Source organism: Mesorhizobium silamurunense, from assembly GCF_014843825.1.
Classification (GTDB): domain Bacteria; phylum Pseudomonadota; class Alphaproteobacteria; order Rhizobiales; family Rhizobiaceae; genus Mesorhizobium; species Mesorhizobium silamurunense.
In genome coordinates this window covers 1-54,265 of sequence record NZ_JHQR01000053.1, presented here as the reverse complement: position 1 = coordinate 54,265, position 54,265 = coordinate 1, and the positions used below count along the sequence as shown (strand labels likewise).

The window sequence follows — 54,265 nt, the reverse complement described above, 5'->3', positions numbered from 1 at the left end:
TACTTCGTCACCAACGCCGACAAGATGGTTGCCGAGCTCGAGGACGTCTACATCCTCCTGCACGAGAAGAAGCTCTCCAACCTGCAGGCCATGCTGCCGGTTCTCGAAGCCGTCGTGCAGACTCCCAAGCCGCTGCTCATCATCTCGGAAGACGTCGAAGGCGAGGCCCTGGCCACGCTGGTCGTCAACAAGCTGCGCGGTGGCCTGAAGATCGCCGCCGTCAAGGCGCCGGGCTTCGGTGATCGCCGCAAGGCCATGCTGGAAGACATCGCCATCCTCACCGGTGGCCAGGTCATCTCGGAAGACCTCGGCATCAAGCTCGAGAACGTCGGCCTCAACATGCTCGGCCGCGCCAAGAAGGTGTCGATCTCCAAGGAGAACACCACCATCGTCGACGGCGCCGGCAAGAAGGCCGAGATCCAGGGCCGCGTTGCCCAGATCAAGCAGCAGATCGAAGAGACCACGTCGGACTACGACAAGGAGAAGCTGCAGGAACGTCTGGCGAAGCTCGCCGGCGGCGTTGCGGTGATCCGCGTCGGCGGCGCGACGGAAGTCGAAGTCAAGGAAAAGAAGGACCGCGTCGATGACGCCCTCAACGCGACCCGCGCGGCCGTGGAAGAAGGCATCGTCCCCGGCGGCGGCGTTGCCCTGCTGCGCGCTTCGCTGACCATCAAGGCAACCGGCGCCAACTCCGACCAGACCGCCGGCATCAACATCGTGCGTCGTGCACTGCAGGCTCCGGCCCGCCAGATCGCGGCCAACGCCGGTGCCGAAGCTGCGATCGTCGCCGGCAAGATCCTCGACAACGGGGATGCGAATTTTGGCTTCAACGCCCAGACCGGCGAGTATGGCGACATGATCGCCATGGGCGTCGTCGACCCGGTCAAGGTCGTTCGCAGGGCTCTGCAGGACGCGGCCTCGGTCGCCGGCCTGCTCGTCACCACCGAAGCCATGGTCGCCGAGGCTCCGAAGAAGGAAGCCGCTGGCGGCGTGCCGGGCAGTATGCCCGGCGGCGGCATGGGCGGGATGGATTTCTGATCCGGCAAGAAAGCTTACAGACTACGGAAGGACGGCCGCGATGCCGTCCTTTTCTCTGGCGCCGATCCAAGCCAGTTGCCGGCCCATAAGCCTACATGCGGCGGCACTTTCATGGCGGACACCAATGAACTGAATTCATTCTGTTCGCCATAACGGCTTTCTCGCCCGCGAGGGCGCACTCCGGATGGCCTATGGCGCCATCTCCTTCATGGTTCTGCTCCTTCGGCGTCCCGCCGCAGGCTTCGCCGGCGGTGCACGCGCGTGTTCACCACGGACGTTCCGGCACGGCGCACCAAGTTGCGCAAACATTGACTGGAAGCTGTCCTGGCCGTTCGGATTTCTTGGGAGGCGGCATAAGTGTATAGAGCAGATAACACCGGCAAACATCGAGCCTGTGCGGTTGAACAAGTCGAATGCCCTCCAATGTCTCACGATCATCCATGATGTCGCCCCAGTTGTTGGCGATCGACTGGACTTCCTAGTTGCTGCCGTGCTTCGCCCTGCAACGGCAAGCTCGCGCCGGACGGAGTCATTGAGGCAAATGACCGCGGTCTCGCTCATGTCGAGAGATTATACTGCGGTCAAATTTGTTCAGCACCTTGACCGCAATACGCAGTGGCCGGAATCTCCTCTCTCACAATGCGGAGAGGGGATATCGACGGCTTTCAGTGATGAGTTCTCGTATTCTCCGACCAGTGCGTCGCCGGCGAGCCGGGATCATCGGCCTTCTTCTCAAAGCCCATGGCGAAGTCGTCAGCGTGACGCACGATCACAACGCAACCGTGTGCATGGCGACGACGCCGTTGGTGGGCCCAGAGATCGAGGATGTAATGCAGGACGATATTGGCGAGGAGCGGACTGATGCCCGCCCCTTGCGGGGTGCCCCTGTCCGTCTCTTGCTTCTCGCCGCTCTCAAGGACGCCAGCCCGCAACCACAGCCCAATGAGCCGTAGGATACGAGGATCAGCGATCATGCAGGGTATCCAACGCCATGTGGGGGCTCTCCGTCCCGGCCGGAAGCCGTAGGAGAACCCCCCGGAAGTCGGCCTCGGAGATAGCACTCAACACCTCGGCCACCGCGCTTTGGACGATCTTGTCTTCCAGCGCCGGCCACCGTCACCGCGTTAGACCAAAATAACGATATCGCGCAGTGGACGGATAACGACCGCTCAAGCCATCAGAGACGATCGCGGGAGGCAATCGATCGAATTGCTGAATTTAATCGGATCAACCCAGGAAACGCGGAAGCCACGAGGGCAATTCTGCGCCGTATGCCCCAAATTGTATTCTTGTCTTCCGTTGAAGATGCTGAGCTGGCAGCGCTGCTGTATTTGATCCGAGAGAAGAATGTTCCCCTCCAAGTCGTCTCGGAAAAAATCCAGCCTTATCGAGCCTCCCGTTGGGTTTTGAAACCCCCTATGCTATATGACCATCTACATGGTCAGGAGCCGTGACATGGACGCGATCAATCTGGCGGACGCCAAGGCACATCTGAGCGAACTCGTCGACCGAGTTGAGGCTGGGGATTCGATCGAGATCACCCGGCGTGGCAAGCCGGTCGCGCGCCTCACAGCGGTGACTAGGCCCCGCAAACGGATCGATGCGGCCCAGCTCCGATCCCTAACGGCAACCATGCCACCGCAGGCGGAGGATGCCGCCAATCTGGTACGGTCGATGCGAGATGGCGATCGCTACTGATGCTCTATCTCGACACGTCGCTGATCGTCGCGGCACTCTCCAATGAAGCGATGACCCCGCGCGCGCAGGTGTGGCTCGCGGACCAGGATCCCGCGCAGCTTCATATCAGCGACTGGACGATCACCGAGATGTCCTCTGCCATGGCGATCAAGCTACGGACTGGGCAGATTAACCTGGAGCAGCGTGCCGCGGCGCTCGCGATGTTCAACAATCTGGTCGCCGAGAGCTTCACCGTGCTGCTGGTCACGGGCGGGCATTTCCGGGCGGCAGCGAGATTCCTCGATCAGCACATGCTCAGGCTGCGCGCCGGCGACGCGCTGCATCTCGCGACCGCGTCGGAACACGGCGCCACGGTCCACACTCTGGACCAGCGTCTTGCTGAGGCCGGTCCGGCGCTCGGCGTGCCGACGCAACTTCTGGCATAATCATGGCCCTCACCAATGTCGATCGTCAGGCTGATCCGGGCACCGCTGAGACAGGCTATGGTCCGCAGCCGCAGCCCGCCATATTCCAGCTCTTCGCGAATACGATCGACGCGAAGTGCATCAACATCGAATTCCACGCCATCGTCTGCGGCCTGTGCCAGGGATTTCTCGAAACGTCGCGAGCATCGGTTTCGGGCTCGGGTCACCGAAGCCCAACAGGTCAAGGTCGCGCGTGCCGCGATGCGGATCACCAATCCAGCTCATCAATCAGAATCGCCCCCCTCAGCACGAAGCGGTCGGCATGGCGTGACCGGCTGAACGGAACAATGGCCGCTCAAGGGCGAAGCGGGTCAGCACCAGTTCGAAACTCTGGCCGCTTGCCTTGGCAAGCAGTAGCAGGCGAGCGTGCACCGAAGCCCCCGCACCCTCCGCGCTCATCCCGTCCACGATGACCCGAGATACCCCAGATTACCGCGAGTTGATTCCTTCGACCGCCATTATGAAGACGGCGGTGGCCGCCAGCACGCGGCGGAACATGGGTTCGAAATACGCAAGCAGCGCAAAGGGGCTGTCGCCGGCAAGGGCGCGAGACGAAAGATGACATACAAAAGCGACATGTCGGCTCAAGCCCGTTGATCGGAAGAATGGGTGCGGCGGATCGAAGTGCTCGCACCATCCAAACGGCCAGGCGCACTTTTCGTCCACACATCATGCGTTCCGGCCCGCATAAAGCGAACCAGGCATCGCAGAGGGACGCCCTTGGTGTTACACGCGCTGATTAGAGCAAAGCAAAAGTCAGCGCAACGCGAACTCGTGCCGCAGAACCTTAGTCGCGGCAGTTACATTCATCTTCTTCGGCGTTTTGCCTTCTTGAGGTTTTCTCGTTGAGGCCGACAATGCGCCTGTTGAGACGGCTGGACAATACTGCGCAGTCGCCGAAGACCACCTCCACATCCTCGAACGAGACGAAATTACCGCCATCCCGCGCAAGGCTCCGTTGAGCGAGACGGCGGACCATTTCCTTGACATAGGCCGCGCTGCTGCCCTCTGATCGTGCGGCGGCATCGGCCACCGCTCCGTCCTCGAAGACGAGCGTCCGACCATACAGCCCGATCAGCCGCTCGCGGCAACCGGCGTCGGGAAGCGGGATCTCAATTGCTTCGTCCACTCGGCCTGGGCGCGAGGCGAGCGCGTCCTCGATGTCCTCCGGTCGGTTTGTCGTCAGGATGAAGAGGATATCTGCATCTGGTGCGAGACCATCCATCTCGTTCAACAGACGGCTGAGTAGGCTTTCGGCCTTCTGACCATAAATGTCTTCTCGCAACTGGCCCACCAGATCGACGTCCTCCAGCACGACGATGCTCGGCTGCAGGGTACGAGCCAGTGCGATGTAGGAGGCAATCTGCTTCATCTGCCCAGCCGTGACCAGAACGGTGGTGCGCCCGACCAGGTTGGCAGAAACATAACGGATGACGTGCGTCTTGCCTGTGCCAGGTGGTCCGTAAAGCAGAATGCCCTTTTGCGTCGATTGGCCGAGGCGCTTCAGCCCCTCTCGGTGTCGATCAAAGTCGAAGATGTGGGTGTCAAGACGGGCCATAGTTGCCTCGGAAAGCACCACGTCATTCCTGGGTACGGCAGGAAGGCGATGAACCCGCATCGTTCCCGGCATCCCGGAGTTTCGTGCATCGGGTTCGAAAGAGAGAACCTTGTTGCGGTAGTATCGCGAGCTTTCGCCTGCCGCCTGGATCTTGCGAAGAAATTCGCGCGAGAAGGCGGATGCCTGCTCGCCAGGCAGATAGGCAATTTCCACTTGAACCGTTCGCCCGCCAAAGTAGTCAAAAAACTGCGATTGCAAGATCGCGACAGGCTCTTCGCCGATATGGAATAACCATAGGCCATTGTGCAGAGACGGATAAGGCAGATCTTCGCCGATATCGATGTCCTGATATTCCAAGGGTGTCAGCGCAACGACGGCTTCTCCCTCGCGAATGACCATGTCCGACAGCTTCATGGCATTGAACTCGTGCCGCTGGTGGACGCCGACGAGCTTGGGAGACAGAGCTGCAATCTGCTCTTCAATCACCGTTTGAAGGTCAGGCAGGAGATATGGAGCAAACTTTCGGCGCGAGCTAGCGAGACGCGTCAAATCATCGTTTTTGAAATGCCGACACAGTGCCAGCCAGGCAAAGGGATCGATATCGGTCATAGCAACATCCCATTGCGAGTTGATTTGAGCGGAAGATCAATGCGATCCTGCATCATGTGTCGTCACGGCGCCGCTGAGCTCTGCGACGCATTGCTGGCGTCCCCCGACAAGATCATCGGAGCAATTTGCGTGCCGGATTGGCACTCCGTTTGCGCTACATCGTTTGCCCGCTAACGGTGGCCCGGCCTTGTGGGCCTTTCGGTCGGGCTTGCGACATTCTTGTCCAGTTTCGGACACAAGAAGGTTGCCGATAGACACGCTCGGGGAGACCAAATGGAACCTCAAGCATGTAATGTCGCACCCGAGCCGAATTCGATCCTCGCCGAGTCCGGCCCAGGGCGCTTGCTGAAGAGCGCGCGTTCACGGTTGCTGCTAAAGGCGGGTGCTCGGGGTTAGCCGTGCCTCTGCGCATGCAAGAACACGCTAGCGGCAGACACTGTGCAATAGCTGCAGTGCCGCCCGTGTGGGTATTGGGCTTTCAAGCCAAAAGGGTCGCTGCAAAGGCATCTTCAATTGAAATGGCATGCCGCTTGCTCCTCGTGGTTAGAGCCCATCAAAGCACGAAGAAAGCGACTACCGAACCATGGCTGAGAGGCGAACCTCTATACGATCGTCCGAGGCGACGGTGCCCACTCCCGCTGGAGATCGGGAAATCGTCCGCTTCGGAGGGCCTTGCCTGGTAGCTGGTTTGCGCATGGCAGATCCGATACCGGCACGCCAACACATGGCGCTCGCGCAATTGCTGTTTGCCGGTTCTGATCAGCATGTGAGTGCCCAAGAGTCCCATCAAAGGGTCGCCCACGCTTATTTCGATACTGACTACTTTCGGTTGCCATCACTTTTTCCCGGGTACGAGCAGCGGGTGATCGATGCCGCGTCTGGCGCCATAGCCGTGGAAAAATTGCCCAAGCGACTCGGAGGCCTCCAGCTCAGTCATATCGATGGCGCTCGGGTAACGAACACCAGGAGCCAGGACATTCCCATACATCCAGACGGAAAAAGGAGGTCGAGAGCCGCGAGGGCCTCATCTTATCCCCGGCACGCGGGCCCTAGCTGGCTATTGCGCCAGTCCCAGCTGAAATCCAGTACACCAGTTTTTTCCAGAGGAGCAAGTTGATGACCGTTCAAAAGAAGGTTCCCTTCGTTACCTTTCTCACGCGTGTTCGCGACGAGTCAGTCCAGGGGCCAAATCCATATCGCTGGGAAGAAAGAACATCTGACGACTACTTTGCCGGCAAGCGCGTCATCCTGTTCTCGCTGCCTGGCGCCTTCACCCCGACCTGCTCGACCTACCAATTGCCCAATTTCGAAGATCTCTATGACGAGTTTGAGAAGGAGGGAATTGACGCGATCTACTGCGTCTCCGTCAACGATGCCTTCGTCATGAATGCATGGGGGAAGTCCCTGGGCCTGCAGAAGGTCGGGCTCATCCCCGACGGCTCAGGCGAGTTCACGCGCAAAATGGGCATGCTGGTCGCAAAGGATAATCTCGGCTTCGGCATGCGCTCCTGGCGCTACGCCGCCCTGATCGACAACGGCGTGGTGGAGCAGTGGTTCGAGGAGGAAGGTTTCTCCGACAACTGCGAGACCGACCCCTATGGCGTATCGTCCCCGCAGAACGTTCTTGAAGCGCTGAAGGCCGCCGCATGACCTAGAGGTCGTCTCACCGATCACATTACTCACGGCCAAAAGCCTCCTCGATAGGATTATCGCGCTCACCATGCAATCATCAGCAAGCCTGCTTCAGCGCCAGAAGCAATCTATAGTTGCCTCGCCTCAACTCATTGAGTCGATACGATTGCTGCAACTGGCGCATGCCGAACTGCATCAGTTCGTGGAGCAGGAACTCGAGAAGAATCCGCTTTTGGAGCCTGCTTCAAACGATGCCGAGGCTCTTGGCGACGTTTTGCCGGGGGAGGATCAGTACATCGGCGCAGGCGAAAACGACGTTGCCAGGCCGACCATGGCCGAATCCCGCGAACGGCTCGGGGAAAGGAAAACACTTCGCAACACGGCCAACAACTCACCGGGCAATCGCCCTGCCTTCGACGAATTTGTCGCCCTCACCGAAACATTGCACGACCATGTCGCTCGCCAGATCGCTCTCACTGCGCTCACACCACAGGAGCGGCGGATTGCTGGCCAGCTTGCCGCGCAACTGGAAGACACTGGCTATCTTCGGGCAAATCTTTTGGAGCTTGCGGAGAGCCTAAACATCCGGGCGGCTGATGTGGAACGGGTTCTGGGAACCTTGCAGCACTTTGATCCACCTGGAATCTTCGCGCGGACGCTCAGCGAATGCCTTGAGATCCAGTTGCGCCAGCGAGACCGGTTCGACCCGGCGATGGCAACTTTGGTTGCCAATCTTGAAATGCTTGCGCGACGTGATTTTCAGGCATTGAAGCAGCGTTGTGGTGTCGATGAAGAAGACCTTCTCGACATGTTGCAGGAAATCCGTGCCCTCGATCCCAAGCCTGGAAACCGATTCCAATCCGGAGCGTCGGAATGCATCATACCCGACGTCTTGGTCATGCCCTCGCCGGGCGGTGGATGGCAAATCGAACTTGATCCAGACACGCTACCCAAGCTGCTGATCAACCAAACCTATTTCGCCGAAGTCTCGCGCCACGCGGTCCAGAATTCGAAAGATCAGGCGTTTCTCAACGAATGCTTGCAAAACGCGAACTGGCTAATCCGCAGCCTCGATCAGCGCGCCAAGACGATCCTTAAGGTTGCGACCGAAATCGTGCGCCAACAGGAGGCATTTTTGGAACATGGCGTCGCCCACCTGAGGCCTCTCAATCTCAGGACTGTCGCTGACGCGATTAACGTGCATGAGTCGACTGTAAGCCGAGTGACATCGAACAAGTACATGCTTACCCCACGCGGGGTGTTCGAAATGAAGTATTTTTTCACTGTCCCGATCGCCTCCTGCCAAGGCGGCGACGCGCATTCCGCCGAAGCTGTCCGCCATCGGATCAAGGAGATAGTCGCCTCAGAATCGCCCCACGACGTGCTTTCCGACGATGACATCGTCGGCCGGCTCAAGGAAACCGGCATCGAAGTAGCACGCCGCACCGTCACGAAATATCGCGAAGCGATGAACATCCCCTCCTCTGTACAACGGCGGCGGGAAAAGCGCTTATGGCTAAATGGCGAACGTCGGCCTCGCACCGCTGACGAAAGCGGCGCTTAATCCAGAGCGATCCCGTTCTTTATGCGTGCGAGGCGGCTTTCGCCTTCCTCCAGGCCGAAGCAGTTTTCGAAATCGTTGCATTCCCGGCAACTGGGCGCGGTGCACAGCGAAAAACCTTCCGCCTCGCAAAGCTTGCGGTAAAAGTACCTCTTCCATTTCATGTTCTGGGTGTTGCCGGCTGCCAGCGTCGGAAAATGCGTGGCAAGCAGGCGGCTGAGATCGGCCCGATTGGAAAGGCCAAGGTCCTGCCACAGATGATCATCGCGCATGGCACGTCGCGCGATGATCTTGGCGAAGCGGGTGCTCGCCGGGTCGTCCGGCCGGGCATGGGCCAGCAGCAGGCCGCGCAGAAGTTCTTCCTCCATGTCGGGCTCGGGGTCGCTCACCTCTTTCAAGGCGAAGGCGTTGACAGCAACAGCGGGGAAACCGCGGGGCAGGACGTCGCGCAGCTCGGCGCGCGAAAGACCGGTCGCCCCCGTCGCCGTCGCCTCGCCGGCCTCGACCTCCTCGAGCGCACGCGAAAGCACACACGCAAGCACATGCTGGTCGAATCTCCTCTTTTGGCGGGCGCTGAGCCGGCAATTGTGATGGGCGAACATGGTGGCGTTCTCCTGGTTTATCCTCCAGCATGCGGCGACCTTGTCGGTCGCAACATGGGGCTGGCAGGTCTTCGAGCAGACGGAGGCGCAGGCTCTGCAGCCAGCGCAGCGACCGGCATGGTCGACGACCATGATCATGCGATCGAGCTCGCCGTCGAAGTCATCGTCCTCGCCGTCGCAGGCGCCGAGGATTTCACCCGCGCCATCGATGCCGTGCGCACGGTGAACGCTGCGTTCCGGCCGGAGGCCGTAGCAACGCGATGGAAGCCGGGGCAAGGCATTCGTTGACAGACCTTCGATATAGGTCCCCTGAACCTGTCGCTGCGAGCGACCTCGGCTGCCTGCCTGCTGTTGACCGCGCGCTTCTGCCTTTCGAAACGACTAACCAGCCGAGGTGAGAGTTCAAGCCGTTGCGGATTTCAAACCCTGGCATGAGCGAGCGACTTGTTGACCGCCGGGATGATCTTGTCTCCCCAGAGCTCGATCTGGCGCAGCATAGTCTTTTGGTCGAAATCCCCCAACTGGGTCTGAATTGCGATCTGGTCTGGTTTCAAGATATCCACCTCTTCCAATAGGCGATCAATCACGCGATTCACGCTGCCGATCGGCAGGTTCTCGCGCATCGTCTCGAATGACAGGTCCTGCTGCGTCGGCGTTTCCTGCAGCAGATAGCCGTCCAGGCTCTGCTGGCGTCGTTGATGTAGTGCTTCAGACAGCCGGCGCTGGAAGCGGGCATTGTCGAGATAGCTGTTGATCTCTGCCTCATCGTCGCTGGCATAGCAGCAGCGCAGCAGCGATATCTTGGCGTCCGTGACATTCTTACCTGCGGAAGCCGCCGCCCTCTTGATGGATTCGCGCAGCGTGCTCAAAGTCGCTAAGCCATTGTGGAATGCTGTGACAAAGAAATTGTGTCCCTCACGATAGGCCCTGCGCATGCGCGCGGACCCGCCGGCGATCCAGATCGGCGGTGTCGGCTTCTGCACGGTGCGTACCGAAATCGCTGTCGGGGGTATGCTCTCATACTGGCCGTCGTGCTCGAAGATGTTTTGATTGAGGCCCTTCAGAAGGATGTCCAAGTATTCCGAGAAGACGGCCGGAGCCTCATCGACATTTACACCGAAGCGCTCGAACTCGAATTGCTGGTACCCCAAGCCGACGCCGAGCTCGAGACGGCCGTTCGCAACGATGTCGGCGAAGCCGATCTCGGAAAGCAGGCGCTGAGGTTGATAAAGCGGCAGCACGCAGACGGCGGTGCCAAGGCGAATGGTGCTCGTCACGCCGGCGCAGTGCGCCACCATCATCAAGGGCGAGGGAATCAGGCTGTAATTGTTGAAGTGGTGCTCCGCGAACCACGCAGTATCGAAGCCAGCCTGCTCGGATACGACAGCCTGTTCAATGGAGTTGCGGATGACGCTATCGGACGATTGATGATAGCCGCGCTGGGCGGCAAGGATGAAGGTCGCGAATTCCATGGTGCTTCCTTGTTTACAGAGGGAGTTTGCCGGTCAGGGGCAGCGCCCGGCATGCGCACAGAAGGCATTGGCCGCAGCGTCGCTCCAGCCCTTGGCGCCGGCGTATTCTTGCGGCAAACCGCTCGCCATTCGGCGGTTGCGGGCGCGCCCCGAGCGGTTGGAACCGCGACCGCGATGAGGACGTTTTCGTCATGGCCGAAGATGACATGCTCGATTGCAGGAAACGCTGCGGAGGCGCGCGCAGCCGAAGCCAGAAGCCCTGGACGTCTTCGGCTTCGATGAGCAGCAACCCGTCGGCTGGCGAATGGTCGATAGTCAACCCACGGTCTCCGCAAAACATTCGTCATAGAGTTCACAGGCGTTTCCCGGATCACCGAACGAGGTCCAGCCGCCGTCCACGTAGAGGATCGAGCCGTTGATGTATGAGGCGTCAGACGACGCAAGGAAGAACGCCGCATCTGCGACGTCTTCTGGCCGTCCCGTCGTGCCTGTGGGGATGCGTCGTCCGATTGCTGTCGAGTCGATGCGGCCGGCCTTCGCCAACTGAGCAAGTGCAGGCGTGCGGATGTAGCCGGGAGCGACGGTGGCTGTTCGTATCCCCACCGGTCCGAGTTCGGCCGCCATGCATCGGGTCAGAATGTCCATCCCCGCCTTGGAGGCGCCGTAGGCATGGCGCGGCGCGAACGGCAGATAGTTGTTGATCGATCCGAGGTTGAGGATCACGCCGCCGGGGCCCATCGCCTTGAGCGCCTCGCGCGCGCAGGTGAAGGCTCCGGTGAGATTGACCTCCAGGACGTGTTCGATCTGTTCCGGTGCTTGTTCGATCCCCGACAACAAGGTCTCGGCGACGGAGGCACCGTTGACGAGGACATCAATGCGCCCGAACCGTCCCCGCAGCTCCTCGAATAGGGCCACCACCTCGCTCTCAACGGCCACGTCCACGGATTTGGCCGGGGTCTTGCCGCCGAGCAATCCAGCGAGCTCTGCCGCTGCAGCGCCATCTCTATCAGCAATCACGACGGTATCGCCGCTGGCGGCAAAGCGGCGAACGATGGCCGCGCCTATGCCGTTCGCGCCGCCCGTGACGAGCACGATTCGTGCGTCGGTGCGTTCGTCCGGACGGGAGAGTTCGGCTCGGGGCGTCCCATCCACCGGTGGGTGCGCATCCCCCGGCTGGTTGAACGACATCCAGCCGCCGTCAACCGCGAGCACCGATCCGGTGATGTAGCGCGCCTGCGTGCTGGCCAGAAAACGCACGGCGCGGGCGATCTCGTCGGACCGCGCCAAGCGCCCCATCGGCACACGGCGGCGCACGGCGGCGAGGTCCACTTTGCCCGCGCGTTCCAGTTCTGCGACCATCGGCGTGCGCACGTAGCCCGGCGCTACCGCCGTCACGCGGATGCCACAAGACGCCCACTCGCATGCAAGCGACCTCGTCAACGAGATCAGGCCTGCTTTCGAGGCTGCGTAGGCATTGCGTTTGGGATTGCCGACCATGCCTGCCATGGAAGCGACGTTGACGATGGCACCGCCTCGCCTCATGCGTCTCGCCGCTTCGCGAGCCATGACGAACGGCCCAATTAGGTTTACTGCCAGGCCGCGTCGGAAGGCGTCGACGCCGGTGTCGACAGTCGCAGCCATGGTGGGTCCCACCGCTGCGTTGTTGATGAGGACGCCGATCTCAGCGAACTGTGCTTCGACCCGGCCGTAAAGCGCGAGAATATCCTCCTCTTTCGAGACATCGCACTCGAGGCCGAGATGCGGGTAGCCGAGACCACGAGCTAAATCAACGACGCCGCTGCCCGGAAGGTCCACCGCAACAACAGTGTCTCCGTCCCCGGCAAGAATATCGACCAGGGCTCGGCCGATCCCGCCTGCGGCGCCTGTAATGATGACGATGCGTCCTGCCTGCTTCATGAGCTTCTCCGGGACGACCTCAGCGATCTCAGCCCATCACCCGTTGGGCAGCGGAATGACGTTAAGCAGCCCGCCCGGGTGACAGACAGTTGCGGCCCCAGATAGACGTCTTGCGTTTCGCCAGCGGTCCAACTCTCGATTTGGCAGTCGAAGCTGGTGAGGGCCACCGAGGACAGGCGCTTACCTTGATGAAAGGCTCTGCCGGAATCCCGCAAAATCGCTGCACAAGCATCGTCAGCAGGCTCGTGGCGACAGGGCTGATCGCTGTCACGGTCAAGCCTTCGCGGGCGGAAAGGCAATCCTACCGGCCGCATCTTCACCGGGCAGGCTTTCGCCGGGCGCGCTGTAACATTGCAAAGTTGCATAGTCTCTTGTCCCCTCGGCCAACGCGAATCTCCCGTTCGAAATCTCTGAAGGCATCATGGCGAAAAAGGAATGCGACGCTTCCCGAGCGCGTAGACCGGATCGTGCGGATGAGGTGCTCCAATCGGCTGTCGCGGGCCGAACCGTTCTGCGTCAAGGACCGCTGGTGGGATCTGCTCCTCGAGCCAATCGTAGACCACCGTCCGTTCGGCAATCCGCCACTCCCCTTCCCTCTTCTGAAACAGATCGCAGTAGCGGCCGCAGAGGAGCGTCTGGCGTACTTCTCCGTATTTGTCAGGTCCGTGTTGCAGCGCGGTGAAATAGCTCTCGACCGCGGCCTCTGCCCGGCTGATGAATTCGATCAGGACGTTCGTGATCTGATGGATGTTGCGAGGCTCGGTCTTGAAGACACCGAGCGCAAACCGGATGAAGCCCTCTGCCGAGCCGCAATAGGCCCCGTGTTTGTCATGCGCATCGGGCCAGTAGGCGCTGCGCAACGCCGCCTCATCCGCGCGATCTATCCCCCGGCAGTATCGATAGAGGCAGTCGCGGATTGCCTCACGGTCGTGTAATTCGTTAATATTTGCCTGGTCCATCGTCTCTACCGCAAGTTCGGTGATAGGGAGGAGGAGGGTGGGACAGCGGCCGCCTGCCGTCTTTCAGAATGCGGCCACAGGGTCGATCCCCATTCAAGCCCGCCAGACTCTCGGTTCAATGGCGTCCGGTACAACTCGCGCAGCGGGTGTAGGGTCGAGTTCCAGCGCACGTTCGGGGCAGGATCGCGCACCGCGTGACGCAAGCAGTTGCTGCCCCTCCGCAACCTCAATGTCACCGGGCAGGATGTAGCCCTCGTCATCAAGCTTGAAGACGTCCGGCGCTTGCGCCGAGCATCGCGCGTGACCCTGGCATTTGGTTTTGTGAACAATAATGCGCATAGCGCCACCTCCAATGTCTGTGCCCCGGCTCGAGACGGGCTTGGTCAGGACCAGTCCAGGATCAGATTTTCGATCCCGAATAGATGGCCGCCGGAGGTAATGGGTGCCGTAGCGTTCTGGATCCGGAAAGCCGGGATACGCGCCAGCCACTCCTCCAGGCCAATGACAATCTCCCGCCGGGCAAGGTGTGAGCCAAGGCAACGATGGGGACCATAGCCAAAGGCGGCGTGGCGGTTGTCCTCTCGCGCCAGATCGACCGTGTTGGGGCATTCGAATTCCGCTGGGTCACGATTGGCAATCATCGCGGCGCAGGAAACATAGTCCCCCTTGCGGATCGGCGCGCCTTCGAAGTCTATATCTTTGGTTGCCACTCGGATTATCTGAACGCTTGGATAGGCGCGCAGCAATTCTTCGGCTGCGAGCACGATTCGGTCCGGTTCGCGCCGGAGCAAATCTTGATCTTTGATGTTGCGCGCGAGATAAGCCAAGCCAAAGCCTATAGCTGCCGCGACCGTGTCGAGGCCCGCAATGAACACGAGCACGCCGATCCCACGGACTTCCTCCTCGGTCAGCCGGCGGCCCTCGACCTGTGCCTGGATGATGAAAGTCATGAAATCGTCGACCGGTTCCTTGCGGCGCTTGGTTGCAAGTTCGTCGATGAAGGCCACAATCGTCCGGGCCGCCGCCGGTCGCTTCACATCGTCGCCGTGGAGCAGATCTTTCGCCCAGCCGACAAATGTATCGAGTCGGTGATCCGGAAGCCCCAGAAGGCGAAGAAAGATGCTGACCGTGAAAGGAAAGGCAAAATCCTTCATGACGTCGCAGCTTGTGCCCGATGCGGCGATCCTAAGGATCAGCGTGATTGCTCGCTCGCGGACCTTCGGCTCCAATACCACCACCCGCTTTGGCGAAAGCAGCGGATTGAGCAGTGAGCGAAAGACGCCATGGGCCGGTGGATCGAGTTCAAGCGGGATCATCGGCCAGTTTTCGCCCAGCGCGGATGAGAAGATGCTGCGATGGCTGGAAAAGGTTTCGGCGTCCTGCAGCACACGGCGTTGGTCTGCGGCGCGAGTGATGACCCAGGTACCCCGGCCATCGCGCGTGTTGTAGGGCGAATAAAAGATCGGCGGCCCGGCATGGACGCAAGCGACAGCTGCGTGCGGATCTCCGTTGGGCGTCGACGCCATGCCAGGCGACGTAAACAGACTGAAGTCCCTCACCATTTCGGGCGGGACATGATCTGGAACCGCATTAATCGTCATTTGGTCTCTCCTGAACGTCAGGCGTTCTTGCGCTAGATTGGATCGCACGGCTGGTCACAAGGTCGATTGCCAGCACGGGACACGCCCCGGATCAGGCGCCGTACAGATTGGTCAATGACGCTGAACTCCATCACGCACTGCTGACGCCACCCTACAAAACTGTCAGAGAGCAAGTTGCGTGCCGGTTAGCGCACCGTTTGTGTTGCACCACTTGCCCGGTAACGGCGGCCGAGCCTTGGCGGCCTTTTGGTCGGGCTTGCGACATTCTTGTTCAGCTTCGGACATCTCTCGTTCTGGTGACCGAGCGTTCCCGCCGAACCTCGGGGCATTGTCCCGTCCTCGACGACAGCGTCTCCGACTCAAGGAAACGGCATCGATATTGCACGCCGCACGGTCACAACATGTCGCTGAGTGCCGCCGGAAAAGGCGGCGCTTCTGGCTTTGATGGGTCGACCCATCCACCCCATGTTGCAGCGCATTCAAACTGAAGAGCTTATTCATGGCCGAATCGGCGACAGGCTTCACGGACGCTGCTCTGCACGAGCCAGAAAAGCCCGATCAACGGTCTTGTCCCGCATGGGGTGCGGTCATTTCGCTTGCCTTGGGCACCTTCGGACTGGTGACGGCAGAGTTTCTACCTGCAAGCGTGTTGACGCCACTCGCGCATGATCTCGGTATCACCAAGGGTGCGGCTGGTCAGGCGCTGACAGCGACCGCAATCGCCGGGACGATCTCGGCGCCGACGATGGCCATTATTACAAGGCGCCTGGACCGCAAAATCGTTATGTGGGCGATGACGCTGCTGCAGATCCTGTCCAACGTTCTGGCGGAGGTCGCCTGGTCACTGCCAGTTTTCCTGACGGCACGTGTCGTGCTCGGCATAGCGCTCGGAGGCTTCTGGTCGATTTCGGCAGCGCTGGCGATGCGGCTCGTTCCAAGTCACTTCCTGCCGCGCGCCATGTCGATCATCATCACCGGCGTTTCCGTCGCTACCGTTTGCGCGCCTCCTGCCGGCGCTTATGTCGGAGAGATCTGGGGATGGCGAGCCGCCTTCATGATCGCCGTATTCGTTAATGCCATAACATTGCTGGTCCAACTCATAACCATTCCGACGCTGCCTCCGATTGAAGTGGCTACATTCCGCAGTCTGCTAGATGCGGCCAAGAATCCAACGACCAGGGTCGCGTATTTGGTTGTCCTGCTGGTCGCTTCTGGGCACTTCGCCAGCTTCATCTACATCCGTCCCTTTCTCGAGAAGATTCCTGCGCTCGATATCGAGACGATCTCGCTAGTCTTGCTCGCTTCTGGCATCGGCGGTTTCTTCGGTAATTTGGCCGGCGCATTCGTGGGCAAGCACAGCCTCAAGGCAGTCGCGGCTCTTCCGCCCCTGCTCATAGCGATAGCCGCTGTCTCGCTGCTGACGGTGGGAGCATCGGCCTTGGTCTCGGCGATTGCGGTTGTCGTATGGGGTTTTGCCTTCGGCGCGGTGCCGGTGGGGCTACAGACGTGGATGGTGCTGCGCGCTGCTCCCGAGCAGGCCGAAAGCGCCGGTGCGCTAATGACCGCAACGTTCCAGTTGGCCATCGCAGCCGGCGCGATTTTCGGCGGACTACTGGTGGATAATGCCGGCGTTGCTAGCGTCGTTGCCTACAGCGCGGTTGCCACGTTCCTCGCCGTCCCGACAGTGTTCGTGCTCGGCCCAAAACGCGAAACCTAGACCGCCTGACAGACGAAGCCCTCAGCGCGGTGCGGCGAGAGATGGTATCGCATCAGGCCGCGCGGCGCGATCCTGCGCACGATTACTCTGGCGGTTGCAGGCTTCGTCTCGCCAATCGCATAGCCGCCTGGATCGCGGCTACTGTCTCTTGCGCGGCGGCTTTCCGATCGGGCATGACCCAGCACCGGCGCTGCTCCGCGGCGCAGCCGCCAAGATCGTCAGCGTCCCGGCTGTTGCCCCAGCAGTGCCGCCCGAGACCGGCGCGTCGATGAATCCTCGCCCGGTCGCGGTAACGCGCGCGGCGATAGATTCGACCGATTTCGGCGGACCGGTCGCCATCAGACAGACGGTCGCGTCAGAAGGCGCTGCCGCAAGCGCTCCATCGGTGAAGAGCACCGCTTGCGCCTGCGCCGCATCGACCACCATAAGCAAGACAAAATTCGCGCCCGCGCAGGCTCCGGCAGCCGAGACGGCCGGCGTGCCTCCCGGAGCTTGTAGATCCGCGAGGCTCTTTGCGGCGATATGGAAGCCCTGAACTTCAAAGCTGCGCTTGAGAAGATTTCGGGCCATGGGCCCGCCCATCGAACCGAGTCCGATGAAGGCGATCTTTGTCATGCTGCATCCTCCTCGGCGGCTAGTCGCAGCGAAGCCACCTTCTAAGCTTGTCGTTTGGACAGGGCGCGTCGGAGTGCCCTGCGCCGTTGCATCTTGGCTTCGAAGCCAGCAATACTCGGAAGACCTCTACGATCACGCGCAAGGGAATGCAGGGATGCTTACCATAGGCGGCTTCGCGGCGCTGGCCGTCAGTGCGCCGCCTCCGCGCCGACAGGGGAGCACCCGGGTTGATGCCGACCAATGGTCGACGCTGTCTTCCGGCCATGCGCCGCCGCCGAGCGTAACGACGGCGAGGCGGTTCTCGCGCGTCGAAATCATCGAAGCAAGTTGCGTGCCGACTCGGCGCTCGATCTGCGTTACACAGCTTGCTCGGTAAAGCGGTGGCCCGGCCCTGGCGACCTTTTGGCCGGGCTTGCGACATTCTTGTTCAGCTTCGGACACAAGTAGGTGCGGTAGACACCCCACGGAGGCGGGAGGCGAGATCGCGTTCTTCGCGCAGAACCAATAACCATCGCGGTTGGTGCCGCCGCAATTGTGGAAATCGAAGGGTGCTGTCGCGATCAAGGTGGGGGTCTGGGTCGCCCCTTGACCGACTGGAAGACTGCCTGTTCAGCACTCCCGGACAATGTCTGACAACCGACATTGACGGTCGCTTTGTCGGGTCCGCGACGCAGGACTGATCGACCTCCTGTACCTGGTTAAGTCATTGAATATTATATGGAAGGCTCTTTTTGAGCCCCTTAGTACGATGTCGGCATGATTTTTGAGGCTTCCTCGGCGCGAGGGGTCAGGAGTTGCCGAACCGATATTCTCGTCGTGTGACAATTCCGTCGTTCCCGGCGCACCGATGCCCCAAGGGCCGTGGACAGCTATCTCGCCGAAGTCGCCACCCGGCCTACCGGATCAGTGACGCTGAGCCGGAGGCAGGGTGGCGGCGGGCTAGAGCGGGTCTCGACTGCCTGCCGTTTCCCTGGGCGGCCATAGCGGAGCATATGAGTGAAGCTTACGTGCGATATATTTAACACTCGTGTCAGTACACCGGCCGTGATCAATGCGACACTGGATAAACTCAACGATAAATTCGCCGATAGGCGCGCAAAACACTTGGGATACCCATACAATCTCGACTTTGATGCCTGGCCAATCTCTCAGTTCTGCAAATTTTTTATCAATAACTTGGGCGACCCCTATGTCGGTTCACACTATGCGACTGAGGTTTGTGGCGTAGAGCGCGAGGTGGTCGACTGGTTCACTCGGATCTGGGAATGTGCCGATCCAGAAGAATACTGGGGAGTGGTGGGCGCGAGCGGAACTGAGGGCAATTTGTGGGCCCTATACCTTGCGCGAGAGACTCTTGGTAATCCGGTTCTGATACACTCCACAGAGGCGCATTATTCGGTCCCAAAGGCGGCGAAAATCCTCCGGATCGAGGCCTTGACGTGCGAGGCCGACCATACCGGCGCCATCTGTCCGGATGCTCTGCGGGAAGTCGTTCAGGCAAATCGCCATCGCTGCGTCATTCTCGCATTGACCTGTGGAACGACCATGAAAGGGGCGCACGATGATATTGCGTCCTGCATCAGCGTTCTGGACCAAGTCGGGATCGATCCGAGTCGGCGCTTCGTCCACGTCGATGGCGCCCTAAATGCAATGGTCCTTCCCTTCGTCGATGGCTTACCGAGTGGTATCCGTCCCTCGTTCCGGCACGGGATCGACAGTATGTCAACCTCGGGCCACAAGATGATCGGCACGCCGATGCCCTGCGGCATCCTCGTAGTCCAACGCGAACATGTCCGTCGAGTGGCCTCCGCCGTGAGCTACTTGCGCTCTGATGATACTACCTTAATGGGATCGCGAAACGGCCACGCCGTTCTGGCGATATGGAACCGGCTGACGCGCCTCGGTATCGGCGGTTTCCGTCATTTTGCCCGAACCTGCATCGAGCGCGCGGATGGCTTTGCCGGAGCACTACGCTCAGCCAGTGTCCCGGTACTGCTCAATCCGTGCTCCTTGACGGTTGTGTTTCCGAAACCATCCGAGAGGCTCGTTAACGAATACCAACTCGCATGTCATGGCAACTACGCCCATGCCATTGTCATGCCAAACGTCAAAGCTGATCTCATTGACCGCTTCGTCGGCGACTATACCGCCGAGTGGCCCTGCAATTCTCGGCAGAGGGTGTTTTCATGAACGCTCATGTACAGCCCCAGTATCACGGCATCGAAGCACCACGGCGCTACAACCACTACCGCTTCGATCGATCCATCACTCGCGAGATCAAGGCCCTTGAGACCGACAATTGGCATGGGCCTCTTTACATCACAAAGGACTATGCGGTGATCGCCGCCTTCGCGTGGCTGGTCATTGGAGTAAGCTGGTGGTTCTATCCCCTGAGTGTGATTGTCATCGGAGCCCGTCAGCGAGGCATCTCCACCATCTTGCACGATTGTGCGCACGGTGTGCTGACAAAAAATCGTGTGCTGAACTTCCTGCTCGGCACGTTGCTGACGGCTTGGCCCCTGTTTCAACGCCACTTCGCCTACAAGGAGTCCCACGTCCACAGCCATCACCCCTACCTCGGGAGAGCCGATGCCGATCCTGACCTGAGGTTTTTCATCGCGGAAGGTGTCTTCACACCCCAAACGGATCGCTCCTTCGTTTGGAAGATCATCATCTTGCCGCTGCTTGGATCGAAAACCTACGGATATCTGAAGTATCTGCTCCGCAACAGATACCGGATGATCCTGGACACCTTCTCTCGCAAGGAGAGCTCAACGCGAGTGAAGCGCGAAGAGACATGGCTTTACGTGTTCGATCGCTGGGGCTTCTACGCGTTCTGGGCTTGTGTCGTAACGCTCGCTCTAGCCTACGGCTCCTTCCAGGAGCTTGTCCTTCTCTGGGTAGTTCCCTACCTGACCTCGTTTCACATCATCGGCTGGTTCATCGAGATGTCCGAGCATTGCAGCTCCATCGACCGCCGAACCGTAGATCTGGAAATGACCCGGAATCGCCGCAGCCGTCATATCGAGAAGTGGCTGACCGCGATCAACGGCGACAACTATCATCTCGATCATCATCTCGATCCAGCGACCCCGCTCTGGCGCTTGCCCGAAGCTCACGCCATCCGCCTGAGGGACCCCGCCTATGCGGCGCACTGTTCCGAAGCGGGCGGGATCTTCCAATCTGGCCCAAATGGCGAGCCTTCGATCCTGAAGCTGATCCGCGACCAGAACCGGAAGCGCTTTGCCGCAAGAGCGGGATCGCGGGCCTGAACACTATCCATCGAGAACAATGTGTCTCCGGAGCACTCGAAGTTGACCAAACTCCAAAAAGATGGCCCTGCAACACGATTGGAGGCGACGCCGGCTCTTCATGCGGAAACGACGGTTCTGCATGGGGGCTATCGCTGTGATCCGGCGACCCTGGCGACGACTGTACCGATCTATCTCTCGAACGCCTATGCGTTCGAATCCATTGACCATGCATCGGACGTCTTCGATCTCCGCCGGCAGGGGCGTACCTATTCGCCGTTGATGAACCCGACGACGGATATATTCGAACAACGTGTCGCGGCTCTCGAGGGTGGCGTCGCCGCCTTGGCAACCTCCTCGGGACAGGCCGCGATAATGCTTGCGATCCTGAACATTGCTGTTACCGGGGACAATATCGTGAGCTCCGCGCACCTGTATGGCGGGACAATCAATCTGCTCGCCAGCACGTTTCAGCGGCTCGGGATCGAAACGCGCTTCGTCGATCCGAGTGATCCCGAGCGCTTCCGCGAAGCCTCGGACCACCGCACTCGCTGTTGGTTTGCGGAAGGGCTTCCCAACCCGAAGCTCAGCCCCTTCCCAATCGTCGAAGTGGGGGCGATCGCGCATGAAGTCGGAATTCCGCTGATCATCGACAACACGATGACCCCCCTCATTTCACGCCCTCTCAAGCTTGGCGCCCATCTAACCGTGCAGTCCACTTCCAAATATATTTGCGGCCACGGCACCACGATTGGCGGCATTATCGTCGACGGCGGCACCTTCGACTGGGCTGCTTATCCCGAGCGCTTTCCGTTGATGACACGTCCTGATATCTCCCATGGCAACATACTCTGGCTTGATGCTGCGCGCGGTCTGCCCGGCCCATATGGGGCCAGCCCGTTCCTGCTCAAGATGCGCAACACGCTCATGCGCGACTTTGGACCCTGCCCGTCCCCGTTCTCATCTTTTCTCTGCATCCAAGGGTTGGAAACGCTGCCTTTGCGAATGCCGCGACATTGCTCCAATGCCCGGCAGCTGGCCGACTATCTTAAGGCGCATCCTGGTGTTGTCGACGTGAAGTATCCGGCTTTTGGCGGAACCGTCGAACGGCATCGCGCCGTGCAGAACATGGGCGATCATGGCGGCCCCATGATCGTTTTCGATATCGCTGGAGGCATCGAGGCGGGGGGCGTTTTATCGAGAGCCTGCGACTCGCCTACCACGTCTCAAATATTGGCGACGCGAGAACGCTCGCCACGCATCCAGCCTCGACGACTCATGCTTCGGTTCCCCGCGAGGCGCGCCTTGCTGCCGGGGTTTGCGATGGAACAGTCCGCATCTCCGTCGGACTTGAGCATATCGATGATATCATCGCCGATATCGGGCAAGCCCTTGGGGGCGCCTGATTTGACCGCGATTGCAGACAGAAGTCCGGTGATCGTCGGTGTCCTTTCTAACCGCCAGACAGTGGACAGCGTCGGCTATGAGACGGTGCGCATCCGTTATCTCGAAGCCCTGCGTTCAACTGCGCGTGTTTTGCCGCTCGTCATCCCGGCCGGACTTGAGGAAGAGAGTTTGCAGACCTGCTTTTCGGTCCTCAACGGGGTGCTGCTGACCGGGGCGGAGTCGAATGTCTCGCCCTCGTTTTATGGGGGGCCAGAAGCTTGTCCAGAGACGCTCGATCTCGACCGGGATCGGACAAGTATTGCTGCGATCAAGATTGCTCTGTCGTCCGGCATTCCGCTGTTCGGAATCTGCCGTGGGTTGCAGGAACTCAACGTCGCGCTTGGTGGTACCCTCTCAAGTGACCTTTCGGAAGGTCAAGGTCGGATCACTCATGTGGAAGACCTCACACTCCCGCGCGACCTTCAATACGCCTGCTCGCATGCAATTCAAGCCGAAGGCCGAGGTTACATTGCCCAGTGCATCCGTCGCTCGCAAAAGAAACCGGTCCTGGTCAACACCCTGCATCGGCAGGGGATCGCGCGTTTGGCTGATGGCCTTGAGGTCGATGCGCGATGCATGGACGGCGTCATCGAAGCTGTCTCCGTAAAGGGCGCGGCAACGTTTGCCGCCGCCGTGCAATGGCATCCTGAATGGTTTCACGCAGAGGATCCACTTAGCGTCGAAATCTTCCGTGCATTCGGCGAAGCCTGCCGCTCCCACATGATAGCAATGAAGTCACAGCCATGAAGAATGCTTATTGGTCGTCGATCCTTGGGGCCGGTTTCGCCCTTCTCGCAGCTCTGTCCAATGGAACCGTCGGGGTGCTTTCCCGGTCCGCCTTTAATGAAGGGCTCGACCCCACCGCGGTCGCATTCTGGCGTTGCGGCATTGCGCTTTCGCTACTTTCGATCGTCATCCTTTTGAGGTCTGGAGGCTTGGCTCGACTCCGCGCCGCTTTCACGGGATCGTGGAAGATCGCCGTCTGCTCTACGCTTGGCATCTTCACGCTTTATCATTTCGAAACCCAAGCTTTCGCCTACACGCCGATTCCACTTGTTGCCATCCTTGTTTTCACTGGCGGCCTTGGTGCAATCGCGCTCGACATCCTCATACTTAAGGAAAGGGTGACCACGCGAAAGGCGTTCGCCATGACGATGGTTTTCCTTGGAGGCTACTTCCTGATTGCCGGCGACGGCATGATGGCTGCAAGCATTATCGGCATTTGCCTCGCCCTTATCGCAGGGCTAGGCTACGCCAGCTTTATTTTCGCTTGGAAATTCTTCAAGCTTCGCTCGACCCTAGAAACTTTCTGGTGGTTCCTGGCTTATGGCTTTGCCATGCTCGCCGTTCCCTACGCTTGGAGCGGCGCGCCAATCCCGTCAGTGAACACCGTTCCAGCTTTGTTAGCGCTGGGGATTATCCCCTCGTTCTGCGGTTTCTACTGCACGATCCTCGCCCTTCAGCATGTCGAGGCTTACAAGACGCAGGTCATCGAATCGAGTGAGCCATTCTTTTCCGCCCTCTTCGCAGCCGTGTTCTTCGGCGAATGGCTGACGGGTCCAGGAATGCTCGCGGCATTGGCCATCATTGTCGGTGCGTTGATCACATCCGTGCCTGAACGCGGCGCCATCTCCATTCAAATACGCCCAATTGGCGAAGGGGAGTAGGGCACCGTTTCCATTATTTCCAAGGACCAATATGCCTATGGACCGCAGGCGGCTATTGCATGGACAGATTGGTCAAGATCGAGGTCGACACGCCGGAGGCACTGGACAGCGCGTTGGCACCGGCGTCGACGCGTTCGATCGAAGAGCTGGTGGGTGACGATGGTCGGTGGCCCGGCGGTAAACGAGGCGTCCTGGCATGTAACGCCCAGGACAGCGCCAGCGATTGCCGCGATCGGGTCGACTTCACCTCGGTCGGATGGATCATACAAAGGGTGCAGATTTCTCGCTATCGGGCTGGACACACAAGGTTGCTGGGAGGAGGGTAGTTCGTGTTGGAAGATCATCTGTCGACTTCAAAAGGGAGGCGCCCCGACATGCAGAGCCCTCTCAGTTCACTACTTAGATCAGACCAGCAGCGCCAGTCCCAAACTCGAACGCTAAGCGGCTACCGCACTAAGTCCTGCACTCGAAATCACCCATGACCCGACGATACGACATTGAGAAGACGCCCGAAGGCTCGTGGGACATTATCGACGTGTTCACCGGGCAGCCGGTTGTCGAGGTAGGCGTCCCTTTGATCGACATGTCCATCGACGAAGCCGACGATCTGGTCCACCTTCTCAATTGCCGCGACAGGGAACAGCGGTCGGACTCTTAGGCTCCGGTCGCTCAAAATTCCGACCACGCCCCCCTATATGTGAGCTGTCCGCTTGGCCGGTTTCGTACGGTTTCAATCATCCATTGATGTCTCGTCGCGGGACGCGCAATATCGAATTTCGTTGGCGTCTTTGGGTACGAGGGCAGAATGAACGTCATCCGTAAAGTCCGCCCAATTTCTACGGCAGAGCAGGTGGTTGCCTTACTTCTCGACCGGTCGGATCATGGGGACATTGTATCGATCAAAGCTACAATGAAAGGAGCTCGCGATGCTGCACCATATCTGGTGGAAAGCGACGAAGAACTAACCGAGGTTGTCGTGACGGAGGCAACCGTCCGCGGCCTGTTCGTTGCCTTTGACAGCCGAGAGCCTCATGGCTCTCCATTGGTTCAACCCTCCCGTCTACGTTAGGACCCACCGCCCCGGAGTTCGGTTTGGGGTCAGCCACGTCGAGGGTGCCGCCGACCAGCTTTTAAAGTGGAGCAACAAGGAGCCTAGGTGGGATTACGCGGTGCGCGTTTGTATGGCCACTCTCGCCCGTAAGGCATTCGCGGCGGCTGCCAAGGAGGAGAAGAGTTTTTGCCAATGACTAGCGCGTAACCGGTCAGCCGGTCACTGCATGTCCGACACGTAGCCACCGACGAACAGTGTGGTCGGCCCCTTACACGCCTGGAAGGGTTGGCATCACGCGACCCAGCAACGACGCCAGTATGTCCAGCTAGCAGCTAGCCCTTCGCCATCCTTATTGGCTCGATCCTCGGTCTGCTGCTCGGCTAGCCCAAAGACAGGCTGAAGGTCGCGGGTCTCATCGCGGTGAAAGGCGGAGACGACGAGTAGCTTAGGTTGCTTTCCGATGAGTTCCTCGACTTAGGCCTTGGTCGCCCTGGGTGGCCCAAGCGCGAACGGCGTCGAGCGGGCACTGCATCCGGCATAGATGCCTATTTGATGCCAATCGGCAACGCCGTGCACTTCCTTCACGCGATCCCTTTTCCTCCACCCAACTCCCGGCGCCAAAAAACGCCTCTCGGCCAAGTTTGCCGGCGTCGGATATAGATCGGGACAGTCTGCCCGCCGCGGTTGCCCTGTTTCGCGGATTTTCGACCTGGTGCGGCACCGCTGATCTTAATGAGCCTATACCGCTTCCGTTTCACTGCCCGATTTAGAGGGTGAGATCCAAGGCATTACAGCAGCCGGGTCTTCCAGTATGCAAGCCCGCTTGGCGAAGCTGATGAACGCCTGACGGACCACGCTGACCGGCTTGTAGCCGTCGTGCGCATCGTAGCACGCTTTGAGTGCAGTCTTGTGGATCAAATCTCGACGGCTTTCGGGCCATTCTTCGAGAAAATCAATGGCGCCATCGATGCTGACAATTTCTCGCACAATGCAATTCCCGTCCTTGACGAAAACGGGGCTGCTGAATGTGGTGGCGTTCATCAAATCCCTCGAATTTTTTGAACGGCTCAATATTCTGAGAAGGCCGCTTCAGCAACCATCGCAGAACGTGATGTCATGCCGATGACGGTGGAAAGCACGCTCGATGCTCATCCTCAGCCTTCGCGCCGTCACCGACTTCACCTGGAATGAGCCAAGCTCATCGCAAAGGGATGCCCGCTCCCACCATGACACTTTAGAAAACGACCCACACCACTAGACAAAGTTCCACACGGTATGAGTGGCCGTGCGCCCGACGGCAGCGATGGGTTTCGGGTACCCGCGAAAACATTACGCTGCCTCGAATGTGAAAGCCGGTGTTCCAGCGTGGGTGGGCAAGGCGACTGCGGCCGCGGTATTCGCCTCGCGTTCAGGCCCGTCCATCGGCCGGAATAAAAGGTTCTTAAATGCGAGGCCTTCAAAAAGCTCGGGCGCTCCATCCTTGTCCTCGGGCTATCCGCTCGACAGTCTTGGAGGCAAATCGCAGCTTCATCGCTCCAGGAAGGGAAGCAAGAACATCGAGATGCATCTCTGACGCGGTCCATGCACAAACTGCAGTCGAAGGCATCAACGTCTGCGTCAGGTATGTTTGGATAGTGTCTAATCGAGAATTTACATGGATCTTATCACATCAATCAGTGGATCATGCGGAAGGGCGGTCGATTCTATTGTGCGCGAAAGAGTCTTTCCGTGATGTGAGAGGCTCGCTCGCATTTCGCGATCTGTAATTGCCAGCTCTAAGACCGACGCCAACTCGGCCACATTGTTGGGGTCTTGGGCGCGCAGGACGTTTGTCCGATCCGCCAGCTCGGCGGCGAAAGACACCTTCGAACAAATCTCACCGCTCAATATCAGCGGTGTGCCACATGCCAGCACCTCACGCGGAATCTGAGGCCCATGAAACGCGATTGGAAAATTGTTTTCCAGGAACGTGATCACCGAGCAGGACCTTATGAAAGCCGAAACTTCCCACGGAGGAAGCGGTGGCAGAATGATCGTTCGACCCCGCAGTCGTTTCTTTGACGCAAGGTGGTTGAATGCATGAGCAAAGCGATCAGGCACGGCACTCCACAGCGCACGATAGGCGACCGGGAGGTTTCGAATCCGCGAGGAGGTCCAGCGCATCAATTAGGAGGACTATCCCGATCTTCCCGTAACTGCCGACAATCGGATCTGAGCACCTCAACCCTTCCCTATTCCAATCGGTCAGCATCTTCAGGAAGTCGCGTTCGAAACCGTAGTTGCTGAAGAAAGCCTCCGCCTCTTCGACAAGTGCCTCAAAGTCAAATCGAGTAGGCTCCCAGAAGGAATCATCGAGCCTCCTGCCGCGAGCTTGGACCAGACTTTCGCGCATATTTTGATGTTCGGAAAGATGCCTCCTATCCAGGGGGGCGTTTCCAAGGCAACTTGGATAGCGGCAACCGATCTTGTGACCGCTGGCCATACGGTAACCTTCATCTCGAACGCCAACAGTATGGGCTACGGATTTCGGCAAATGGGATCGGCCTCCAGCATAGATGCGACGGTTGCTGGCTTCGCGGGAAAGCTTGAGATTCGGCAGCTTGAGGCGCGTCTGACGCCCGCATCCAAGACAATCTGCACCGCATCCTGCTTTTTGCTCGCCATCACACGGCTTGCCGACGCTAAGGTCATAGAGTGGCCCTAAATCGGCAACCTTCCTCAATCGACCCAGGTCGCTTCCGGCATGGTAAGCGCTTCGGCTTGGGCCAATACGGTGGGGGCGGCTCTTCCCCGTAGACTGTTCTGTAGTCCTCCAGGAAAGCGAGGTATGCGTGGCCCGTGCCCCTCGTTCTCAGCTGAGTACTCGGCCGAACGGCTCCGCCGATCTGGGGTCGAGCAATTCGACGCGCTCCTTCTAAAAAGTTTCGCTTCAGGTAACGCAAGGCGTCTTGGATGAACCCGTCCTCTTGGGTCCGTGCGGAGCACCTGTGGCGGGTTTGTCGTCAATTGATGGCGATTGCTGGACAGCCGCGATGCTTGACACGTCACGGCTGCCTGTAACGAGTGTTGCTTCAGTCATAAAAGTCTCCTTTTCGTCATCCTCTGTTCGCACTTGACCTGTCTGTGAGAACAGCTCTTGATCTAGCGACAGCACCATCGCCGGATAGGTGGCCTCTGACGTCTCTGTGTGGCCTCCAGACCTTCACAAGCAAGGAATGGCCCAACGAAGAGTTCAGTACTTTGGGGGCGCTGCTTGAGCGAAGCATAGCCCTAGCCTTGCGGCCTTGTATCGGTGGCGAATCCACTCTTGATCCAAGTCGATCCCGTTCCTGATCCGTGTGAGGCGCTTTTGCCTTCCTCCGACGCGGATCTTTCAAGGATGCCTTTATGGCGGTGGTGCCCCGGCAGCTCGATGAAGGGCCCGTTCGATTTCGCCAACAGATCGACCGCTTCCTTCGCGCCGCTGCCGTGCAAGGCCAACATGTTGGACGGATTGACCGACAGAACACCCTCCGCCGACAGCTGACGCATGTAGGCGACATCGGTCACCTTCAGCGCGGCTTTCAGATAGTAGCTCGTCGAATTGCGAGCGATGAGATGACTTTCCTCGCCAAGCGTAGACGATCTCGGTGATGGAGCCCCCGATCCAGCGATCCGTGACGGATCGGAAAAAACAGCTACGCCCTCATTGGCCTCGGCGGACGAAGCGGCGGACAGCAGAACGCCGAGCATCGGCGCGAGCACTGAGTGGAAATGAAAAGCAATACGCATTGGTCTTACCTCACGCGGCGGACGGGTTGGGAATGCGCGGCAGGTTCTCGACCAGGAACCGCCAGTCGCCGCGCTCGCGTTCGCCTTCCTGGCGCGTGCCGAAGAACTGGATGATCATCTTGCCGTCGGCGCCATAGGCTTCGAGTGACGTGACGTGGCCGTCCCTGGTCGGCTTGCGCACGGCCCAGACCTCGCGGATGTGGTTGGTCCTGAGATGCAGGTGGAAGGTCTCGTCGAGGACATTGATCCTGAACCCTATCGGCTTGACCGACTTGATCGGGCCGGAATGGATCTGGATGCAGCCACGATTGCCGACAAAGCACATGATCGGCATCTCGCCATCGGCCGCGTGTTCGAACATGGCGCCAACGGCATCGTTGTCGAGCAGCCAGGCGTAGTCCTGGCCGACCATGCGCATCGCCTGGCAGCGGCTGAGCTCCAGCGTCTTCAACATGCCGAAGAACTGATGCACGTCCGTCAGCCGGCTCCAGTGCTCGCGCAGGTCCTCGACCGTGGCCGCTTGGTCCGGAACCCCTGCGTCCTCATCGATTCCGCTCGCCCGAGCCGACACGATCGGCTCCTGGTTTGAGGATTCGAATTCCGCCACCAGCTTCTGGTAGGCATAGAGGTTTGAGGCGGGCCTGAGATGCACCCTGTGCACCGCCTCGCCGGTGGAATCGAAGAACTGCAGGCTGCGGCGGATGTTGCCGCCATCGCGCTTCTCGACGGCGAAGCCATAAGCCCACGCTTCCGGGAAGATGCGCAGGTCGATGTCGTCGCCGAGCACCATGGCATGCTGGTTGCCGGTGACCACGTTGTCGTAGACGCCGATCTTCTCGTGCACGGCACTTTCATTGCGGGTCAGCGCCATCACCTCGCCGACCGCTTCAAGGCCGGTCAGCAGATCATTGACGCGGGGCTCGATGCGCACCGCGCCGAAACCGCAATGCGCCGCAACCAGTTCCGCTTCCGAAATGCCCAACTGGGCGGCGAGATCGTGCTCGCGTATATTCGGCATGTCTTCCCGCGCCCGCCGGATTTCGGCCGGCGAGCGTTTCACGCGCTGGTCCATGTCGTCCACCTGTCTGCCTTCTGTCTGCACACTTGCGTCGCTGATCCGCCCGCTTGTTGAGGATCAGCTGCCCTGCCGGGTGATCTTCAGCCGACAGAGCGCGCCGTAATGCTCGATCCCGATCACGTGCTCGCCCAGGAACAGAGTGTTGCTGGAGAGCGTGCGCATCGCCGTCGGCATCCCCTTGAAACCGGGCGTGCCGCCTGAATGGCGAAACGCAATGACACTGACCGGCAAATGCCGGTCGAATGCGATCTCAAGCCGGTCAATGGCCACCAGGCGGTGATGAGCGATTGTGGGTGTCGACGCCAATCGGCCGATGGGGCATTCGGATTTCGCGGGCGATGCTGCTTTCCCATAGAAAGCGGATCTGATCCAGACCTGACATGTTGCTTTCCTTCCTTCGTTCCATCCGTCGCGAGGGGACGCCCGCGAGACGATTATCGGCCGGCGGTTGTTGCCGCCTCGCCCAAGGGAGCTTCAAAAGTCGTGCCAATTGCGCCGAAGCAAGCTCAGAAAAAATCTCTGCATGCTATTCAATGGTTTACGTCAGAGTGGAGCAGGAACTCAGGCCGAGCAGTCCCATGTCGCGGACTCGACAAACGCGACAGTACGTGTCGGCTGCCCGACGTCTTCCCAGCAATGGCGCACAAAGATTCATCGCAGTGTTAGAGAGATCGCGCTGTTTTGAAACGGTTTTTTCCATTGGCACGGTCCATGCGGGGTGATCTGCAAACCGTCACGGACTGAGGAGAAATCGAACCATGATTACGCTCACCGACAACGCTGTTGCCGCCGTCAAGACCGCTCTTTCCCGCGCCAGCGAGCCGGCGGAAGGCTTTCGCATCATGGTCCAGGCCGGCGGCTGCGCCGGCTTCAAATACTCAATGGGCCTGGAGAGCGTCTCGCGCGAGGGCGACGCGATCATCGAGACCGACGGGGTCAAACTGTTCGTGGACGCAGGCTCTCAACCCCATGTCGCCGGCACGACCGTCGATTTCGTAACCGGACTCGAATCCTCCGGCTTTGTCTTCGACAACCCCAACGCGCGGGGGAAGTGCGACTGCGGCAAGTCTTTCAGTTGATCGCCTCAGATTTCGAGAAGGCCATGTTGGACTATAGCGGGACAAGGTCAAGGAATACTCCTTCAGGCCGAAGAATGCTGGCGTTCTGGAAACGGCCAATGCAGCCTGTGCGGTCGGCGCGATCGCCTGCGGCAATGCGCTTGAAATGATCAGCACCGATCCGGTGACGGAAACGTTCAAAGCCGCAGAATTCCAGACCTTCGGCCGCGGCGACGCTGCAGCAAATTTGACTGATCGAAGACGCTGGCGCGGGCACTGTGAATGTCGGCGGCGACCGGGCCTACGTCAAACCGTCGGCGTCTGCCAGGGCGCCTGCGTCACCAGCAACGGCAAGTGCCGGAGGCTCAATGCGAGCGGCCTGGCGCTTCGCATCGTTCCGGCCAACTGAGGATCGCACACATGAGGACTGTCTATCTTGACAACAACGCGACGACACGGGTCGATCCGGAGGTCGTTCAAGCGATGTTGCCGTTCTTTACGAATCAGTTCGGCAACCCTTCGTCGACGCACGGTTTTGGCGCCTCAGTTGGTGCAGCGGTGAGAAAGGCGCGACAGCAGTTGCAAGCGCTGATCGGCGCGGAATTCGACGATGAGATCACCTTCACCTCGGGCGGGACGGAAAGCGACAATGCAGCGATTCTTTCGGCGCTCGAGGAGATGCCTAACCGAACAGAGATCGTGACTTCCGCCGTCGAGCATCCGGCCGTGCTGGCGCTCTGCGCGCATCTTGAGAAGACGCGCGGCGTCAAGGTGCACAGAATTCCAGTGGATCGCCACGGCCGGCTCGACCTCGACGCCTACAGGGCCACCCTCACCCCACGGGTGGCAATCGTCTCGATCATGTGGGCGAACAACGAGACCGGTACGATCTTCCCCGTGGCCCAGCTTGCTGAGATGGCCAAGGAAGTTGGCGCCCTTTTCCATACCGATGCCGTACAGGCGGTCGGCAAGCTTCCGATGGACTTGAAATCGACCGCAGTCGACATGCTGTCGCTCTCCGGCCACAAGCTGCATGGCCCGAAAGGGATCGGAGCACTCTATCTAAAGCGTGGCGTGCGCTTCTGCTCGCTGATCAAGGGGGGTCACCAAGAGTACGACCGGCGCGCGGGCACCGAGAACACGCCCGGCATAGTCGGGCTCGGCGTGGCGGCAGAACTCGCCTCGAAATTCATGGATGACGAGACCACACGGGTAAAGTCGCTCCGCGACCGCCTTGAGAACGGGGTTGTCCAGCGCATCCCGAACACCTTCGTCACTGGCGATCCGCTGGAGCGGTTGCCGAACACCGCAAACATCGCCTTCGAATATATCCAAGGCGATGCAATCCCAATTCTCCTCAGCCGCGTGGGCATCGCCTGTTCGGCCGGCTCCGCCTGTAGCTCCGGCTGCCTGGAGCCGAGCCATGTCTTGAGGGCCATGAACATGCCACACGGGGTCGTCCGCTTTTCCTTCGCGCGCGACAACGGCGAAGAGGACGTCGACCGGGTGCTTGAGGTCATGCCCGCAATCGTGGAGAGGCTGCGTGGCGTTCGCAATTCTGGGCCGGGCAAGCGAAGTGCCGAAGACCTTCAATCGGGTCTATGCCCCGGCGCCGGAGGAACCGGTAGTCGCTCATGAACCGTCAGGTCTTTCTCAACGATACGACCTTGCGCGATGGCGAGCAGGCACCCGGCGTCGCCTTTGCGACGGCGGAAAAGCTGGAGCTCGCAGAGTCTCTTGCCGCGGCCGGCGTCCCAGAGATCGAGATCGGCACCCCGGCCATGGGCGGCGACGAGATCGAAACAATTCGCGCCGTGGTCGCGAGGCGTCTCCCGGTTCGGCTCACCGCCTGGTGCCGGATGAGATCGCAGGATCTCGAGGCGGCAATCGAGAGCGGCGTCACAGCCGTCAATCTGTCGCTGCCTGCGTCGGACATCCAACTCGCCGCCAAGCTCGGCCTCGATCAGACGGCAGCGCTCCAGATCATCGAGCATATGGTCGGGTGCGCAGCCGCCCGCGGCCTTTTCGTTGCCGTGGGTTGCGAGGATGCCTCGCGCGCCGATCGGGATCATCTCGCGCGAGTCATCGAGACGGCCGCGCGCGCCGGCGCAAGCCGCGTCAGGCTGGCTGACACGGTCAGCGCTCTCGACCCCTTTTCGACCTTCGAAATTGTCGCCCGGGTCGCGGCGCAGTCTCCCATCGACCTCGAATTTCATGGCCACAACGATCTCGGCCTCGCTACCGCCAACACGCTGGCCGCCATCCGCGCCGGTGCGCGCCACGCGTCCGTCACCGTCCTCGGGCTCGGCGAGCGCGCCGGCAATGCCGCGCTGGAAGAAGTAGCCACCGCGTTGACCGTCCTCGACGGCACAGATACCGGCATCGACCTGAGCGCATTGCCCGACCTCGCCGCCCATGTGGCGCGGGCCGCTCGCCGGCCGACAGCAGCCATCAAGCCGGTCGTCGGCGCCGATGTTTTCACCCACGAATCCGGCATCCACGTCGCAGGGCTGCTGAAGGACTCGCGTAGCTATCAGGGGCTCGACCCGGCTCTCGTGGGCCGCCGCCGGCGTATCGTCATCGGCAGGCATTCCGGCGTCACGGCGATTGCCCATGTGCTGAGCGAAAACGGCCGCGATCTCGACCCGGATCTGGCAGCCGCTATGGTGTCCCGCGTCCGCCGGAAGGCGGCCGAAACAAAATCGACCGTCACCGCAACTCAATTGGTCGAGCTCTACGATAAAATGACCAGCCAGGCATGCCTCGCTGGTTCAGCCCATTTCATTGCTCCAACCGCGGATTGCGCGCAGGTCAGCCCTGCGACGAACGCACCGACACCACAGTTTTCCGACCAGGGAGAATGCAATGAATTGTTCCGCTGACAGCCGCCCCATCGATGCCACTGACATCCTCGCACGACTGAAGGGCCTGTCGGCTGCGGAGGAATTCTTCGCAGTCCTTGGCGTCTCCTATGACCCGAAAGTGCTGAATGTCTCACGGCTCCATATCATGAAGCGCGTGGGCCAATACCTTGCCGAAGAAGATTTCTCCGGTCTGCCTGACCAGGTAATCGCCGCGCGGGTGCGCGCCACGCTGGAACGCGCCTACGAGGACTTCGCGATTTCCTCGCCGCTCACGCACCGGGTCTTCAAGGTGCTCAAAGATCACGATCCGAACAAACCCGCCACGCCGGGCCGCACCTTCGTCCCGTTCGACTCCGTCCTGAAGCGGTTCGGAAAGGAATGAGCGCGACACGGTTGCGACGCGACAATGTCGAGAAGCCGACAAATCCGAACATCACGACGGCGCCATCAGAAGCAACCAATCGAATTTCTGGAAAAAGGGGCACGCAAAACAGTTGGCACAAATGATGCGGCCGAGAAGATGAACCGCCAAGCCCGCATCCGGATGGGAGCCTAGAGAAACGGCCAATGCACATCGTAATCTGCATCAAGCAGGTGCCGGACTCGGCACAGATACGGGTCCATCCGGTGACGAACACGATCATGCGCCAGGGTGTGCCGACCATCATCAACCCTTACGACCTGTTCGCCCTCGAAGAAGCACTCAGACTGCGCGACGCCTATGGCGGCGAGGTCACTGTGCTCACTATGGGTCCGCCCATGGCAGAGGACGCGCTACGCAAGGCGCTCGGTTACGGCGCCGACCGTGCGGTGCTCTTGACCGACCGCTATTTTGCCGGCTCCGACACGCTGGCGACTTCATTCGCTCTTTCTCAGGCAATCGCGAAGGTTGGCGAGACATTCGGCGCGCCAGACATCGTCTTCACCGGCAAGCAGACGATCGATGGCGACACCGCCCAAGTCGGGCCCGGCATAGCCACGCGCCTTGATCTCTTGCAACTCACCTATGTCGCGAAGATCGCCTCTATCGATCTCGCTGCGCGCGAGATCAAGGTCGAGCGCCGCTCCGAAGGCGGCACGCAGATGCTGAAGAGCAGGCTCCCTTGCCTCATCACCATGCTGGAAGGCACAAACGAGATCCGCCGGGGCTCGATCGAGGACGCCCTGTGCGCCGCGCGCAGTAAGGTCATGAAGTGGAGTGCCGCCGACGCCGGCATTGAGGACCTCACCAGATGCGGCCTGCGCGGCTCGCCGACGGTCGTCAAGCGCGTTTTCGCTCCTGCTGCGCGGGCGGAAAAGGCGGTGCAAATCGACACCGCGGAGAAGACGTTGCGCGATACCGCTGACGAACTCATCGCAGCAATCTTCACCCGCCAGCCGGCGCTGGAACATGAGCTCGCCTTCAACAGCGGCGCGTGAGGACCAGGAGCAGACAATGTCGACCGTGAACCGAGAAACCCCTCGCCCTGCCGCCGGCCGTGCCGGCATAAAGAAGGAACTGCCCGACCATTTCAAGGACTACCGGCACGTCTGGGTGTTCATCGAGCTCGAACGCGGCCAAGTCCATCCGGTATCATTCGAGCTGCTCGGCGAAGGCCGCAAGCTGGCCGACAAGCTTGAGGTCCAGCTTGCTGGCGTCGTGCTCGGCCCGCCCGGAGAGGCCATCGGGAACGCCATTGCCGAAGCCTTCGCTTATGGCGCCGACCTTGTCTACATCGTCGAGGCGCCACTGCTCGCCGACTATCGGAACGAGCCTTTCACCAAGGCGATGACGGATCTGGTCGCTACCCACAAACCCGAGATTCTTCTTCTCGGTGCGACCACACTCGGCAGGGATCTTGCCGGCTCCGTGGCGACGACTTTGCAGACAGGGCTCACGGCCGACTGCACCGAGCTCGACGTGGATACCGACGGTTCGCTCGCCGCGACCCGTCCGACTTTCGGCGGTTCCTTGTTATGCACGATCTATACGCTCAACTATCGGCCGCAGATGGCGACGGTGCGACCGAGGGTCATGCCCATGCCGCAGCGGGCGGATAAGCCGGTCGGGCGTGTCATCCAGCACAAGCTGTCGATCACCGAGGACGAGATCGTCACCAAAGTCCTCGGTTTCCTGTCGGATAGCCAGTCGGCAAAGGCCAATCTCGCCTATGCCGACGTCGTGGTCGCGGGAGGTCTGGGTCTCGGCGCGGCGGAGAACTTGCAGCTTGTGAAGAATCTCGCGCGAGCGCTCGGCGCCGAATATGGCTGTTCGCGCCCGATGGTCCAGAAGGGCTGGGTGGCGGCTGATCGGCAGATCGGCCAAACTGGCAAGACCATCCGGCCGAAGCTTTACATAGCGGCGGGGATTTCCGGTGCGATCCAGCACCGGGTTGGCGTCGAGGGGGCCGATCTCATCGTGGCCATCAACGCCGACCCGAACGCGCCGATTTTCGATTTCGCCCACCTCGGGATCGTCACTGATGCGATCCGGTTCCTGCCCGCACTGACGGAAGCCTTCACGCGGCGGCTGTCGCCGCACAATCGCGATAAGCTTGCGAGCTAAGGGAGATGGACATGATCGAAGAAAAATTCGACGCCATTGTCATCGGGGCCGGCATGTCCGGGAACGCTGCTGCTTACACCATGGCAAGCCAAGGCCTGAAGGTGCTGCAGTTGGAGCGCGGTGAATATCCGGGCTCCAAGAATGTCCAGGGTGCCATCATGTACGCGAACATGCTGGAGAAGATCATCCCGGATTTCCGGGATGATGCACCGCTCGAGCGGCATTTGGTTGAACAGCGGCTTTGGGTGATGGACGATACGTCCCACACCGGGATTCAATATCGGTCAGACGACTTCAATGAGGCGAAGCCCAACCGCTATACGATCATCCGTGCCCAGTTCGATAAATGGTTTTCGCGCAAGGTGCGCGAGGCCGGCGGGACGGTTCTGTGCGAGACGACCGTGACGGAACTCGTCCGTGATGCCAAGGACAAGGTGGTCGGTGTCCGCACAGACCGGGCCGGCGGAGCGATCTTCGCCGACGTGGTCGTTCTCGCAGAAGGTGTGTCCGGGCTGCTTGGCACGCGGGCCGGCCTGCGCGAGATGCCGAAGCCGCAAACCTTGGCGCTCGCTGTCAAGGAAATGCATTTCCTGCCCGAAGAGGTCATTGAGCAGCGGTTCGGCCTCAAGGGCGATGAAGGCTGCGTGATCGAGGCGGTTGGCACGACTTCCCGCGGCATGGCCGGGCTCGGCTTCCTCTACACGAACAAGGAGTCGATCTCACTGGGCATTGGCTGCCTCGTCTCCGATTTGGCCGTGATGATGGAGAGCCCTTACGTCCTGCTCGATGCCTTAAAAAACCATCCTTCGATCCGGCCGCTGATCGCTGGCTCGGAGGTGAAAGAATATGCCGCGCATCTCATTCCCGAAGGCGGCTACAAGGCGATTCCGCAGCTCTTCGGCGATGGTTGGGTCGTGGTGGGCGATGCCGCGCAACTGAATAACGCCGTTCACCGCGAGGGTTCGAACCTCGCCATGACCTCCGGCCGCATCGCGGCTGAGGCAATCGTCAAGGTCAAGAGCCGCAACGGTCCTATGACCAAACGCAACCTCGCCCTCTACAAAGCCATGCTGGACAAGTCCTTCGTGGTCAAGGACCTGAGGAAATACAAAGACATGCCGGCCTTGCTCCACACCAATTCCTGCAATTTCTTCACGACCTATCCCCGGTTGATGTCGCAAGCCGCGCAGAATTTCATGCGTGTCGACGGCACGCCGAAGATCGAGAAGGAAAAGGCGACCACGGCCGCCTTCATCAAGGCGCGCTCGCGCTGGGGGCTGGTCAGCGACGCGGTCCGCCTGGCATTCGCGTGGCGCTAAGGGGGAGACGAGATGACGATCCCATTGACGAAGTCACGTGTCGAGGACAAGCTTTTCCAGAACCGCTACCTGGTCGATCCTGGCCGACCGCATATCAAAGTGCGACCGCACGAGAGGCCAAGCGCGAACTTGCTCGCGCTGACCCACGTCTGCCCGGCGAAATGCTATGAGCTGAACGACAAGGGTCAAGTGGAGATCACCCCAGACGGCTGCATGGAGTGCGGGACCTGCCGGATATTGTGCGAGACCAGTGGCGAGATCGAGTGGAACTATCCACGCGGCGGTTTCGGTGTCCTCTTCAAGTTCGGATGACCGGCGCACCCATCGTTTCAAAAGCGTGAATCGTACTGGACCTGAAGTTTCGGCACGTCAGCCGCTGCTAGAATGACCTCTCACATTAAAACGAAGCTAGTGAAAAGTGTGGGTTTCGGAATTCGAATACAAAACGGCGCTTGGGAGGAGCACACCCTGGACGACAACCCCTGAGGTTTTTGCATGGCTCACGTACTGCGAAATCGGGTCGATGAAGTAGGACCTCGGAACATCCTGCCTGAACCACGGATCAACTCCATTCACGAAGTGGATATCTCGCTCAGAGGAATCTACGAGGTATCGAAGATCCTGACCGCCCCCACCCGGCTTGAGATCACGATTGCGAATGTCGTGAATACCCTCTCCTCATTTGTGCAAATGCGTCATGGAACAATCGTCGTCCTGGACGCTAAAATGGAGCCGGAGATCACCGCAACCGCCGACAGCTCCTACCCACTTCAATCAGGAGTTGGCCGCGTCATACCGCAAGCCGCGATAGACCAGATCGTCGCTACGGGGGCGCCGCTCGTCATACCGGATGTTAGCAAGTCCGACCTATTTCAGGCTGACTTTCAACCGTCGGCGAGCGGCGGCACGATCCCAATTGCCTTCATCGGTATCCCGGTAAAGGCTGAGCACGAGATCCTTGGGACATTGTCGATCGACCGTGTCGTTGACGGCGAGACCAGCCCCCCCTGCGACGAGGATGTACGCTTCCTAACCATGGTCGCCAACCTTGTCGGCCGCACCATTCGTCTCCATCACATCCTGAGTATGGATCGTCAGCGGTTCATCGAGGAGCAACGGAGACCGGAGAAATGGCTCGACGAGGAGAGGACCGACCCAGCCCGACATCGGCATGTCAAAATCGACGGGATCATCGGGGAAAGTCCCACACTCAAGCAGGTGCTCGAAACCGTAGAGGTCGTGGCAAGGACTAATTCCACCGTGCTTCTGCGGGGCGAAAGCGGCACCGGCAAGGAATTCTTTGCCCAGGCCATCCATAAGCTTTCACCTCGGGGCAAGAAGGCTTTCGTCAAATTAAACTGCGCCGCACTGTCTGAAAGCGTTCTGGAATCGGAGCTGTTTGGACACGAAAAGGGCGCCTTCACCGGGGCTATCTCCCAGCGTGCCGGTCGATTCGAATTGGCAAATGGCGGAACGCTGCTACTAGATGAAATCGGCGAGATTTCGCCCGCCTTTCAAGCCAAGCTGTTGCGCGTCCTGCAGGAAGGCGAACTGGAGCGAGTGGGCGGCACGAGAACGCTTCAGGTCGATGTCCGGCTCATATGCGCCACCAACAAGGATCTCGAGACGGCCGTCGTAAAAGGGGAGTTCAGGGCCGACCTATATTACCGCATCAATGTTGTGCCAATTATCCTGCCCCCGCTCAGAGAGCGAGCCGGCGATATTCCACGCCTTGCGAATGCCTTCCTCGACCGATTCAACAAGGAGAACCATCGCGAGCTCGCCTTCGCGCCATCGGCGCTTGATCTGATCTCGCAATGCTATTTCCCTGGCAATGTCCGCGAGCTGGAAAACTGCGTGCAAAGGACGGCTACCCTTGCGCGTTCGAGGACGATCACTCCATCGGATTTCGCCTGCAAGAACAGCCAATGCCTTTCGTCGCTCCTTTGGAAAGGACCCGACCGTTCGCATGGCGGCAATGCCATCGACGAGCTCTCCCAGCGTGACACGATGCAGGTTCGGCGCATCGGTGCCTCGGAAGGCGAGGTATCGCCGGTCAAGGTCGTCCACCCGAACGATCCCGCTTGTGCCGCAATGGGCCCGCATCTGACGGAACGCGACCGCCTGACCGACGCGATGGAGAAGGCCGGCTGGGTTCAGGCCAAGGCGGCTCGTATCCTCGGCCTCACGCCCCGGCAGGTCGGCTACGCTCTGCGCCGGCATGGTATCGAGGTGAAGAAATTCTAGGCGTCCTGATGACGTCAAACGTCAGGCCGAAATAGTCTTCCTCACACTCCGCGTGCCCCAAGAGGCCGTACCCTTGGCGACCCGGTTCGCTTGTTCACTGTCGGAAGCCGGACAAAATTGCGCCGGAGAAAACCGACAGAGTCCGACACGGAAAGCCAATTGGTGAACTAAAACCGCTCTTTGAGCTGGCATAGCTCTTGCGCCCTGAACTGCGACGTTACCAGCAACGGAGCCGTTCGATGTCCGCACCCATCATTTCGCTTGAGGGCCTGACCAGCACGACATCCTTCGACCAGTTGCTGGCGACCGCGAAATCCGGTGGCTGCGCATCTTCAACCTGCGGCTTGTCGGGAAAGTCGGGCGACATGAATCCGGCTGTCTGGGAGAAGATCAAGGATCACCCCTGCTTTTCGGAAGAAGCGCATCACTATTTCGCGCGCATGCACGTCGCGGTCGCCCCGGCTTGCAACGTCCAGTGCAACTACTGCAATCGCAAATATGACTGTGCCAACGAAAGCCGGCCTGGGGTCGTTTCGGAAAAGCTGACACCCGACCAGGCGCTACGCAAGGTGATCGCGGTCGCCAACGAGGTGCCGCAGCTTTCCGTACTCGGCATCGCCGGACCGGGCGACGCCTGTTACGACTGGAAAAAGACAAAGGCAACGTTCGAACGAGTTGCCAGGGAAATCCCCGACATCAAGCTGTGCATCTCCACCAATGGGCTGGCGCTACCGGACCATGTCGCCGAGCTTGCCGACATGAATGTCGATCACGTGACAATCACTATCAACATGGTCGACCCTGAAGTCGGCGCAAAGATCTATCCTTGGATCTTTTACGACCATCGCCGCTACGTCGGCATTGAAGCCGCCCGGATCCTCCACGAGCGGCAGATGCTGGGCCTGGAGATGCTGACCGCGCGCGGCATCCTCACCAAAATCAATTCGGTGATGATCCCCGGCGTGAACGACGAGCATCTGATCGAGGTGAACAAATGGGTCAAGGAGCGCGGCGCTTTCCTACACAACGTCATGCCGCTGATTTCCGACCCGGCGCACGGTACCCACTTCGGCCTGACCGGGCAGCGCGGCCCAAATGCAAAGCAGATGAAGACCCTTCAGGATCGTCTCGAAGGCGGGGTCAAATTGATGCGCCATTGCCGGCAGTGCCGGGCTGATGCGGTCGGCCTGCTCGGCGAGGATCGTGGCCAGGAATTCGCGCTCGACAGCATTCCCGGCGAGGTCACTTACGATCCCAGCAAGCGCGAAGCCTATCAAGAGGTGGTCGCGAGCGAGCGCCGTGATCATGTGGCGGCCAGGAGCGAGGCGATCGGAATGGTCAAGGCAGCGGGTTCAGGCAAGTCCCTTTTCGTCGCCGTGGCCACAAGGGGCGGCGGCCGCGTCAACGAACACTTCGGCCATGCGAAGGAATTCCAGGTTTATGAAGTCTCGCCGAGAGGGATCAGCTCCGTCGGGCATCGCAAAGTCGAGCAGTATTGTCTTGGCGGCCGCTGCGATAACGCCACCCTCGACGGCGTTATCGCCGCGCTGGAAGGCATAGACATCGTGCTGTGCGCCAAGATCGGAAATTGCCCTAAGGATCAGCTCGCGGAAGCTGGAATCCGAGCAACCGACGCTTATGGCCATGACTACATCGAGACTGCGGTCAGCGCGCTTTACGCCGCCGAGTTTGGGATCCAACCGCTGGCGGCGACGGCCTGAGCCGTCTCATTCCAATCGAACCGGGAGTTAAAATGGCTTTCAAGATCATCGCATCCCAATGCACCCAATGCGGCGCCTGCGAGTTCGAATGTCCCTCCGTCGCGATCAAGTTCAAGGGCGAAAGGTACGTGATCGATCCGGACAAGTGCACCGAATGCAAGGAGGCCTTCGATACCCAGCAATGCGCCTCGGTATGTCCGGTGCCGAAGACTTGCGTTCCTGCCTGAATTCGTAACCGACACGGCCGGGTTCGCCTCCGGAGGGCACCTGGACCTCCTTTGCCGACAACCTGCAGCCTCGAGAAAAGAAGGAACGGCCATGTGGCTCGGACGCGAACAGGAGGTCGAAATCCGCAAGCCTCCACGATTTATGCCGGGTGAGCGGGTTCGTGCCACACGCCACATAAAGAATGACGGCACCTATCCTGGCAGGGACATCGGCGAAAACCTCGTGAGGAAGGGCGACGAGGGTTATGTGCGCGATATTGGCACCTTTCTCCAGCAGTTCTTCGTCTATGCGGTCGAATGGGTCGATCGCGGCACGATCGTCGGCATGCGAGCGCGCGAACTTATGAGCCTCGACAAAGTCGAGGTTCCTTGCAGCGCCGAAAGCACTGCAAAGCGAGGAGCAGCAAGATGAAAATAATGATCCGCAGGACCGGTGCTGGCTTGTCGGCATATGTGCCCAAGAAGGACCTCGAAGAGCCGATCGTCAAGCTCGAGAACGAAGACTTGTGGGGCGGGGCCGTAACGCTCAGGAACGGGTGGCGGTTCGTCCTGCCCGAGCTTCCACGGGATACGCGTCTGCCGATCACCGTCGAGGCCAGGAAGATTTCCGATCAGGATTGATGTGGGCAAGTTGACAACAGGGCTGCGAGAGGAAGCGAGCATGAAAACGATCCTGACCCCGCGCCACCTCGTCGTCCTCCGCGACAGTTTTGCCGAAAAGCTGCTTGACCTGCTGAATGAAGCGCTCGCGGCCGATGCGGTGATCCCATATCTCGGTCCGGGTCTCCTCAGGCTCAGCTCCGCGAAAAGGCCTGTACCGTATGGCCCGGAAGCCGTCGCCGCGGCGCTCAACGCGCGCGCGCCGGCCCCTTCCAGGATTCGCACCAATATGTGGTCGGTCGCACAGTTCATCGAACAGCGCCGGCATCGCCGGACGCTTCAAGCATGGATGGCCGAGATATTCGCAGCGCCGGCGGCACCGACCGTCCTCCACGCCTGGCTCGCAAAGCTGCCGCTCTCCCTCATCATCGACAGCTGGTACGACGGCGCCATGCGAGCCGCCCTTGCAGAGGCCGGCCGAGTGGACGTCGTCGAGATACAGGGCGTTACGCGGGCGAACGAAATCGGTAACATTTGGACCAAAACCTACGACTTGTCCGGGAACGAACTCGATCCAGGGCCAGTGGCAAAGACGATTCTCTATACGCCTCATGGTAGTGTTAAGCCGGCCGCAAATTTCCTCGTCGCGGATTCCGACTATGTCGAAGTCCTAACCGAAATCGACATCCAGACGCCGATCCCTGACGTGGTGAAGGAACGGCGCATCAACCGTGGTTTCTTCTTCGTCGGCTGCCGCTTCAACGATCAGATGCTGCGCACCTATGCCCGACAGATCATGAAGCGCTCGGAAGGATCACATTTTGCGGTAATCGATGCGGCAACGCTCACCAAAAACGAACGTCGTTTCCTTGCAGAAAACGCAATCACGGTCATTGACATGCCGACAGGTGTAGCCGCGGCTCGGCTCGTCGGAGGAGGCACTGCTGGAGATGGTGGCCATTAAACGTGGCGGTCGCGTTTCATGGTGAGTCGACCCGGCGTGTACAGAAAGCTCAATTCAGTCTGGAACACACCCGTGAGCAATGATGCTATTGGCGGCGCGACGCAGTCTCTGAATTCGGTCACGCATCTTGAAGCGGCCGGGCGGGACTTGAGCACGTTGCTGCGTATTACCCGGATGAGTTTGCGACACCGGTGGCAGGTCGCCTTCGCCATCGGCTCGACACTGGTAGCGGTAATCCTCCAGTTGCTCATCCCGCAGCTTCTCGGCCGAGCGATCGACCAGAGCCATATAGCTATCGGAGGCGGTGTCACCGGGGCTGCGGCGGAAGGAGCGCTCTGGATTTCGGCTCTCCTGCTGCTCGCCGTCAGCGCCCTGCGAGGCCTCTTCACGATGGTGCAGAACTATTTTGCCGAAGCGGTCGGGCATCACGTCGCGTATGAACTGCGCCTCGCCTGCTACGAGAAGATCCAACGTCTCAGCTTTTCCTTTCACGATCAGGTGCATTCAGGCGATCTGATCACCATAGGCATGCTCGATCTCGAAGGCGTGCGGACGTATTTTTCCACCGCCCTCGTTCGCGCCCTCCACCTCACCATGCTGATTGGAATGGGGGCCTACATGCTGATCTCCACCGATCCGGTGCTCGGTCTTCTCGCGCTCAGCTTCGTACCTTTCGTCGGCTGGCGCTCGTCCGTCACGCAGCTTAGGCTGCGGGCCACCTGGCTCGACCTACAGGAGCGGTTTTCGGTCCTAAGCCGCGTGATGGAGGAAAATCTCGGAGGCATCCGCGTCGTCCGCGCTTTTGCGGCACAGACTTATGAGATGCTGAAGTTCGATCGCGCCTCGAAGAACGCGCTCGACCTCGCCCACGAGCTCGCTGACATCCACGCACCCAACACGTCGGCGATGACCTTGTCCTACTTTTTCGCCATGGGTTTGGTCCTCTGGATCGGTGGCAACAAAGTCATGACCGACGAGATCACCGTCGGAAAGCTCACCACATTCCTGACATTCATGACTATCCTGCAAATGCCCGTGCGCCAGATTGGCCTGATAGTCAATGCATTCGCTCGCGCTTCCACTTGCGGGTCGCGTCTTTTCGGTCTCCTCGACCAAGATATCACAATCAGGGATGCTCCCGACGCCAGACCGCTCGAGATCAGCGAAGGCACTCTGCGCTTCGACAATGTCTCCTTTGCATATCCCAGCACCGAAAACCGCGCGATTGTGAAGAACATCAACTTTGAGGCCCGTAGGGGTGAGACAATCGCGATCGTCGGTCCGCCGGGTTCGGGCAAATCGACGATGGCTCACCTGATCCCCCGCTTTTACGACGTCACCGGGGGCGCCATCACCTTTGACGGGCAGGACATCCGCAAGGTCACCTTAGCAACTCTTCGCAAAGCGGTCGCGGTCGTACAGCAGGACGCATTCCTGTTCACCACCACGATCGAGAACAACGTCGCTTATGGCGATCCCTGGGCGAAAGAACAGCGGATTGAGCACGCTAGCGAATCCGCCCAGCTGCACAACCACATCCTAGGGCTACCAGCAGGCTACGAGACGGTCGTGGGCGAACGCGGCATCTCTCTCTCGGGCGGCCAGCGCCAGCGTCTCACGATTGCGCGCACCATGATGCTGCGCCCATCGGTCGTCGTTTTCGACGACTCGACCGCGGCGATCGATGCCGCCACCGAGCAGCGCATCCGCGCGGCGATACGGCGCTTCGCTAACGAGCGGGTGACAATCATCATCGCCCACCGGCTGAGCTCGCTCATGCACGCCGACCAGATCCTTTTTATTGACAACGGCGAGATCGTCGAGCGTGGCACCCATGAAGAGCTTTTGGCGAAGCGAGAACGATATAAGGCCCTTTACGATCTGCAGATGCGCTCCGAGTGATGACATGATGATCGAGTATGGGAACGGGCGCTGATGGCCCAAGAGGACGGCGACGAACTCGAAGGCGAACGCAATGACGTCCGTGGCGACGGCAAGCGCCCTCCCCGCGCGGTTGTCGGCTCGCACCGTATCGAAGAGGAGATGTTCGGCCGGGCTTTCGACCAGAACGTGATCCGGCGCATTTGGGCCTTCGCGCGTCCCTACAAGGCCGAGCTATTCATCTCGGTTTCCGCATTGCTGATCTTCACGGGCACGCAGCTTCTCATCCCATTGATCATTCGCTGCGCGATCCACCACTGGATGGCTCCGGGAGGCATCGATCACTCCTACCTGCTTGCGGCCGCCGGAGCATTCCTTCTCGCGATTTTGGTCAATTTCGCCGCTGGCTACACGCAGGAAGCCGTGATTGGGAAAACGGCCGAGAATGTCCTCTTCGACATCCGCCGCGCCATGTTCGGCCATCTGCAGAGGGTTTCGCTCTCCTTCATGGACAAGACCGAGGTCGGACGCCTGATGTCCCGCCTGCAAGGCGACGTCAACTCCATACAGGAATTCCTCGCAAACTCATTATTTTCCGTAGGCGATGTTGCGCTTCTCTTCGGCATCGTCTTCGTGATGCTGTGGCTCGACTTCCGCCTCGGCCTCCTGACGCTCTCGGTCTTGTCGATCCTGTTCATCGTCCGCATCTTCTGGCTGCCGCGTGCCCGCGACGCCTTCATGGCTGCGCACGAGACCAATTCGGTCACCAATGGCGCGCTGGCTGAAGCCATTCACGGCGTGCGCACAGTTCAGTCCATGGACCGCCAGCAGGTGAATTTCATTCTCTACGGCGACAAGGCCCGTGCCAATCTCAGGACTCACTTGATTGCTGCCAAATATGCACAGGTCATGGTGCCGATCGTCGATGGGCTCACCGGCCTCGCCATGGCCGTCGTCATCGTGGTCGGCGGCTCCATGATCATGAACGGCCGTATCGATGTGGGCGTATTGGTCGCCTATCTTTTCTACATCCAGCGCTTCTTTGATCCGATCCGCTCGCTCACTCTGCAATATTCGATCATGCAGCGCGCCATGGCCTCCGGCAAGCGCCTGACCGATGTGCTCGACGTCAAGATCGATATCCAGGACAAACCGGATGCCCGGGCGCTTTCGGCCGAAATGAACGGCTCGGTCGAATTCAGGAATGTCACCTTTGGCTACAATCCCAACCATCCGGTGCTGAAAAATGTGTCCTTCCGGGCCAATCCCGGCGAGACGGTCGCCCTGGTCGGGCCGACCGGTTCTGGTAAATCGAGCGCGATGGCCCTCGTCCACCGCTTCTATGATGTTCAGCAGGGCCAAGTGCTAGTCGGCGGACAGGATGTGCGCGATCTCACCCAGGAATCGCTCGGCCGCCAGGTCGCCATGGTGCTGCAGGAGCCGTTCCTGTTCACCGGGACGGTCCTCGAGAACATTCGCTACCATAAGACGGAAGCCACGCGCGACAAGGTGATCGAGGCTGCCAAGGCGGTCGGCGCCCACGACTTCATCATGAGCCTTGCCGACGGCTATGAAGCCCAACTCGGCGAACGGGGCGGCAACCTTTCTCTCGGCCAGCGCCAGCTTATCAGTTTCGCCCGAGCTCTCGTTGCCGACGCCAAGATCCTCGTCCTCGACGAGGCCACCGCCAACATCGACAGCTACACGGAAATGCTGATTCAGAAGGCTCTGAAAAAACTGCTTGCAGGCCGCACTGGCCTCGTCATCGCCCACCGCCTTGCAACGATCCGCGGCGCCGACCGTATCATCGTATTTCAGAATGGCCAGGTCATTGAGACCGGCAACCACGACAAACTGATGGCTATGGGTGGTCTCTATTCCAAACTCTACAATCTTAACTACGCGTCCTTCGACGACATTCCCGAAGAGAAACTCGATACCACCGCAACAGCGGGGTGCCGGACCTGATGTTTGGTCGGCCATTGTCTAGAGTGACCCGTTCCATCCGGTTGAGGCCAACAAGATCGTTGTAGATGGCGTGTCTGTCGGCGACACGGAGTCTGCCTCGCCACACACGTCGCGGATGTAGCGATGCGTCTCCGAGCTTATCAGCCTCGACAAGAATGCTGTCCATGCCGACACCGGAGCCATGCGCGATATGTCGGCAAAGGATGGAAAGAACGATGCGCAGCACTTTCCAGGCGGCGCGCGATTAAGGACCTGGCCTTCCTCGAGGGGGTGTAAGACCCGAGATTATGACGAATATAAGCGGAGCGGCATCCGCCCAACCGGCCGCAATTGCGCGTAATTGACGGGTTGCTTTGCACAGCCACTCGGCATAGCGGAGCTTGGCAGCCAAGTTCAACGACTTTGAACCCCTTGCACCCGAGCCGGACTTCCCACGACTGTTGCCCCTGCGGGGACATCTCGAGTGACCACGCTGCCAGCGCCCACGACCGCATCATCGCCAATCGTGACGCCCGGGAGAATGATTGCTCCACCGCCGATCCAGACACTGCTGCCAATGCGGACAGGACGCCCGAGCTGCAGCCCACTCTGCCGCTGCTCAGGATCATGCGGATGATCTGCGGTGTAGATTTGCACGGCAGGCCCAATTGCCGTTCCTTGGCCAATCGTCACCTCTGCCACGTCAAGGATGACGCAGTTGAAATTGAGGAATACGTGGGCTCCGAGGCGGATGTTGAAGCCGTAGTCGCAATAGAAGGGCGGACGGATGACCGCTCCGAGCCCAACCTCTCCTAGCCGCTCGGACAGGAGCGCATGCCACTGCTCGGCGGTTTGGCCCAACGTGTCATTGTACCTCTTCAGCCAAGCCCCGGTGGCCAGCAGGTCAGCTTGGATCTCCGGATCCGCCGCACTATACGGCTCGCCTGCGAGCATCTTCTCTTTTTGACTGCGTATCATGGTTCCTCGTCAGATCGTGTCTCGTGGTGTGGTGTACGAGTGCATGGCGGATTGGCCTCGGGCAACGTTTGTATCTTGGTCTTGCCGCGCCCCGGCTTAAGACCCGGGCGGTAGTCTCGTCGGCGACCAGCTTCGTTCGAGCATCTCCTCGGCCGCGTCCTCTATGCCAAGCCTATGCGTGCAATTTGACTGCGTGGCAATGAGCATTCGTCAAGCCGTCTTACGCTCAACCGATGCCGGTTGGCGGCCGCTTCGCTTTCCATTTTCGCGTCGAGAATTGCCAACTCTTCTCCCAGTGCGGCAATCCAAAGACACCGGCTTCTTGGATCGATTATGATCCGAAAACTACGACCGGTACGTGCTTTCGCTTTGCGCTGCTGTTCGGTGAGGCAATGGAGCATCCCCGCCTGTCACCGCGAACCTCGACATGCGCTCGCCGACACCTGGCGATAGCGACGTGATCAGCCATTTCGAACGAGAGAGTTCGAAAGAAACGAAGATTGCAGCCAGCTCAACGCGAATTGAATAGCGCTCGGCGAATCGGAACGGTCTACGACTTTCATTGCGAGCCTCCTGGATGGTTTTTGGCGACTTCACCCTCGCAGAGTGGCGGCCGCTATTCACCCCCATAGGATCTCAACCATCTGCCAGCGGAGGTCCGCAGGCGCGAACGGATGAACCGGGTCGAGGCCGCCGACCATTCCCGGCCTCCGAGCCGGTGACGCGTGATACGCCGCATTGCCGAGGCCGGGCTTGGTCCAACACTCTTTTCCACACACGGCCTGCGCTCCGGATATCTCACCGAGCCGCCCGCTGCGGCATTCCGCTATCTGAAGCGATGCAGAAATCGCAGCACCGCTCCGTGCAACAGGCGTCGCGCTATTACAACGACGCCGAGCGCCAATTAGGCCGCGCCGCGCGGCTGATCGTCTGACTGACCCACGCTACTGCTCCAAGCCGCGCTGTTCGGCCCAAAACGATCGTTGAGAGCTGCAAGTGGCCACGGAACGCAAAATCGCACTTCCGGTCGGGCGAAGCGGACTTGCTCAGCAGGGATGACGCTGCAAGGATCGAGGCGTGTTGTGGCGCGAACGCAGTACCCATCGCGCACCTTGATCTTAGCCCAGATAGGCTAAACAAATCCTAAACGCGGGAGCGCGCATTGATGGAAACCAGGATCATCGACAGCCGGGACGATTTCGCGCAATGGGCGATCGATCGGGCCAATGCGATCCTGACGGATCAGGGTTCGGAACTCGCCACCGCCGCCCGCAACGGAAGCGAAGCCCAAATCGGTGAGAAAGCACAGGCGCTCGGCCAGGCGATTGTCGATGCACTGCTTGAGGCGTTCGACGGTCTCGCAGGCGACGAATGAGCCACCGGCACGGCTCGCATGACCGGCTGCGCCAGCGGAACCGCGGCATGCACGCCGGCTCACAGATCCACGATCATGAGTTGGGACTCTGCAGGCTCCGGGGAAGCTTTTCCGAGATCTCGAACCGCCCTTGCGTCTATCGCCACCGTTCGGCGGCCTGGCGTCGTTCGTGGCGCGGCTGGTGAAGCCTGCAGCGTTGGCCGACAGGGTGCGCGGTGAAAACGAAGGCGAGCGTGGTCAAAAATTTTGGCCTCTCGCTGCGCGCCCGCCTCGCCTCAGCCGAGGTTGATGAACGCTATGTTCAGAAGCAGCTTGGCCACACCTCGGCGGAGACACGCAAGTACCAGACACCGACCGTGCCCGTGGATCGGCGATCGGCAAAATGATATCGGAATATCAATCCCGGCATTATACGCAGGGTCGTCCCACAGATTGTACGGGGAATGTCATGGAGCGCTGCGACAACGATTTTGATCTCCAATCAGACAGCAAATTTCATGGTCAGCCGACTTGAGCCATGATTTCGGATTGAATCGTCGTTGCGGTGTACAGGGATGCATCTAGCGGCAGATCCCCAAATGCCAGTTGACAAAGAAGGTAGTTGGCACCTGCCTCTTCCAACTGACCAAGCAGAGCTTTTCGCACAGAAGCTGCCGATCCTACTACGCACAATTCACTCTCGATTGCTGCATCGAAGGTCAGCGGCAGGTTTGGTGGAGTCGGGATGGCATTGAGGTCGTAAAGGAATTTGAAGCTCTTAAGCCATCGTTCGTAAGCAGGTGCCGCGAGCGAATACGCATCTGCTTCAGAAGGCCCAATCACAACCATTCGGAGCAATCCAAGAAATGGTGCTCGCTCGTCCGCCTCAGTTTTGTGCTCTCGACCGGCGCGGAAGGCATCAGTAGTTCTGCGAACAGAAGAGGAAGGTCCCACGCACGCGATATTTGCGCCATTAGCCGCGGCCCAGCTTGCCGGCTCGGGTCGATTGGTGGCGATCCAGGTCGGCGGATGCGGCCGCTGATGAGGTCTTAGCGTCAAAGGAACGCCATTCAATTCAAAATGGCGGCCTTGATAAGACAGCGTGCCGCCTTTCATCGCATTTATAAGGATCTCGCTGGCTTCCGCATACTGGCTTGGCGCCGCGTCCGCACCAATCCCGAAGTAACCCAATTCGGTGGGGAAAGAGCCGCGTCCTATACCGAGTTCGAGCCTGCCACCGCTCAAATGGTCAAGCATACAGACCTCCTCGAACGCACGCAGCGGATGATAAAGGGCAAGTAGCATTACCAACGGACCGACACGAAGGCGCTGGGTGCGCTGGGCGACGCTCGACAAGAACAGATTCGGCGATGGACCTCTGCCATGCGGGGTACAGTGATGCTCTGCCAGATGATATGCATAGAAACCGAGGTGATCGCATGCCTCTGCCAACATCAGGCGATCCGCGTATTGCCGGGCGATATCGCGGCCGTCCTCGTCCAAGTGATCGAAGATGCCGAAGGTCAGGGTTGAAGGAAAGGCGTTTCTCACTCGATTTCTCCAAGTTCAACGCGGGACGTTCTCTTGCTTGCGATGATCAAGCAATTCAAAGATATAGAGGTGTGTGATCGGTAGGATTATCGCCCGCGTAGCGCGAAAGCAGAACCTGATGCTGCCCAACGTCTGGATCTTGGCATCTTTAAGCTTGCAGAAATATCTCTCGTAGCGGTAAGGAATGCATCCATCTGTTCTTTTGTGCCGATGCTGACGCGGATGTAATTTTCCAAACCTTTATCAGGAAAAAAGGCCACAAGTATCTTTTGCCTTTCCAAGGCTGCCTGCCACCATGAGCCGTCCTGTCCCGCTGGCACACGGGCTAGCACGAAATTTGCGTGGGATGGTGCTACTGAAAATCCAAGTTGCAACAGCGCCAAGGTGACCCGCTGTCGTTCACGCTTGACGTGTTTGTGGTTGTCTGCATAAGCGTCGCGATGAGCAAGGATGCTGATACCAACCGCATGCCCAATCACATTCATGTTGAAGACATTCTGGATGTTGCGCAGCCTGCCAATAATTTCGGGGTGACCGAAACCGAAACCGACGCGAACGCCGGCGGCGGCATAGCTTTTCGAAAACGTTCTTAAGACCAGAAGGTTCGAATAACGATCGATGAGGCGCAGACCATTGTCAGGTGCAAAGTCGACGTAGGCCTCATCCAGGACGATCAAACGGTCCGATTGTGCTAGGAGGCGTTCGATGTCGACCACCGGAACAAACGTTCCGGTCGGATTGTTCGGATTGGCCAACAGAATGAACTTGGCGTCTTTTGCAGGGCCGAAAAGCAATTGCTCTATCGGCAAGGAATGAGCCTCGTCACATCCGATTTCGAGAAATTGAGCATCCTGCAACATGGCAAGTTTGCGGTTGAACGAAAAACCTGGCGACACCATAGCCACGCTATCGCCCGCGGCAAGGAAAGCTCTGTAAATGAGCCCGAGCAGTTCAGACGATCCGTTACCGGCGATCACCTGATCCTTGGAGACGCCGTAGGCTTTGGAGGCTGCTTCCCTCAAGCTGATGTTGTCGTCTTCTGGATAGAGATACTGTCGTTCTAGGGCCGCAATCGCACTTTGCATTATGAGTGCCGGCAACGGAAATGGGTTCTCATTCGTGTTTAGTTTGACGCAACTTGCATCCGGCGCTGTTGGGTCGGATGGCAGAGCCTCTAACTGTCTCGCCACCTGCGAAAGTGACGAAAGCACACTTTGCAGTTTTGCATCGGACATATTTTTCTCCATTTCAGTCGCGAAGGGCATCCGGCATCAGCTGATGGTCGAGAGAAAATGTGGCCGACAAACCGGCGTCATAGCGCTGCTTCACGCCAGCTTTGTCGGGACGCCGATTGCCGTGAGGCCGGATCGAATTGGCGACGACGCGGGGTCTGCACCCCTCGTCATGGGCAAAGGCCCGCCAAACCACCAACGCTCGATTTGTCCCAGCTATTCGCCTCAGTCGTCTTTCACAGACGCTTGATCTCGATGCCGTATTTCCTCAACACATAGCCAATCTGGCGCGGCGTCAGTCCAAGCAGGCGTGCCGCCTTTGCCTGCACCCAGCCACATCTTTCCATGGCCGCGGTGACACCCTCGCGATCGATAATCCTCGAACCATTTAACTGGGCTGCGCCGGCAGGCGCTGGCGGTGGCTGCCCAGTGATCGCTGGCGGGACCGCCACGGCGGCAGAACTAGCGGCCGCAGCCGGCGGTGTGGCCGGATTCACTGGCGCCGGCACGATCGGTCCCGGTTTCAGCGCGCTCTTGCCCGATCTGTTCTTCCACAGCGCCGCGGCAAAGCATTGGCCTTGGCAGCAGGAAAAGTCGTTTCTCCCGATTGATGGTCCATCCGCCATGATCGCTGTCCGGTGCACGCAATTTTCGAGCTCGCGAATGTTGCCGGGAAAATCACAGTTCTTCAGTACCTCAATCGCACTCGGATCGAAGGTCAGCGTACGGCCGTTCTCATCATTGAAATTCTTGAGAAACTCAGCCGCGAGGAGCGGAATATCACTGCGCCTTTCGCGTAACGCCGGCACCAGCAAGGGCACCACGCTGATTCGGTAATAGAGGTCGGCGCGGAACTCGTTCCTTGCAACCGCCTCTTCCAGGTTCTTGTTCGTGGCAGCAATCACGCGAACATCGACCTTAATGGTCTGGTTGCCGCCGACGCGCTCGAACTCCTGCTCTTGCAGCACGCGCAGTAATTTTGCCTGGAACGAGGCCGAGATCTCGCCGATCTCGTCCAGGAACAATGTCCCCTTGTCGGCGACCTCAAAGCGCCCCTTGCGCGAATTGAACGCGCTGGTGAAGGCACCCTTCTCATGACCGAACAATTCGGATTCCAGGACTGTCTCAGGCAGCGCCGCGCAATTGACCTTGATGAAGGGCCGCTTGGCGCGCGGCGACAATTCGTGAATGGCCTTGGCGATCAGTTCCTTCCCGGTACCGGATTCGCCTCGCAAAAGAACCGTAATCTTCGCCCCGGCTACCACCGCGACCTTCTCGAGCAGACCGAGCAGCGCCGGACTGTCGCCAATGACTCCCTTGACGTTAACCTTCTTACGCTCCCGCGCATGATGCTTGAGCTCGCCGAACTGCTTTTGCAGCCGCTCCTTCTCCGCCATCGGTTGCTCGCGGTCGCACGCGAATGAGCGATGCGACTTCACTGTCTGTCCCACCAGGTTGGCGATCACCGGTAGCAGACGGAGGTTGTAATCGAGCCAAGATCTTGACCTGTTGTCCAGTACGCGGTCGATGGTCAGCGTGCCCACCACGTTCGCATCGACGCGAATGGGAACGCCGATGAACGACACGGCGTCGGAGGTCCCGAGCACGTCCATGTCGGCGGCACCGAAGGCCGAATGCACCGCTATGTTCTCGGCGACGAGGGGCGTGTCCGCCGTCACAATCTGGTCGATTGCCTTCCGCGGCAGGTACATCCGGCAGCGCTCATCGCAGCTCTCGCTCCAGCCGGCGGTGATGTCCAGTTCGCCATCACCGTCGAAGAGAGAGATGACGCCGTGCCGCATCTGCACAAACGATCGCAGAAGATCGACGACCTTGGCCAACGTGACTTCGAGCCGAGAGGGGGCGGTGAGTGCTTTCGATATTTCGAAGATGCCGGCAAGCGCACGCTCGTGCGACGGCACAATAGCGACCGCGTTGTTCGTCTCGGATTTTGAGTTAGCCCTTTTCGCGTGCTGAAGCGATGTGCAGCATGACGGTGTCTCCCTGGCACTTCGTTCGGATTCGCGAGTATTGTCTGAGTCTAGTGGTTCTCGCCTGACATAAGAGTCC

51 protein-coding genes and 7 pseudogenes are annotated in these 54,265 nt (G+C 59.7%); 36 read left to right on the top strand and 22 right to left on the bottom strand.

Going from position 1 to position 54,265, the window contains the following annotated elements:
- Positions 1-1,038, top strand: a 1,038-nt coding sequence (groEL, locus tag DH10_RS06150) for a chaperonin GroEL (protein WP_192384474.1), incomplete at its 5' end; no start/stop codon positions are given.
- Between the two features lie 665 nt (positions 1,039-1,703).
- Here groEL and DH10_RS06145 read toward each other — a convergent pair.
- Positions 1,704-2,012, bottom strand: a complete 309-nt coding sequence (locus DH10_RS06145; protein WP_246505975.1) for a reverse transcriptase domain-containing protein — start codon at positions 2,010-2,012, stop codon at positions 1,704-1,706.
- Between the two features lie 168 nt (positions 2,013-2,180).
- Between DH10_RS06145 and DH10_RS06140 the strand changes: the two genes are divergently transcribed.
- The 3 genes from DH10_RS06140 to DH10_RS06130 are packed head-to-tail and all read left to right on the top strand — an operon-like array spanning position 2,181 to position 3,161.
- Positions 2,181-2,492 (top strand): RNA-binding protein, encoded by a 312-nt coding sequence (locus DH10_RS06140; RefSeq protein WP_192384479.1) that lies wholly within the window; start codon positions 2,181-2,183, stop codon positions 2,490-2,492.
- A gap of 1 nt (position 2,493) precedes the next feature.
- Positions 2,494-2,736 (top strand): type II toxin-antitoxin system Phd/YefM family antitoxin, encoded by a 243-nt coding sequence (locus DH10_RS06135; protein ID WP_192384469.1) that lies wholly within the window; start codon positions 2,494-2,496, stop codon positions 2,734-2,736.
- A complete protein-coding gene (locus DH10_RS06130) occupies positions 2,736-3,161 on the top strand; it encodes a type II toxin-antitoxin system VapC family toxin (protein ID WP_192246669.1) in 426 nt (141 codons plus the stop codon). Before DH10_RS06135 ends, DH10_RS06130 begins: the two co-directional genes overlap by 1 nt.
- Before the next feature lie 5 nt (positions 3,162-3,166).
- Here the strand turns inward: DH10_RS06130 and DH10_RS37810 are convergent.
- Together DH10_RS37810 and DH10_RS36685 are read right to left on the bottom strand one after the other, a co-directional pair.
- Positions 3,167-3,599, bottom strand: a pseudogene (locus tag DH10_RS37810) (nucleotidyl transferase AbiEii/AbiGii toxin family protein); the annotation flags it as partial.
- A 388-nt stretch (positions 3,600-3,987) separates the two neighbouring features.
- Entirely contained in the window at positions 3,988-5,367 is a 1,380-nt protein-coding gene (locus DH10_RS36685; RefSeq protein ID WP_246811497.1) for an AAA family ATPase, read from the bottom strand.
- A gap of 1,116 nt (positions 5,368-6,483) precedes the next feature.
- Between DH10_RS36685 and DH10_RS06120 the strand changes: the two genes are divergently transcribed.
- Together DH10_RS06120 and rpoN are read left to right on the top strand one after the other, a co-directional pair.
- The gene (locus DH10_RS06120) at positions 6,484-7,017 is read left to right on the top strand and encodes a peroxiredoxin (protein ID WP_192246672.1); all 534 of its coding nucleotides are present in this window, start codon (positions 6,484-6,486) and stop codon (positions 7,015-7,017) included.
- A 70-nt stretch (positions 7,018-7,087) separates the two neighbouring features.
- Positions 7,088-8,563, top strand: a complete 1,476-nt coding sequence (gene rpoN, locus DH10_RS06115; RefSeq protein ID WP_192384467.1) for an RNA polymerase factor sigma-54 — start codon at positions 7,088-7,090, stop codon at positions 8,561-8,563.
- Here rpoN and DH10_RS06110 read toward each other — a convergent pair.
- The gene (locus tag DH10_RS06110) at positions 8,560-9,162 is read right to left on the bottom strand and encodes a nitrogen fixation protein NifQ (protein ID WP_192384466.1); all 603 of its coding nucleotides are present in this window, start codon (positions 9,160-9,162) and stop codon (positions 8,560-8,562) included. The two genes, rpoN and DH10_RS06110, sit on opposite strands and share 4 nt — an antisense overlap.
- 117 nt (positions 9,163-9,279) lie before the next feature.
- Here DH10_RS06110 and DH10_RS06105 point away from each other — a divergent pair, with 117 nt between their 5' ends.
- Entirely contained in the window at positions 9,280-9,450 is a 171-nt protein-coding gene (locus tag DH10_RS06105; protein ID WP_192384464.1) for a hypothetical protein, read from the top strand.
- A 131-nt stretch (positions 9,451-9,581) separates the two neighbouring features.
- Here the strand turns inward: DH10_RS06105 and DH10_RS06100 are convergent, their stop codons facing one another.
- From DH10_RS06100 to DH10_RS06080, 5 genes are all read right to left on the bottom strand, one after another.
- Complete coding sequence (locus DH10_RS06100) at positions 9,582-10,634, bottom strand: LLM class flavin-dependent oxidoreductase (protein ID WP_192246680.1); 1,053 nt, start codon at positions 10,632-10,634, stop codon at positions 9,582-9,584.
- A gap of 315 nt (positions 10,635-10,949) precedes the next feature.
- The gene (locus tag DH10_RS06095; RefSeq protein WP_192384462.1) at positions 10,950-12,551 is read right to left on the bottom strand and encodes an SDR family oxidoreductase; all 1,602 of its coding nucleotides are present in this window, start codon (positions 12,549-12,551) and stop codon (positions 10,950-10,952) included.
- Between the two features lie 419 nt (positions 12,552-12,970).
- Positions 12,971-13,510, bottom strand: coding sequence for a nuclear transport factor 2 family protein (locus tag DH10_RS06090; RefSeq protein ID WP_192384461.1), 540 nt, complete (start codon positions 13,508-13,510; stop codon positions 12,971-12,973).
- Positions 13,511-13,603: 93 nt separating this feature from the next.
- Positions 13,604-13,849 carry a ferredoxin gene (locus DH10_RS06085; RefSeq protein ID WP_192384459.1) on the bottom strand — a complete coding sequence of 82 codons (246 nt, stop codon included), beginning with the start codon at positions 13,847-13,849 and terminating at the stop codon, positions 13,604-13,606.
- A gap of 44 nt (positions 13,850-13,893) precedes the next feature.
- Entirely contained in the window at positions 13,894-15,111 is a 1,218-nt protein-coding gene (locus DH10_RS06080) for a cytochrome P450 (protein WP_192384457.1), read from the bottom strand.
- Positions 15,112-15,610: 499 nt separating this feature from the next.
- Between DH10_RS06080 and DH10_RS06075 the strand changes: the two genes are divergently transcribed.
- Positions 15,611-16,828 carry an MFS transporter gene (locus DH10_RS06075; RefSeq protein ID WP_192384456.1) on the top strand — a complete coding sequence of 406 codons (1,218 nt, stop codon included), beginning with the start codon at positions 15,611-15,613 and terminating at the stop codon, positions 16,826-16,828.
- Between the two features lie 138 nt (positions 16,829-16,966).
- Here DH10_RS06075 and DH10_RS06070 read toward each other — a convergent pair whose 3' ends face one another.
- A complete protein-coding gene (locus tag DH10_RS06070; protein ID WP_192246692.1) occupies positions 16,967-17,443 on the bottom strand; it encodes an NAD(P)-binding domain-containing protein in 477 nt (158 codons plus the stop codon).
- 1,044 nt (positions 17,444-18,487) lie between these two features.
- On the opposite strand from DH10_RS06070, the gene DH10_RS06065 reads away from it, so the two are divergent.
- The 8 genes and pseudogenes from DH10_RS06065 to DH10_RS06030 all read left to right on the top strand — a co-directional run bounded on the left by DH10_RS06065 (position 18,488) and on the right by DH10_RS06030 (position 24,876).
- Positions 18,488-19,633, top strand: coding sequence for a histidine decarboxylase (locus tag DH10_RS06065; RefSeq protein WP_312891234.1), 1,146 nt, complete (start codon positions 18,488-18,490; stop codon positions 19,631-19,633).
- Positions 19,630-20,715 carry a fatty acid desaturase family protein gene (locus tag DH10_RS06060; RefSeq protein WP_192384455.1) on the top strand — a complete coding sequence of 362 codons (1,086 nt, stop codon included), beginning with the start codon at positions 19,630-19,632 and terminating at the stop codon, positions 20,713-20,715. The genes DH10_RS06065 and DH10_RS06060 overlap by 4 nt, the downstream gene beginning before the upstream one ends.
- Before the next feature lie 78 nt (positions 20,716-20,793).
- A pseudogene (locus DH10_RS06055) lies at positions 20,794-22,100 on the top strand (O-acetylhomoserine aminocarboxypropyltransferase/cysteine synthase family protein).
- Positions 22,018-22,887, top strand: a complete 870-nt coding sequence (locus DH10_RS06050) for a gamma-glutamyl-gamma-aminobutyrate hydrolase family protein (protein ID WP_343221474.1) — start codon at positions 22,018-22,020, stop codon at positions 22,885-22,887. The pseudogene DH10_RS06055 and the gene DH10_RS06050 overlap by 83 nt, the downstream one beginning before the upstream one ends.
- Positions 22,884-23,807, top strand: a complete 924-nt coding sequence (locus tag DH10_RS06045; protein ID WP_192384453.1) for a DMT family transporter — start codon at positions 22,884-22,886, stop codon at positions 23,805-23,807. The genes DH10_RS06050 and DH10_RS06045 overlap by 4 nt, the downstream gene beginning before the upstream one ends.
- A 59-nt stretch (positions 23,808-23,866) precedes the next feature.
- A complete protein-coding gene (locus tag DH10_RS06040) occupies positions 23,867-24,133 on the top strand; it encodes a hypothetical protein (protein WP_192384452.1) in 267 nt (88 codons plus the stop codon).
- A gap of 152 nt (positions 24,134-24,285) precedes the next feature.
- Positions 24,286-24,465, top strand: coding sequence for a hypothetical protein (locus DH10_RS06035; RefSeq protein WP_192246702.1), 180 nt, complete (start codon positions 24,286-24,288; stop codon positions 24,463-24,465).
- Positions 24,466-24,612: 147 nt separating this feature from the next.
- Positions 24,613-24,876 carry a hypothetical protein gene (locus DH10_RS06030; protein WP_192384451.1) on the top strand — a complete coding sequence of 88 codons (264 nt, stop codon included), beginning with the start codon at positions 24,613-24,615 and terminating at the stop codon, positions 24,874-24,876.
- Between the two features lie 720 nt (positions 24,877-25,596).
- Here DH10_RS06030 and DH10_RS06025 read toward each other — a convergent pair.
- The 7 genes and pseudogenes from DH10_RS06025 to DH10_RS36680 all read right to left on the bottom strand — a co-directional run bounded on the left by DH10_RS06025 (position 25,597) and on the right by DH10_RS36680 (position 29,977).
- Positions 25,597-25,899, bottom strand: coding sequence for a DUF982 domain-containing protein (locus DH10_RS06025; protein WP_192384450.1), 303 nt, complete (start codon positions 25,897-25,899; stop codon positions 25,597-25,599).
- 214 nt (positions 25,900-26,113) lie between these two features.
- Positions 26,114-26,235 (bottom strand): annotated as a pseudogene (locus tag DH10_RS38110) (6-carboxytetrahydropterin synthase); the annotation flags it as partial.
- A gap of 273 nt (positions 26,236-26,508) precedes the next feature.
- Positions 26,509-26,835: a glycosyltransferase gene (locus tag DH10_RS06020; protein ID WP_192384449.1), complete on the bottom strand. Its 327-nt coding sequence runs from the start codon at positions 26,833-26,835 to the stop codon at positions 26,509-26,511.
- A gap of 115 nt (positions 26,836-26,950) precedes the next feature.
- Complete coding sequence (locus tag DH10_RS06015) at positions 26,951-27,580, bottom strand: hypothetical protein (RefSeq protein ID WP_192384448.1); 630 nt, start codon at positions 27,578-27,580, stop codon at positions 26,951-26,953.
- A 548-nt stretch (positions 27,581-28,128) separates the two neighbouring features.
- On the bottom strand, positions 28,129-28,629 hold the full coding sequence (locus DH10_RS06010) for a TroA family protein (protein WP_192246710.1): 501 nt from the start codon (positions 28,627-28,629) through the stop codon (positions 28,129-28,131).
- A gap of 10 nt (positions 28,630-28,639) precedes the next feature.
- Complete coding sequence (locus DH10_RS06005) at positions 28,640-29,701, bottom strand: hemin-degrading factor (RefSeq protein WP_192384447.1); 1,062 nt, start codon at positions 29,699-29,701, stop codon at positions 28,640-28,642.
- A 63-nt stretch (positions 29,702-29,764) separates the two neighbouring features.
- On the bottom strand, positions 29,765-29,977 hold the full coding sequence (locus tag DH10_RS36680) for a hypothetical protein (RefSeq protein WP_246505980.1): 213 nt from the start codon (positions 29,975-29,977) through the stop codon (positions 29,765-29,767).
- Positions 29,978-30,465: 488 nt separating this feature from the next.
- Here DH10_RS36680 and DH10_RS05995 point away from each other — a divergent pair, with 488 nt between their 5' ends.
- The 17 genes and pseudogenes from DH10_RS05995 to DH10_RS05915 all read left to right on the top strand — a co-directional run bounded on the left by DH10_RS05995 (position 30,466) and on the right by DH10_RS05915 (position 47,101).
- Positions 30,466-30,786, top strand: a complete 321-nt coding sequence (locus DH10_RS05995) for a HesB/IscA family protein (protein WP_192246713.1) — start codon at positions 30,466-30,468, stop codon at positions 30,784-30,786.
- 52 nt (positions 30,787-30,838) lie between these two features.
- Positions 30,839-31,174 (top strand): annotated as a pseudogene (locus DH10_RS05990) (iron-sulfur cluster assembly scaffold protein); the annotation flags it as partial.
- A gap of 11 nt (positions 31,175-31,185) precedes the next feature.
- Positions 31,186-32,403, top strand: a complete 1,218-nt coding sequence (gene nifS / locus DH10_RS05985) for a cysteine desulfurase NifS (RefSeq protein ID WP_192246891.1) — start codon at positions 31,186-31,188, stop codon at positions 32,401-32,403.
- Entirely contained in the window at positions 32,400-33,647 is a 1,248-nt protein-coding gene (gene nifV / locus DH10_RS05980; protein WP_192384446.1) for a homocitrate synthase, read from the top strand. Before nifS ends, nifV begins: the two co-directional genes overlap by 4 nt.
- Complete coding sequence (gene nifW / locus DH10_RS05975) at positions 33,631-34,011, top strand: nitrogenase stabilizing/protective protein NifW (RefSeq protein WP_192246717.1); 381 nt, start codon at positions 33,631-33,633, stop codon at positions 34,009-34,011. Before nifV ends, nifW begins: the two co-directional genes overlap by 17 nt.
- A 185-nt stretch (positions 34,012-34,196) precedes the next feature.
- A complete protein-coding gene (locus DH10_RS05970) occupies positions 34,197-35,048 on the top strand; it encodes an electron transfer flavoprotein subunit beta/FixA family protein (RefSeq protein ID WP_192246719.1) in 852 nt (283 codons plus the stop codon).
- Between the two features lie 16 nt (positions 35,049-35,064).
- A complete protein-coding gene (locus DH10_RS05965) occupies positions 35,065-36,174 on the top strand; it encodes an electron transfer flavoprotein subunit alpha/FixB family protein (RefSeq protein ID WP_192246721.1) in 1,110 nt (369 codons plus the stop codon).
- A gap of 11 nt (positions 36,175-36,185) precedes the next feature.
- On the top strand, positions 36,186-37,493 hold the full coding sequence (locus tag DH10_RS05960; RefSeq protein WP_192384445.1) for an FAD-dependent oxidoreductase: 1,308 nt from the start codon (positions 36,186-36,188) through the stop codon (positions 37,491-37,493).
- Between the two features lie 12 nt (positions 37,494-37,505).
- Positions 37,506-37,805 (top strand): ferredoxin family protein, encoded by a 300-nt coding sequence (locus tag DH10_RS05955; protein WP_192384444.1) that lies wholly within the window; start codon positions 37,506-37,508, stop codon positions 37,803-37,805.
- Positions 37,806-37,988: 183 nt separating this feature from the next.
- The gene (gene nifA, locus DH10_RS05950) at positions 37,989-39,740 is read left to right on the top strand and encodes a nif-specific transcriptional activator NifA (RefSeq protein WP_192246727.1); all 1,752 of its coding nucleotides are present in this window, start codon (positions 37,989-37,991) and stop codon (positions 39,738-39,740) included.
- A 239-nt stretch (positions 39,741-39,979) separates the two neighbouring features.
- Entirely contained in the window at positions 39,980-41,461 is a 1,482-nt protein-coding gene (gene nifB, locus DH10_RS05945; RefSeq protein ID WP_192384443.1) for a nitrogenase cofactor biosynthesis protein NifB, read from the top strand.
- Positions 41,462-41,493: 32 nt separating this feature from the next.
- Positions 41,494-41,688, top strand: a complete 195-nt coding sequence (locus DH10_RS05940; RefSeq protein ID WP_095492468.1) for a 4Fe-4S binding protein — start codon at positions 41,494-41,496, stop codon at positions 41,686-41,688.
- Between the two features lie 91 nt (positions 41,689-41,779).
- Complete coding sequence (locus tag DH10_RS05935; RefSeq protein WP_192384442.1) at positions 41,780-42,100, top strand: nitrogen fixation protein NifZ; 321 nt, start codon at positions 41,780-41,782, stop codon at positions 42,098-42,100.
- On the top strand, positions 42,097-42,309 hold the full coding sequence (nifT, locus tag DH10_RS05930) for a putative nitrogen fixation protein NifT (protein ID WP_192246733.1): 213 nt from the start codon (positions 42,097-42,099) through the stop codon (positions 42,307-42,309). Before DH10_RS05935 ends, nifT begins: the two co-directional genes overlap by 4 nt.
- 40 nt (positions 42,310-42,349) lie before the next feature.
- Positions 42,350-43,252, top strand: coding sequence for an SIR2 family NAD-dependent protein deacylase (locus DH10_RS05925; RefSeq protein WP_192246735.1), 903 nt, complete (start codon positions 42,350-42,352; stop codon positions 43,250-43,252).
- 72 nt (positions 43,253-43,324) lie between these two features.
- The gene (locus DH10_RS05920; RefSeq protein ID WP_343221473.1) at positions 43,325-45,154 is read left to right on the top strand and encodes an ABC transporter ATP-binding protein; all 1,830 of its coding nucleotides are present in this window, start codon (positions 43,325-43,327) and stop codon (positions 45,152-45,154) included.
- 33 nt (positions 45,155-45,187) lie between these two features.
- The gene (locus DH10_RS05915) at positions 45,188-47,101 is read left to right on the top strand and encodes an ABC transporter ATP-binding protein (protein WP_192384440.1); all 1,914 of its coding nucleotides are present in this window, start codon (positions 45,188-45,190) and stop codon (positions 47,099-47,101) included.
- A gap of 393 nt (positions 47,102-47,494) precedes the next feature.
- Here the strand turns inward: DH10_RS05915 and DH10_RS05910 are convergent, their stop codons facing one another.
- Both DH10_RS05910 and DH10_RS38105 read right to left on the bottom strand, forming a co-directional pair.
- Positions 47,495-48,058 (bottom strand): sugar O-acetyltransferase, encoded by a 564-nt coding sequence (locus tag DH10_RS05910; protein WP_192384439.1) that lies wholly within the window; start codon positions 48,056-48,058, stop codon positions 47,495-47,497.
- Between the two features lie 304 nt (positions 48,059-48,362).
- Positions 48,363-48,580, bottom strand: a pseudogene (locus DH10_RS38105) (IS110 family transposase); the annotation flags it as partial.
- Positions 48,581-48,792: 212 nt separating this feature from the next.
- Between DH10_RS38105 and DH10_RS05905 the strand changes: the two are divergent.
- The 3 genes and pseudogenes from DH10_RS05905 to DH10_RS05895 all read left to right on the top strand — a co-directional run.
- Positions 48,793-48,992 (top strand): annotated as a pseudogene (locus DH10_RS05905) (integrase); the annotation flags it as partial.
- A gap of 231 nt (positions 48,993-49,223) precedes the next feature.
- Positions 49,224-49,433 carry a hypothetical protein gene (locus DH10_RS05900; protein ID WP_192178675.1) on the top strand — a complete coding sequence of 70 codons (210 nt, stop codon included), beginning with the start codon at positions 49,224-49,226 and terminating at the stop codon, positions 49,431-49,433.
- A gap of 169 nt (positions 49,434-49,602) precedes the next feature.
- Positions 49,603-49,819 (top strand): annotated as a pseudogene (locus DH10_RS05895) (hypothetical protein); the annotation flags it as partial.
- A gap of 115 nt (positions 49,820-49,934) precedes the next feature.
- Here DH10_RS05895 and DH10_RS05890 read toward each other — a convergent pair.
- The 3 genes from DH10_RS05890 to nifA (DH10_RS05880) form a co-directional block, all read right to left on the bottom strand.
- Positions 49,935-50,963, bottom strand: a complete 1,029-nt coding sequence (locus DH10_RS05890) for an LLM class flavin-dependent oxidoreductase (RefSeq protein WP_192246743.1) — start codon at positions 50,961-50,963, stop codon at positions 49,935-49,937.
- 86 nt (positions 50,964-51,049) lie between these two features.
- Entirely contained in the window at positions 51,050-52,198 is a 1,149-nt protein-coding gene (gene hisC, locus DH10_RS05885) for a histidinol-phosphate transaminase (protein WP_192384438.1), read from the bottom strand.
- Positions 52,199-52,431: 233 nt separating this feature from the next.
- The gene (gene nifA / locus DH10_RS05880; RefSeq protein WP_425515287.1) at positions 52,432-54,117 is read right to left on the bottom strand and encodes a nif-specific transcriptional activator NifA; all 1,686 of its coding nucleotides are present in this window, start codon (positions 54,115-54,117) and stop codon (positions 52,432-52,434) included.
- Positions 54,118-54,265: the final 148 nt, after the last annotated feature.

Coding starts and splice junctions, on each gene's coding strand:
- DH10_RS06145 (WP_246505975.1), bottom strand. CDS start 2,012: ATGATCGCTGATCCTCGTATCCTACGGCTCATTGGGCTGTGGTTGCGG.
- DH10_RS06135 (WP_192384469.1), top strand. CDS start 2,494: ATGGACGCGATCAATCTGGCGGACGCCAAGGCACATCTGAGCGAACTC.
- DH10_RS06130 (WP_192246669.1), top strand. CDS start 2,736: ATGCTCTATCTCGACACGTCGCTGATCGTCGCGGCACTCTCCAATGAA.
- DH10_RS36685 (WP_246811497.1), bottom strand. CDS start 5,367: ATGACCGATATCGATCCCTTTGCCTGGCTGGCACTGTGTCGGCATTTC.
- DH10_RS06120 (WP_192246672.1), top strand. CDS start 6,484: ATGACCGTTCAAAAGAAGGTTCCCTTCGTTACCTTTCTCACGCGTGTT.
- rpoN (WP_192384467.1), top strand. CDS start 7,088: ATGCAATCATCAGCAAGCCTGCTTCAGCGCCAGAAGCAATCTATAGTT.
- DH10_RS06110 (WP_192384466.1), bottom strand. CDS start 9,162: ATGTTCGCCCATCACAATTGCCGGCTCAGCGCCCGCCAAAAGAGGAGA.
- DH10_RS06105 (WP_192384464.1), top strand. CDS start 9,280: ATGGTCGACGACCATGATCATGCGATCGAGCTCGCCGTCGAAGTCATC.
- DH10_RS06100 (WP_192246680.1), bottom strand. CDS start 10,634: ATGGAATTCGCGACCTTCATCCTTGCCGCCCAGCGCGGCTATCATCAA.
- DH10_RS06095 (WP_192384462.1), bottom strand. CDS start 12,551: ATGAAGCAGGCAGGACGCATCGTCATCATTACAGGCGCCGCAGGCGGG.
- DH10_RS06090 (WP_192384461.1), bottom strand. CDS start 13,510: ATGGACCAGGCAAATATTAACGAATTACACGACCGTGAGGCAATCCGC.
- DH10_RS06085 (WP_192384459.1), bottom strand. CDS start 13,849: ATGCGCATTATTGTTCACAAAACCAAATGCCAGGGTCACGCGCGATGC.
- DH10_RS06080 (WP_192384457.1), bottom strand. CDS start 15,111: ATGACGATTAATGCGGTTCCAGATCATGTCCCGCCCGAAATGGTGAGG.
- DH10_RS06075 (WP_192384456.1), top strand. CDS start 15,611: ATGGCCGAATCGGCGACAGGCTTCACGGACGCTGCTCTGCACGAGCCA.
- DH10_RS06070 (WP_192246692.1), bottom strand. CDS start 17,443: ATGACAAAGATCGCCTTCATCGGACTCGGTTCGATGGGCGGGCCCATG.
- DH10_RS06060 (WP_192384455.1), top strand. CDS start 19,630: ATGAACGCTCATGTACAGCCCCAGTATCACGGCATCGAAGCACCACGG.
- DH10_RS06050 (WP_343221474.1), top strand. CDS start 22,018: ATGGAACAGTCCGCATCTCCGTCGGACTTGAGCATATCGATGATATCA.
- DH10_RS06045 (WP_192384453.1), top strand. CDS start 22,884: ATGAAGAATGCTTATTGGTCGTCGATCCTTGGGGCCGGTTTCGCCCTT.
- DH10_RS06040 (WP_192384452.1), top strand. CDS start 23,867: ATGGACAGATTGGTCAAGATCGAGGTCGACACGCCGGAGGCACTGGAC.
- DH10_RS06035 (WP_192246702.1), top strand. CDS start 24,286: ATGACCCGACGATACGACATTGAGAAGACGCCCGAAGGCTCGTGGGAC.
- DH10_RS06030 (WP_192384451.1), top strand. CDS start 24,613: ATGAACGTCATCCGTAAAGTCCGCCCAATTTCTACGGCAGAGCAGGTG.
- DH10_RS06025 (WP_192384450.1), bottom strand. CDS start 25,899: ATGAACGCCACCACATTCAGCAGCCCCGTTTTCGTCAAGGACGGGAAT.
- DH10_RS06010 (WP_192246710.1), bottom strand. CDS start 28,629: ATGCGTATTGCTTTTCATTTCCACTCAGTGCTCGCGCCGATGCTCGGC.
- DH10_RS06005 (WP_192384447.1), bottom strand. CDS start 29,701: ATGGACCAGCGCGTGAAACGCTCGCCGGCCGAAATCCGGCGGGCGCGG.
- DH10_RS05995 (WP_192246713.1), top strand. CDS start 30,466: ATGATTACGCTCACCGACAACGCTGTTGCCGCCGTCAAGACCGCTCTT.
- nifS (WP_192246891.1), top strand. CDS start 31,186: ATGAGGACTGTCTATCTTGACAACAACGCGACGACACGGGTCGATCCG.
- nifV (WP_192384446.1), top strand. CDS start 32,400: ATGAACCGTCAGGTCTTTCTCAACGATACGACCTTGCGCGATGGCGAG.
- nifW (WP_192246717.1), top strand. CDS start 33,631: ATGAATTGTTCCGCTGACAGCCGCCCCATCGATGCCACTGACATCCTC.
- DH10_RS05970 (WP_192246719.1), top strand. CDS start 34,197: ATGCACATCGTAATCTGCATCAAGCAGGTGCCGGACTCGGCACAGATA.
- DH10_RS05965 (WP_192246721.1), top strand. CDS start 35,065: ATGTCGACCGTGAACCGAGAAACCCCTCGCCCTGCCGCCGGCCGTGCC.
- DH10_RS05960 (WP_192384445.1), top strand. CDS start 36,186: ATGATCGAAGAAAAATTCGACGCCATTGTCATCGGGGCCGGCATGTCC.
- DH10_RS05955 (WP_192384444.1), top strand. CDS start 37,506: ATGACGATCCCATTGACGAAGTCACGTGTCGAGGACAAGCTTTTCCAG.
- nifA (WP_192246727.1), top strand. CDS start 37,989: ATGGCTCACGTACTGCGAAATCGGGTCGATGAAGTAGGACCTCGGAAC.
- nifB (WP_192384443.1), top strand. CDS start 39,980: ATGTCCGCACCCATCATTTCGCTTGAGGGCCTGACCAGCACGACATCC.
- DH10_RS05940 (WP_095492468.1), top strand. CDS start 41,494: ATGGCTTTCAAGATCATCGCATCCCAATGCACCCAATGCGGCGCCTGC.
- DH10_RS05935 (WP_192384442.1), top strand. CDS start 41,780: ATGTGGCTCGGACGCGAACAGGAGGTCGAAATCCGCAAGCCTCCACGA.
- nifT (WP_192246733.1), top strand. CDS start 42,097: ATGAAAATAATGATCCGCAGGACCGGTGCTGGCTTGTCGGCATATGTG.
- DH10_RS05925 (WP_192246735.1), top strand. CDS start 42,350: ATGAAAACGATCCTGACCCCGCGCCACCTCGTCGTCCTCCGCGACAGT.
- DH10_RS05915 (WP_192384440.1), top strand. CDS start 45,188: ATGGCCCAAGAGGACGGCGACGAACTCGAAGGCGAACGCAATGACGTC.
- DH10_RS05910 (WP_192384439.1), bottom strand. CDS start 48,058: ATGATACGCAGTCAAAAAGAGAAGATGCTCGCAGGCGAGCCGTATAGT.
- DH10_RS05900 (WP_192178675.1), top strand. CDS start 49,224: ATGGAAACCAGGATCATCGACAGCCGGGACGATTTCGCGCAATGGGCG.
- hisC (WP_192384438.1), bottom strand. CDS start 52,198: ATGTCCGATGCAAAACTGCAAAGTGTGCTTTCGTCACTTTCGCAGGTG.